Annotated in this window: 47 protein-coding genes, 2 tRNA genes, 1 pseudogene and 1 riboswitch (1 of these 51 running past the window's edge); of the genes and pseudogenes, 21 read left to right on the top strand and 29 right to left on the bottom strand. The window is 70.5% G+C overall.

Going from position 1 to position 56,573, the window contains the following annotated elements:
• Window positions 1–61 precede the first annotated feature (61 nt).
• Entirely contained in the window at window positions 62–289 is a 228-nt protein-coding gene (locus ACZ5SK_RS12740) for a DUF4287 domain-containing protein (protein ID WP_069768564.1), read from the top strand.
• 98 nt (window positions 290–387) lie between these two features.
• Here ACZ5SK_RS12740 and ACZ5SK_RS12735 read toward each other — a convergent pair whose 3' ends face one another.
• The 3 genes from ACZ5SK_RS12735 to ACZ5SK_RS12725 all read right to left on the bottom strand — a co-directional run bounded on the left by ACZ5SK_RS12735 (window position 388) and on the right by ACZ5SK_RS12725 (window position 2,991).
• A complete protein-coding gene (locus ACZ5SK_RS12735; RefSeq protein ID WP_334579386.1) occupies window positions 388–1,290 on the bottom strand; it encodes a Bax inhibitor-1/YccA family protein in 903 nt (300 codons plus the stop codon).
• Between the two features lie 211 nt (window positions 1,291–1,501).
• On the bottom strand, window positions 1,502–2,695 hold the full coding sequence (locus ACZ5SK_RS12730) for a 4-hydroxybenzoate 3-monooxygenase (RefSeq protein WP_334579385.1): 1,194 nt from the start codon (window positions 2,693–2,695) through the stop codon (window positions 1,502–1,504).
• Between the two features lie 212 nt (window positions 2,696–2,907).
• Window positions 2,908–2,991, bottom strand: a tRNA-Leu gene (locus tag ACZ5SK_RS12725).
• 429 nt (window positions 2,992–3,420) lie between these two features.
• On the opposite strand from ACZ5SK_RS12725, the gene ACZ5SK_RS12720 reads away from it, so the two are divergent.
• Window positions 3,421–4,245 (top strand): ABC transporter ATP-binding protein, encoded by an 825-nt coding sequence (locus ACZ5SK_RS12720; protein ID WP_334579384.1) that lies wholly within the window; start codon window positions 3,421–3,423, stop codon window positions 4,243–4,245.
• Window positions 4,246–4,299: 54 nt separating this feature from the next.
• Window positions 4,300–6,828: an ABC transporter permease gene (locus ACZ5SK_RS12715; RefSeq protein WP_468156420.1), complete on the top strand. Its 2,529-nt coding sequence runs from the start codon at window positions 4,300–4,302 to the stop codon at window positions 6,826–6,828.
• A gap of 72 nt (window positions 6,829–6,900) precedes the next feature.
• Here the strand turns inward: ACZ5SK_RS12715 and ACZ5SK_RS12710 are convergent, their stop codons facing one another.
• The 15 genes from ACZ5SK_RS12710 to ACZ5SK_RS12640 all read right to left on the bottom strand — a co-directional run bounded on the left by ACZ5SK_RS12710 (window position 6,901) and on the right by ACZ5SK_RS12640 (window position 25,680).
• The gene (locus ACZ5SK_RS12710) at window positions 6,901–8,202 is read right to left on the bottom strand and encodes a cyclopropane-fatty-acyl-phospholipid synthase family protein (RefSeq protein WP_334579382.1); all 1,302 of its coding nucleotides are present in this window, start codon (window positions 8,200–8,202) and stop codon (window positions 6,901–6,903) included.
• 229 nt (window positions 8,203–8,431) lie between these two features.
• Window positions 8,432–9,835: an NAD(P)/FAD-dependent oxidoreductase gene (locus ACZ5SK_RS12705; RefSeq protein ID WP_334579381.1), complete on the bottom strand. Its 1,404-nt coding sequence runs from the start codon at window positions 9,833–9,835 to the stop codon at window positions 8,432–8,434.
• Window positions 9,836–10,314: 479 nt separating this feature from the next.
• On the bottom strand, window positions 10,315–11,274 hold the full coding sequence (locus tag ACZ5SK_RS12700) for a Ppx/GppA phosphatase family protein (RefSeq protein WP_334579380.1): 960 nt from the start codon (window positions 11,272–11,274) through the stop codon (window positions 10,315–10,317).
• Window positions 11,271–11,897 carry a DUF501 domain-containing protein gene (locus tag ACZ5SK_RS12695; RefSeq protein ID WP_361705821.1) on the bottom strand — a complete coding sequence of 209 codons (627 nt, stop codon included), beginning with the start codon at window positions 11,895–11,897 and terminating at the stop codon, window positions 11,271–11,273. Before ACZ5SK_RS12695 ends, ACZ5SK_RS12700 begins: the two co-directional genes overlap by 4 nt.
• A gap of 26 nt (window positions 11,898–11,923) precedes the next feature.
• Complete coding sequence (locus tag ACZ5SK_RS12690) at window positions 11,924–12,400, bottom strand: FtsB family cell division protein (RefSeq protein ID WP_334579378.1); 477 nt, start codon at window positions 12,398–12,400, stop codon at window positions 11,924–11,926.
• Between the two features lie 121 nt (window positions 12,401–12,521).
• Window positions 12,522–13,814 (bottom strand): phosphopyruvate hydratase, encoded by a 1,293-nt coding sequence (gene eno, locus ACZ5SK_RS12685; protein ID WP_334579377.1) that lies wholly within the window; start codon window positions 13,812–13,814, stop codon window positions 12,522–12,524.
• A 414-nt stretch (window positions 13,815–14,228) separates the two neighbouring features.
• Window positions 14,229–14,936, bottom strand: coding sequence for a transglycosylase family protein (locus ACZ5SK_RS12680; RefSeq protein WP_334579376.1), 708 nt, complete (start codon window positions 14,934–14,936; stop codon window positions 14,229–14,231).
• A 3-nt stretch (window positions 14,937–14,939) separates the two neighbouring features.
• Window positions 14,940–15,110: riboswitch (cyclic di-AMP (ydaO/yuaA leader) on the bottom strand.
• Window positions 15,111–15,314: 204 nt separating this feature from the next.
• Window positions 15,315–16,418 (bottom strand): LysM peptidoglycan-binding domain-containing protein, encoded by a 1,104-nt coding sequence (locus tag ACZ5SK_RS12675; protein WP_361705828.1) that lies wholly within the window; start codon window positions 16,416–16,418, stop codon window positions 15,315–15,317.
• Window positions 16,419–16,619: 201 nt separating this feature from the next.
• The gene (locus ACZ5SK_RS12670) at window positions 16,620–17,960 is read right to left on the bottom strand and encodes a cytochrome P450 family protein (protein WP_468575951.1); all 1,341 of its coding nucleotides are present in this window, start codon (window positions 17,958–17,960) and stop codon (window positions 16,620–16,622) included.
• On the bottom strand, window positions 17,957–20,344 hold the full coding sequence (locus ACZ5SK_RS12665) for a hypothetical protein (protein WP_468575949.1): 2,388 nt from the start codon (window positions 20,342–20,344) through the stop codon (window positions 17,957–17,959). Before ACZ5SK_RS12665 ends, ACZ5SK_RS12670 begins: the two co-directional genes overlap by 4 nt.
• Window positions 20,345–20,404: 60 nt before the next feature.
• Entirely contained in the window at window positions 20,405–22,042 is a 1,638-nt protein-coding gene (locus ACZ5SK_RS12660) for a transposase (RefSeq protein ID WP_334579373.1), read from the bottom strand.
• A complete protein-coding gene (locus tag ACZ5SK_RS12655) occupies window positions 22,035–22,610 on the bottom strand; it encodes an IS607 family transposase (RefSeq protein ID WP_334579372.1) in 576 nt (191 codons plus the stop codon). The genes ACZ5SK_RS12660 and ACZ5SK_RS12655 overlap by 8 nt, the downstream gene beginning before the upstream one ends.
• A gap of 50 nt (window positions 22,611–22,660) precedes the next feature.
• The gene (locus ACZ5SK_RS12650) at window positions 22,661–23,821 is read right to left on the bottom strand and encodes a nucleoside triphosphate pyrophosphohydrolase (protein WP_334579371.1); all 1,161 of its coding nucleotides are present in this window, start codon (window positions 23,819–23,821) and stop codon (window positions 22,661–22,663) included.
• Between the two features lie 199 nt (window positions 23,822–24,020).
• Window positions 24,021–24,665, bottom strand: coding sequence for a SurA N-terminal domain-containing protein (locus tag ACZ5SK_RS12645; RefSeq protein ID WP_334579370.1), 645 nt, complete (start codon window positions 24,663–24,665; stop codon window positions 24,021–24,023).
• A 184-nt stretch (window positions 24,666–24,849) separates the two neighbouring features.
• Entirely contained in the window at window positions 24,850–25,680 is an 831-nt protein-coding gene (locus ACZ5SK_RS12640; protein WP_468575948.1) for a glycoside hydrolase domain-containing protein, read from the bottom strand.
• Window positions 25,681–25,947: 267 nt separating this feature from the next.
• Between ACZ5SK_RS12640 and ACZ5SK_RS12635 the strand changes: the two genes are divergently transcribed.
• A complete protein-coding gene (locus tag ACZ5SK_RS12635) occupies window positions 25,948–26,376 on the top strand; it encodes a hypothetical protein (RefSeq protein WP_334579368.1) in 429 nt (142 codons plus the stop codon).
• 16 nt (window positions 26,377–26,392) lie between these two features.
• Here the strand turns inward: ACZ5SK_RS12635 and ACZ5SK_RS12630 are convergent, their stop codons facing one another.
• Window positions 26,393–27,136: a GNAT family N-acetyltransferase gene (locus tag ACZ5SK_RS12630; protein WP_334579367.1), complete on the bottom strand. Its 744-nt coding sequence runs from the start codon at window positions 27,134–27,136 to the stop codon at window positions 26,393–26,395.
• Window positions 27,137–27,237: 101 nt separating this feature from the next.
• Window positions 27,238–27,984: an HNH endonuclease family protein gene (locus tag ACZ5SK_RS12625; RefSeq protein WP_334579366.1), complete on the bottom strand. Its 747-nt coding sequence runs from the start codon at window positions 27,982–27,984 to the stop codon at window positions 27,238–27,240.
• A gap of 186 nt (window positions 27,985–28,170) precedes the next feature.
• Between ACZ5SK_RS12625 and ACZ5SK_RS12620 the strand changes: the two genes are divergently transcribed.
• Window positions 28,171–28,356 (top strand): Rv0909 family putative TA system antitoxin, encoded by a 186-nt coding sequence (locus ACZ5SK_RS12620; protein WP_334579365.1) that lies wholly within the window; start codon window positions 28,171–28,173, stop codon window positions 28,354–28,356.
• Between the two features lie 322 nt (window positions 28,357–28,678).
• Here the strand turns inward: ACZ5SK_RS12620 and mfd are convergent, their stop codons facing one another.
• The 3 genes from mfd to ACZ5SK_RS12605 all read right to left on the bottom strand — a co-directional run bounded on the left by mfd (window position 28,679) and on the right by ACZ5SK_RS12605 (window position 36,011).
• Complete coding sequence (gene mfd, locus ACZ5SK_RS12615; protein ID WP_334579364.1) at window positions 28,679–32,212, bottom strand: transcription-repair coupling factor; 3,534 nt, start codon at window positions 32,210–32,212, stop codon at window positions 28,679–28,681.
• 434 nt (window positions 32,213–32,646) lie between these two features.
• Window positions 32,647–35,226: an ABC transporter permease gene (locus ACZ5SK_RS12610; protein WP_334579363.1), complete on the bottom strand. Its 2,580-nt coding sequence runs from the start codon at window positions 35,224–35,226 to the stop codon at window positions 32,647–32,649.
• Entirely contained in the window at window positions 35,223–36,011 is a 789-nt protein-coding gene (locus tag ACZ5SK_RS12605; protein WP_079661784.1) for an ABC transporter ATP-binding protein, read from the bottom strand. The genes ACZ5SK_RS12610 and ACZ5SK_RS12605 overlap by 4 nt, the downstream gene beginning before the upstream one ends.
• 508 nt (window positions 36,012–36,519) lie before the next feature.
• On the opposite strand from ACZ5SK_RS12605, the gene ACZ5SK_RS12600 reads away from it, so the two are divergent.
• From ACZ5SK_RS12600 to ACZ5SK_RS12590, 3 genes are all read left to right on the top strand, one after another.
• Window positions 36,520–38,037, top strand: coding sequence for an MFS transporter (locus ACZ5SK_RS12600; RefSeq protein ID WP_334579362.1), 1,518 nt, complete (start codon window positions 36,520–36,522; stop codon window positions 38,035–38,037).
• 229 nt (window positions 38,038–38,266) lie between these two features.
• Window positions 38,267–38,515, top strand: a complete 249-nt coding sequence (locus ACZ5SK_RS12595) for a hypothetical protein (protein ID WP_468575945.1) — start codon at window positions 38,267–38,269, stop codon at window positions 38,513–38,515.
• Window positions 38,516–38,595: 80 nt separating this feature from the next.
• On the top strand, window positions 38,596–39,141 hold the full coding sequence (locus ACZ5SK_RS12590) for a recombinase family protein (RefSeq protein WP_468575944.1): 546 nt from the start codon (window positions 38,596–38,598) through the stop codon (window positions 39,139–39,141).
• Here ACZ5SK_RS12590 and ACZ5SK_RS12585 read toward each other — a convergent pair.
• Complete coding sequence (locus ACZ5SK_RS12585; RefSeq protein WP_468575942.1) at window positions 39,098–39,589, bottom strand: DUF5994 family protein; 492 nt, start codon at window positions 39,587–39,589, stop codon at window positions 39,098–39,100. The genes ACZ5SK_RS12590 and ACZ5SK_RS12585 overlap by 44 nt on opposite strands.
• A gap of 291 nt (window positions 39,590–39,880) precedes the next feature.
• On the opposite strand from ACZ5SK_RS12585, the gene ACZ5SK_RS12580 reads away from it, so the two are divergent.
• The 4 genes and pseudogenes from ACZ5SK_RS12580 to ACZ5SK_RS12565 form a co-directional block, all read left to right on the top strand.
• The gene (locus ACZ5SK_RS12580; RefSeq protein ID WP_468575940.1) at window positions 39,881–40,456 is read left to right on the top strand and encodes a DUF5994 family protein; all 576 of its coding nucleotides are present in this window, start codon (window positions 39,881–39,883) and stop codon (window positions 40,454–40,456) included.
• Window positions 40,457–40,461: 5 nt separating this feature from the next.
• Window positions 40,462–40,650, top strand: a complete 189-nt coding sequence (locus ACZ5SK_RS12575) for a hypothetical protein (protein WP_468575939.1) — start codon at window positions 40,462–40,464, stop codon at window positions 40,648–40,650.
• 94 nt (window positions 40,651–40,744) lie between these two features.
• The gene (locus tag ACZ5SK_RS12570) at window positions 40,745–41,011 is read left to right on the top strand and encodes a hypothetical protein (RefSeq protein WP_468575937.1); all 267 of its coding nucleotides are present in this window, start codon (window positions 40,745–40,747) and stop codon (window positions 41,009–41,011) included.
• 325 nt (window positions 41,012–41,336) lie between these two features.
• Window positions 41,337–42,066, top strand: a pseudogene (locus ACZ5SK_RS12565) (sodium:solute symporter family transporter); the annotation flags it as partial.
• A gap of 166 nt (window positions 42,067–42,232) precedes the next feature.
• Here ACZ5SK_RS12565 and ACZ5SK_RS12560 read toward each other — a convergent pair.
• The 4 genes from ACZ5SK_RS12560 to ACZ5SK_RS12545 form a co-directional block, all read right to left on the bottom strand.
• Window positions 42,233–43,117: a coiled-coil domain-containing protein gene (locus tag ACZ5SK_RS12560; RefSeq protein ID WP_334579361.1), complete on the bottom strand. Its 885-nt coding sequence runs from the start codon at window positions 43,115–43,117 to the stop codon at window positions 42,233–42,235.
• 195 nt (window positions 43,118–43,312) lie between these two features.
• Complete coding sequence (locus ACZ5SK_RS12555; protein WP_334579360.1) at window positions 43,313–43,927, bottom strand: dihydrofolate reductase family protein; 615 nt, start codon at window positions 43,925–43,927, stop codon at window positions 43,313–43,315.
• A 135-nt stretch (window positions 43,928–44,062) separates the two neighbouring features.
• Window positions 44,063–46,864 carry an SUKH-4 family immunity protein gene (locus tag ACZ5SK_RS12550; RefSeq protein ID WP_468575932.1) on the bottom strand — a complete coding sequence of 934 codons (2,802 nt, stop codon included), beginning with the start codon at window positions 46,862–46,864 and terminating at the stop codon, window positions 44,063–44,065.
• 8 nt (window positions 46,865–46,872) lie between these two features.
• Window positions 46,873–47,889, bottom strand: a complete 1,017-nt coding sequence (locus tag ACZ5SK_RS12545; protein WP_334579358.1) for an SMI1/KNR4 family protein — start codon at window positions 47,887–47,889, stop codon at window positions 46,873–46,875.
• A gap of 309 nt (window positions 47,890–48,198) precedes the next feature.
• On the opposite strand from ACZ5SK_RS12545, the gene ACZ5SK_RS12540 reads away from it, so the two are divergent.
• Both ACZ5SK_RS12540 and ACZ5SK_RS12535 read left to right on the top strand, forming a co-directional pair.
• Window positions 48,199–48,816 (top strand): YwqJ-related putative deaminase, encoded by a 618-nt coding sequence (locus tag ACZ5SK_RS12540; protein ID WP_334579357.1) that lies wholly within the window; start codon window positions 48,199–48,201, stop codon window positions 48,814–48,816.
• 131 nt (window positions 48,817–48,947) lie between these two features.
• Complete coding sequence (locus ACZ5SK_RS12535) at window positions 48,948–49,442, top strand: SUKH-3 domain-containing protein (protein ID WP_334579356.1); 495 nt, start codon at window positions 48,948–48,950, stop codon at window positions 49,440–49,442.
• 63 nt (window positions 49,443–49,505) lie between these two features.
• Here ACZ5SK_RS12535 and ACZ5SK_RS12530 read toward each other — a convergent pair whose 3' ends face one another.
• A complete protein-coding gene (locus ACZ5SK_RS12530) occupies window positions 49,506–50,792 on the bottom strand; it encodes a sensor histidine kinase (RefSeq protein WP_334579355.1) in 1,287 nt (428 codons plus the stop codon).
• Window positions 50,793–50,958: 166 nt separating this feature from the next.
• Here ACZ5SK_RS12530 and ACZ5SK_RS12525 point away from each other — a divergent pair, with 166 nt between their 5' ends.
• From ACZ5SK_RS12525 to ACZ5SK_RS12495, 7 genes are all read left to right on the top strand, one after another.
• Window positions 50,959–51,831, top strand: a complete 873-nt coding sequence (locus ACZ5SK_RS12525; protein ID WP_468156409.1) for a hypothetical protein — start codon at window positions 50,959–50,961, stop codon at window positions 51,829–51,831.
• A gap of 11 nt (window positions 51,832–51,842) precedes the next feature.
• Window positions 51,843–51,913, top strand: a tRNA-Gln gene (locus tag ACZ5SK_RS12520).
• 129 nt (window positions 51,914–52,042) lie between these two features.
• Window positions 52,043–53,491, top strand: a complete 1,449-nt coding sequence (glmU, locus tag ACZ5SK_RS12515; RefSeq protein WP_334579353.1) for a bifunctional UDP-N-acetylglucosamine diphosphorylase/glucosamine-1-phosphate N-acetyltransferase GlmU — start codon at window positions 52,043–52,045, stop codon at window positions 53,489–53,491.
• 134 nt (window positions 53,492–53,625) lie between these two features.
• Entirely contained in the window at window positions 53,626–54,600 is a 975-nt protein-coding gene (locus tag ACZ5SK_RS12510; protein WP_334579352.1) for a ribose-phosphate diphosphokinase, read from the top strand.
• Window positions 54,601–54,826: 226 nt separating this feature from the next.
• Window positions 54,827–55,423: a 50S ribosomal protein L25/general stress protein Ctc gene (locus tag ACZ5SK_RS12505; RefSeq protein WP_334579351.1), complete on the top strand. Its 597-nt coding sequence runs from the start codon at window positions 54,827–54,829 to the stop codon at window positions 55,421–55,423.
• Window positions 55,424–55,498: 75 nt separating this feature from the next.
• A complete protein-coding gene (pth, locus tag ACZ5SK_RS12500; protein ID WP_079661773.1) occupies window positions 55,499–56,101 on the top strand; it encodes an aminoacyl-tRNA hydrolase in 603 nt (200 codons plus the stop codon).
• Window positions 56,102–56,143: 42 nt separating this feature from the next.
• Window positions 56,144–56,573 carry the 5' portion of a hypothetical protein gene (locus ACZ5SK_RS12495; RefSeq protein ID WP_468575929.1) on the top strand. Its footprint extends 143 nt past the window's final position, so the window shows 430 of its 573 coding nt (coding positions 1–430); it begins with the start codon at window positions 56,144–56,146; its stop codon lies beyond the right edge, outside the window.

Genomic DNA, 56,573 nt, shown 5'->3' with positions numbered 1-56,573 from the left:
AACACTCAGGCACCGTGACCTGAAGGACCGGCTTACATCCCCTTTGCTACCGGAGGCGCCGATGTCCCATGTCCTCTCCGAGGAGACCCACCGCAACATACTGGCCCGTATCCCCCACTGCACCGGTCGTGAAGTCTCCGACTGGCTGCGCACCGTCGACGAAGGCCCCGCTCTCCGCTTCGAGGAGAAGGTCAGCTGGCTGCGCGCCGAGCACAACCTCGCGTACGGCCACGCCAAGGCGATCATCCACGAGTACGACCTGAGGAGGGCCGCGCGCAAACTGCTCTAGCGCGCCGACACACACCGCCGGACACGACGAAGGGCCCCGGGATCGAAATCCCGGGGCCCTTCGCGCTGTCACGCGCTGTTGTCGCTCAGCGGCAGCGGTCAGTCGCTGTTCAGGATCGACAGGAGCCGCAGGAACTCCATGTAGATCCACACCAGCGTCATGGTGAGGCCGAAGGCGGCGAGCCAGGCCTCCTCGCGCGGGGCGCCGTACGCGATGCCGTCCTCGACCTGCTTGAAGTCCAGGGCGAGGAAGCAGGCGCCGAGGATGATGCCGATGACGCCGAACACGACGCCCAGGGCGCCGCTGCGGAAGCCGAGGCCGTCACCGCCGCCGAACACCGAGAACAGCAGGTTCACGACCATCAGCAGGACGAAGCCGAGCGCGGCGGCCATCACGAAGCCGTAGAAGCGGCGGTTGACGCGGATCCAGCCCGCCTTGTACGCCACGAGCACGGCGGCGAAGACCGCCATCGTGCCCAGCACCGCCTGGGCGACCACGCCGTCCGCGATGTACGTGGACACCGCGCTGGAGATCACGCCGAGGAAGACGCCCTCGAAGGCGGCGTACGACAGGATCAGCGCGGGGGCCGGGCGGCGCTTGAACGACTGGACGAAGGCCAGCACCATCGCGACCAGGGCGGCGGCGATGCCGATGCCGTACGACTTGCCGAGGTTCGCCTCGTCGACGGGCAGCAGCAGCCAGGCCAGCACCGCGGTGACGACCACGGTGCCGAGCGTGGACGCGGTGCGCGCGACGACGTCGTCCATGGTCATCCGGCCGGTGGCGGCCGGGGCCTGCGGCGGTGCGCCCTGCTGCAGGCCCTGCTGGGCGTAGGGGTTCTGCGCGTAGGGGTTGCCCGCCTGCTGGGCGTACGGATCGCCCTGCGCGTACGGGTTGGCCTGCGTGCCGCCAGCGGGTCCCCCGGCCTGTGCGTTGAAGCCCGCGTAGCCGTTGTCGCGGCTGAACCCCCGTCGCGAGAAGACCGGGTTTCTGCTCTGCATTTCACTCCTCCATGGCCACAGTGCGTCGCCTTGGGCTCAAGGGTAATAGGTAGGCAAAGGATTGACCCTAGTGCTTGAGGAGGATCTTTCCCTCTTGTGCTGCGCAACACGCTACGCGGCAGCGTGATTCCCGGCACCGGCGACCCTCATTCATGACCAACCTGCTACCTGTCCGGAACCGGTCGGAGACCGGCCGACCCGTCACGTCCGGTCACCCGAACGGGAACCCGGTGTACCCCTCGGCCAGGTCGGTCTCGGCGGCGCGGGAGGAGGCGATCCGCTCCAGCCGGGCGAGCTGGAGGCGCGCCTCGAAGGGGGTGGCGTCGGGGACGGGGTGCAGCAGGGTCGTCATGTCGTAGGAGAACCGCTCGGCCTGCCAGACGCGGCGCAGACAGGTCTCGGAGTAACCGTCGAGGAGGTCGAAGGAGCCCGTCTGCCTCTGGTGCGTCAGCGCCCGCGCGAAGGTGACGACGTCCCCGACGGCGAGGTTCAGCCCCTTCGCGCCGGTCGGCGGCACGATGTGGGCCGCGTCCCCGGCGAGGAAGAGCCGGCCGTGCCGCATGGGCTCGTGGACGTAGGAGCGCATCGGGGTGACCGACTTCTGGGTGATCGGGCCGCGCTCCAGCTTCCAGTCGTCGTCCGTCTCGAAGCGGCGCTCCAGCTCGTCCCAGATCTCGTCGTCGCCCCAGGTCTCGGCGTCGGTGCCCTCGGGCACCTGGAGGTAGAGGCGGGAGACGGACGGCGAGCGCATGGACAGGAGCGCGAAGCCGCGGTCGTGGCGGGCGTAGACCAGCTCGTCGTGGGAGGGCGGCACGTCGGCGAGGATGCCGAGCCAGCCGAAGGGGTACGTCCGTTCGAAGACGCGGGTCAGCTCGGCCGGGATCGCCTTCCGCGAGACGCCCCAGAAGCCGTCGCAGCCGACGACGTACTCACACTCCAGGACCTCCTCGACGCCTTCGGAGCCCTCGGCGCCGCCGCGGCGGAAGCGGATGCGCGGATGGTCGGTGTCGGCGTCCTCGACGGCCAGGGCCTCCGTCTCGAACAGCAGCGGGCCGCCCTCGGCCAGCTGGAGGGCGATGAGGTCCTTGCAGACCTCGGTCTGGGCGTAGACCATCACCGAGCGGCCCCCGGTGAGGGCGGGGAAGTCGACGCGATGGCGCTGCCGTGCGAACCGCAGCTCTATGCCGTCGTGGCGCAGCCCCACCCGGTCCATGCGCTCCCCGGCGCCGGCCGCGCGCAGCACGTCCACCGTGCCCTGCTCCAGGATCCCGGCGCGCTGCCGGTGCTCGACGTAGGCCCGGTCGCGGCTCTCCAGTACGACGGAGTCGATGCCGGCGTTGTGGAGCAGACGGGCGAGGAGGAGGCCGGCGGGGCCGGCGCCGACGATGCCGACGGTCGTGCGCATCGGGCGTTCCCTTCGGAGTTCTGTTCGCTGGTCGTGTTCGTTGATCGTGTTCGCTGATCGTGTTCGCTGCGCTGGTTCGCCACACTTGTTCGCGTAGTGAAATTTTCTTCACTGTATTCGGACGTGAGTCTGCGCCTCCACGGAACGGGTGTCAACGGTCGAGGCGGTCGATACCTCACGGAAGGACGCGGCGATCGACAAGGCGTCGGAAGTGCCCAGAGCCGGACTTGAACCGGCACGCCCGCGAAGGGGCAGCGAGGTTTAAGCTCGCCGTGTCTGCATTCCACCATCTGGGCAGGCCGAGGGCTCCGCTTGAGCTTCCGACCCTATCGGGATCCGTCCCCCCGTCAGCGGACGGGCAGACCCGATGTTGTCTTATTTTATTGATGTCTGAGGGTGCATCAGCACCTGGAACTGGCCATCCGCACTTGCCAGTAGCCACGTGCGAGGCAACCGCTTGCGTATGCGGAATGACGGAATTTCACCGCCAGAACAAGGGTGCTCCACCGGTTCTTGACACTTGCTCAACGACTGAGCGGCCCCAAGGACGCGTAGGGGGCGCGAGTCATCCCCAGGTATGACACGACGGCCGCTGGTCCGACTCGGGTCTGCCTTCGGAACCGGAACAGCGGCTGACTACACGACGGCCGACGGCCGGGACGATGGTTCACGTCCCCTGGACACACCGTCCCGCCATGCCGTCGTCCCGACAGGAGCTCACGCCCGTGACCACCAGCCCCCTCGCCGAGCGCACCACCGCAGTGGCCGCGCGCGCCACGGACCTGTCGAAGATCTACGGACAGGGCGAGACCCAGGTCGTCGCTCTGGACCGGGTCTCGGTCGACTTCCGGCAGGCCGAGTTCACCGCGATCATGGGGCCCTCCGGCTCCGGCAAGTCCACGCTGATGCACTGCGTGGCGGGCCTCGACACCTTCTCCTCCGGCTCCGTGCGCATCGGCGACACCGAGCTCGGCTCGCTGAAGGACAAGCAGCTCACGAAACTGCGCCGGGACAAGATCGGGTTCATCTTCCAGGCGTTCAACCTGCTGCCGACGCTGACGGCGATCGAGAACATCACTCTCCCGATGGACATCGCGGGCCGTAAGCCGGACAAGGAGTGGCTGGAAACGGTCATCCGGATGGTGGGTCTCGCCGACCGACTCGGCCACCGTCCCTCGCAGCTCTCCGGCGGTCAGCAGCAGCGGGTCGCCGTCGCCCGCGCCCTGGCGTCCCGGCCCGACATCGTCTTCGGCGACGAGCCGACCGGCAACCTCGACTCCCGCTCGGGCGCCGAGGTGCTGGGCTTCCTGCGCAACTCCGTGCGGGATCTGGGGCAGACGGTGGTGATGGTCACCCACGACCCGGTGGCCGCGGCGTACGCGGACCGGGTGGTCTTCCTCGCGGACGGGCGCATCGTCGACGAGGTGTACGGCCCGACGGCCGAGTCGGTGCTGGACCGAATGCGGCGCCTTCCTGGGGGCGGCAACGCCAGCGGCTCCGCCGCGCGGCCCCAGACCCCCGAGTTCGACGCCAAGGGCCGCACCAGCTGATCCCCGTCCGGGACCGACCGCTCGGCGACGAGCAGGACTGAGAAGACAACACCCATGTTCCGTACCGCCTTGCGCAATGTGCTCGCGCACAAGGCCCGGCTCCTGATGACCGTGCTCGCCGTGATGCTCGGCGTGGCCTTCGTGTCGGGGACCCTGGTCTTCACCAACACCCTCTCCAACGCCCTGCAGAACAGCTCCGCCAAGGGCTTCGACCAGGTCGACGTCGCCGTCACCGCGCTGGCCCAGCCGGACGTGGACGACCGCATCGGCAAGACGCCCGAGCTGACCCAGGCCCTGCTGGAGCGCAGCGCGAAGGTTCCGGGTGCCGCGTCCGCCGTCGGGGTCGTCAACGGCTTCACCGCCATCGCCGACAAGGACGGCAAGCTCATCGGCGGCGGCTTCCAGTCGCAGGGCGCCAACTACTGGGGGGACAAGGACGCCCGGTACCCGCTCGCCGAGGGGCGCACGCCGAGCGGCAGGGGCGAGGTCCTCATCGACGCCAAGACCGCAGAGCGGGCCGGATACAAGGTCGGCGACACCGTCCGGATCTCCGTCGACGGCCCCGTCCTCACCCCGAAGATCACCGGGATCTTCACCACCGACGACGGCAACGTCACCGCCGGCGGCAGCCTCGCCCTCTTCGACACGGCCACCGCCCAGCAGCTGTTCGGCAAGACCGGCGCCTACGACGAGATCGACGTGAAGGCCGTCGCCGGGACCTCGCAGGGCGCGCTGAAGGCGGCCCTGGACACGGCCCTGCCGAAGGGCAAGGTGGAGACCACCACCGCCAAGCAGCTCGCCGACGACCAGGCCGAAATGATCTCCGCGTCGATGAGCGGGCTGAAGCAGGGCCTGCTGGTCTTCGCCGGTATCGCGCTCTTCGTCGGCACCTTCATCATCGCCAACACCTTCACCATGCTGGTCGCCCAGCGCACCAAGGAGCTCGCGCTGCTGCGGGCCGTCGGGGCCTCGCGCCGCCAGGTGACGCGGTCGGTGCTGATCGAGGCGTTCGTGGTCGGCACGGTCGCCGGGGTGACCGGTCTGGTCGCCGGCATCGGCATCGGGGCCGGGCTGCGCTCGCTGCTGGGGACGCTGGGGGCGACCGTCCCCGACGGGCCGCTCGTCGTCTCGCCCGGCACGATCGCCGCCGCCCTCCTCGTGGGCGTCGTCATCACCATGCTGGCCGCGTGGCTGCCCGGCCGCCGGGCCGCGAAGATCCCGCCGGTGGCGGCCATGAGCAGCGTGCACGCCACCGCCACCACCAAGTCGCTCGTCCTGCGCAACACCCTCGGCGCCCTGTTCTCGGCGGCGGGCGTCGCCGTGATCCTGGCCGCGACGACCATGGACGGCAGCGACGGCCAGGCCCCCATGGGGCTGGGCGCGGGCCTGCTCATCATCGGCGTGTTCATCCTGACCCCGCTGCTGTCGCGTCCGCTGATCGCGGCCGCCGCCCCCGTCCTGCGGATCTTCGGGGTGTCCGGCAAGCTGGCCCGGCAGAACTCGGTGCGCAACCCGCGCCGGACCGCGGCCACGGCCTCCGCGCTGATGATCGGCCTGACCCTGATCACCGGCATGACGGTGATGGCGGGCAGCCTGCAGCAGGCCATCGACAAGATGGCGTCCTCCGCGATCCGGGCCGACTACGTCGTGTCGATGGCCAACGGCAACGAGCTCTCCGCCGGCATCGACCAGAAGCTGAACGCCACCGACGGGGTGACCGCCACCAGCCCGATGCGGGCCGGGTACGGGCGGGTCGACGGCACGACCGAGGACCTCACCGGCGTCACCGGCTCCACCATCGGCAAGCTGACCGACCTCAAGGTCGACGACGGCGCGTTCAAGGTGGGCGGCGCACAGGTCGCCGTCGACGAGGACGTCGCCAAGTCCCACGGCTGGAAGGCCGGTTCGTCGTTCACGATGAACTACGAGGACGGCAGGAAGCAGCAGCTGACGGTCGCCGCGGTCTACGAGGGCAACGAGCTCATCGACGGCATCCTCCTGGACACCTCGGTCCTCACCCCGCACCTGGAGTCCCCGGCCGACCGGCGGGTCCTGGTCAAGACCTCCGCCGGCGCCTCGGACGGCACGAAGGACAAGCTGGAGACGGCCCTCGGCGCCAACCCCGCCATCAAGGTCCAGAGCAAGAAGGACCTGTCCAACGAGATCGCGAAGATGTTCACGCTGATGCTGAACATGCTCTACGGGCTGCTCGCGATGGCCGTGATCGTCGCCGTCCTCGGCGTCATCAACACCCTCGCGATGTCGGTCTTCGAGCGCTCCCAGGAGATCGGCATGCTGCGCGCCATCGGCCTGGACCGGCGCTCGGTCAAGCGGATGGTCCGCCTGGAGTCCCTCGTCATCTCGCTCTTCGGCGGGGTGCTCGGCCTCGGCCTCGGCGTGTTCTTCGGCTGGGCGGCCGGTGAGCTGATCGGCACGAAGATGGCGACGTACGAGCTTGTCCTGCCGTGGGGCCGGATGGCTCTCTTCCTGGTGCTGGCGGCCGGGGTGGGCATCCTGGCGTCGCTGTGGCCGGCCCGGCGGGCGTCCCGGCTGAACATGCTGTCCGCGATCAAGTCGGAGTAGCAGCGGCGAGGGCGGACAACAGGGGCCCCCGGCGCCGTACGCACGGCGCCGGGGGCCCCTGTTGTCCTGCCGTCAGTTCCAGGTGCGGGCGCGCAGGGGCATCCCGGAGGCGCCCGACTCGGGGGCGCGGACGGCCAGGACCTGGTTGACGCCGATGCGGTTGCGTTCGAAGGCGACGGCGGAGGCGGCCATGTAGAGCCGCCAGACGCGGGCCCGGCCGGGACCGGTGAGGTGGACGGCCCGCTCCCAGTCGGCCTCCAGACGGGCCACCCAGCGGCGCAGGGTGAGGGCGTAGTGCTCACGGATCGACTCGACGTCGCGGACCTCGAAGCCGGCGCGTTCGAGCTGGGTGACCGTGGTGCCGAGGGGGGCGAGTTCGCCGTCGGGGAAGACGTAGGCGTCGATGAACGCGTCCACGTCGTACGTCGACTCGTCGCGTTGCGGGCGGCGGGCGATCTGGTGGTTGAGCAGCCGGCCGCCCGGTCCGGTCAGCGCGAACAGGACCTGGGCGTACTCCAGGTACTTCGCGGAGCCGACGTGTTCCGCCATGCCGATGGAGGAGATCGCGTCGAACGGGCCGTCGGTGACGTCCCGGTAGTCCTGGACGCGGATGTCGACCTTGTCGGTGAGCCCGGCGTCGGCGACGCGTTTACGGGCGTACGTCGCCTGCTCCTGGGACAGGGTGATCCCGACGACGTTCGCGCCGTGCTCGCGGGCCGCGTGGACGGCGAGGGAACCCCAGCCGCAGCCGACGTCCAGCAGCCGCTTCCCTGGCCCCAGGCCGAGCTTGCGGCAGACGAGTTCGAGCTTGTCGCGCTGCGCGGTCTCCAGGGTGCTCTCGGGGCCCCCGTCGCCGGACTCCCAGTAGGCGCAGGAGTACACCATGGACGGGCCGAGGACGAGTTCGTAGAAGTCGTTGCCGACGTCGTAGTGGTGGCTGATGGCGCGTCTGTCGGTGCGGCGGGTGTGGAGATGACGGGCTCTGCGGACCTCCTCGCGGGGCGGGGCGGGCGGCAACGGGGGCCCGGCGAGTCGCAGCAGCCCCCGCACGGCCGCGCGGAACTCGGGGTCGCGCAGGGCCTGGGCGAGGGTACGGGCGTCCTCGCCGCGTTCCCAGACGAGGCCGGAGAGCAGGTCGAGAGCGACGTACAGGTCCCCTTCGATCTCCACGTCGCCGGCCACCCAGGCGCGGGCGAGGCCCAGTTCGCCGGGTTTGAACAGCAGACGACGCAGGGCCCTGCGGTTGCGTACGACCAGAACGGGCGCGTCGGGCGGGCCCGCCTGCGAACCGTCCCAGGCGCGGACGCGTACCGGGAGCGGGGCCCCCAGCAACTGTTCGACGAGCGCATGGAGCCGCGGCGCGGCGTCAGCCATGATGCACACCTCCGTGACGGTGATCCCGGAATGTCCTGACACCACGTAAACACCAGCGAAGCCGCAGCGCAGTCCCCCATGCGCGTTACAGCTGGGCAAACTCCACGCCCGCCCGCCGGCACGGCGGCGGACACGCCGAAGGGGCCGCCCGCACCACGGATGGCGGACGGCCCCTTCGGGGGTGTTTCGGTGACCGGCGGTCAGCGGACCGCGGGTCGGGTGACCGAGGTCAGGAGGCCTTGGCCTTCTCGCTCTCGGCCTTCTCGCTCTTCTCGGCGGCCGGCTTGGCGGCGACCGGGGCCGGCTTCGCGGCCTCGTAGAACTCCTCGCGCGGGGACTCCAGGGCGCCGAGGGCGACGACCTCGCGCTTGAGGAACATGCCGAGGGTCCAGTCGGCGAAGACGCGGATCTTGCGGTTCCACGTCGGCATCGCCATGCCGTGGTAGCCACGGTGCATGTACCAGGCGAGACGGCCCTTGACCTTGATCTTCATCTTGCCCATGACGATCATCGCGACGCCCTTGTGGAGGCCGAGGCCCGCCACCGCACCCTTGTTGGAGTGCTCGTAGTCCTTCTGCGGGAAGCCCCGCATACCGGAGATCACGTTGTCGCCGAGGACCTTCGCCTGACGCAGCGCGTGCTGCGCGTTCGGCGGGCACCAGGCGTTCTCGACGCCGGCCTTGCGGGCGGCGACGTCCGGGACCTGGGCGTTGTCGCCGGCGGCCCAGATGTAGTCGGTGCCCTGGACCTGGAGGCTGGGGGCGGTGTCGACGTGGCCGCGGGGGCCCAGCGGGAGGCCGTAGCGGGCCAGGACCGGGTTGGGCTTGACGCCGGCGGTCCACACGATCGTGTTGGAGTCGACCTCGAGGCCGTTCTTCAGGACGACGTGGCCGTCGACGCAGGAGTCCATCGAGGTGGAGAGGTAGATCTCCACGCCCCGGCTCTCCAGGTGCTCCTTGCCGTACTGGCCGAGCTTCGGGCCGACCTCGGGCAGGATCTTGTCCGCGGCGTCGACGAGGATGAAGCGCATGTCCTCGCGGGACACCGTCTTGTAGTACTTGGCCGCGTCGCGGGCCAGGTCCTCGACCTCACCGATGGTCTCCGCGCCGGCGAACCCGCCGCCGACGAAGACGAAGGTGAGCGCCTTGCGGCGGATCTCCTCGTCGGTGGTGGAGTCGGCCTTGTCCAGCTGCTCAAGGACGTGGTTGCGCAGGCCGATGGCCTCCTCGACGCCCTTCATGCCGATGCCCTGCTCGGCGAGGCCGGGGATCGGGAAGGTGCGGGAGACCGCGCCGAGCGCGATCACCAGGTAGTCGAAGGGCAGCTCGTACGCCTCGCCGACCAGCGGGGCGATCGTGGCGACCTTGCGGTCCTGGTCGATGGTGGTGACCCGGCCGGTGAGAACCTCCGCCTTGGGCAGCACGCGTCGCAGCGGGACGACGACGTGACGCGGGGAGATGTTGCCGGCGGCGGTTTCGGGGAGGAAGGGCTGGTAGGTCATGTACGACCGGGGGTCGACGACCGTGACGGTCGCCTCGCCGTAGCGCATCTTCTTGAGAATGCGCCGAGCTGCGTACAGGCCTACGTACCCACCGCCTACTACGAGGATCCTGGGACGCTCCGTGGTGCTCATGCCATCGAGTATCCACCCGCTCCAGGGGGGTCGCTCGTGCGCCCCTTCACAAGCTTGTGGAGGGTGTGTGCTATCCTCCCGCGGCTCCGTGATCCACGTCATGGCGCGGAACGGGAACCTGTGCACCCGGGGTGCCGTTGTCAATGCCGCGTGAGCTGCCTCTCCGGGCCTGGAGGGCCTCCGTGAGGCGGTCGTGGAAGCCTCGTCGGACCCGGCCGCGAAACGTCCGCGCCTGCCTCTTTTGAACACGTTCACACAAGGGTTGGGCCCTCGGAAGGGTCAACCGGACTCACTTCATCCTCCGACGGGGCCGAATTCCTTGTGAAGAACTTCACGAAGTTTTCCGGCGGCCTGTCGAGGAGAACCGTTTCGGGGCCTCGCGAAGGCCGCCGGGCCCGCTCATGCGTCATTCGCGCTGCTCAGCAGAGTGCCCCCGAGGGCCCGCTTCTCCAGCGTTTCGCCCCGCGCCCCTGCCGCTCTCACGCCTGCTCGGCGTCCTCCGCCACCTTGAACGCGATGCCGTCGAGGATGTCGTGCTCGCTCACCACGACCTCCTCCGCACCGATCCGCTCCATGATCGACAGGAGGACGAGGGCGCCCGCCGCGATCACGTCGACCCGGCCCGGGTGCATCGCGCCCACCGCCGCGCGCTCCGCGTGCGTGGAGCGCAGCAGCCACTCGGCGATCTCGCGGACCTTGTCGCGCGAGACACGGGAGTGGTGGATGGCCGCCGAGTCGTACTCGGGGAGGTTCTGGGCGATCGCCGAGACCGTCGTCACCGAGCCGGCCAGGCCGACCAGGGTGTGCGCCGCGCGCAGCGGGACCGTCTCCTCGGCGAGGTCGAGGGCCGCCTCGATGTCGGCGCGCATCGCCGCGACCTGCTCGGACGTCGGCGGGTCGGCGACCTCGCCGTCCACGACCAGGTGCCGCTCCGTCATCCGCACACAGCCGACGTCGACCGAGCGGGCGGCCTGTACGTGCTCCTCGCCCACGACGAACTCGGTCGAGCCGCCGCCGATGTCCACCACCAGGTAGGGCTTGGTGAGGTCGTCGCGGCCCGCCAGTTCCTTCGTCGCGCCGGTGAAGGAGAACTCGGCCTCCTGGTCGCCGGTGACGACCTCGGGCTCGACGCCCAGGATGTCCAGCACGCCGCGCACGAACTCGTCGCGGTTCTCGGCGTCCCGGGAGGCGGAGGTGGCGACGAAGCGCACCCGCTGCGCGCCCAGTTCCTTGATGACGGCCGCGTACTCGCGGCAGGCGGCGAAGGTCCGCTCCAGCGCCTCGGGCGCGAGCCGGCCGGTGCGGTCGACGCCCTGGCCGAGGCGGACGATCGTCATCCGGCGGTCCAGCTCGACCAGTTCACCCGTGACCGGGTCGGCGTCGGCGACGAGGAGGCGGATGGAGTTCGTGCCGCAGTCGACGGCGGCGACACGGCTCATCGGGCGTCTCCCTCGCCCGGCTTCGCGTCCTGGTCGACGGGCCTGAAGGCGAAGTGGCCCGCACCGTCCTCGGAGACGTGCACCTGCCATCCCTCGCCGGTCGGCGGCCCGGAGAGCGTCACACAGGCCCCCTTGCGCCACCACTGCGGAAGCATCGCCAAAGCCTCGTCGCCGAGCGGGTTCACGCCCGGGCCGGCCGCCAGGGAGTGCGCCACGAGGACGTGCAGGCACTTCACCCGGTCCGGCATGCCGCCCGCGCTGGGGAAGTTCTTCAGCTCCTCGATCTCGTCCCGGCGCCGGATGTAGTCCTCGTGCGCGGCACGGTAGGCGGCGGCCAGCTCCGGGTCGGCCTGCAGCCGCTCCGTCATCTCCTTCATCACGCCGTTCGCCTCGAGCGTGCCGATCGCCGAGTTGGCCTTCGGGCACGTCAGGTAGTACAGCGTCGGGAAGGGGGTGCCGTCGGGCAGGCGGGGGGCCGTCTCGACGACGTCCGGCTGACCGCACGGGCAGCGGTGCGCGATCGCGCGCAGGCCGCGCGGCGGGCGTCCGAGCTGCTGCTTGAAGGCCTCGACGTCCGCGTCGGTGGGCTCGGTGCGCGGGGTGGTCGGCGGGGGAGTTTCCATACTTCCGGGATTGTCTCTCTGTCGGTTCAGTGGTCGGAGGCGTCCGACTTGTCGACGCCGTCCCAGACGTTCGTGTACCAGGGGCGGTCGGCCGCCCCGAGATCGGCGCGGGACTGCCTGGCCGCGTCCGGGTCGATCACGACGTAGCCGGTCTCCCCCGGCAACACATAGTGCAGGCGCTGCCGGATCTGCTGCTCGGCGTACGCGTCGTCCTGCCAGCGCGCCTTGAGGTCGCGCAGTTGCTCGACGCGTTCGCCGGCCTGCTGCTTCTCGCGCTCCAGGTCGGCGATCTCGGCGCGCTGGGAGACGTACTGGCGCATGGGGTAGGCCAGGGCGACGATCAGCGTGCACAGGACGAGGGCGAGCAGCGCGGCGCGGCCGGTGAGGCGGGAGCGGCGGGCCTGGCGTTTGGTCTGGGAGCGGTAGACCCGGGCCGCGGTCTGCTCCCCGAGCAGCTTGATCCTCGTCGCGGTGGAGAACCGGTCCCGGTCCTTCACGGCCATGTCCCCCGCCTCCCGTCTCCCATGTGCGTACGTCCCCGCACACGGTACGGGACCGAGTACGGGGACGTACGTACGACTGGCTAAGGCTTGACCCCGTAAGGGTCAGCTCTTGCGGTGCTTGTCAGTGCGCGGAGCGAAACCGGGGGAAGGCCGAGCGGCCCGCGTACACCGCGGCGTCGTCGAGGATCTCCTCGATGCGCAGCAGCTGGTTGTACTTGGCGACGCGCTCGGAGCGGGCCGGGGCGCCGGTCTTGATCTGGCCGCAGTTGGTGGCGACGGCGAGGTCGGCGATGGTGACGTCCTCGGTCTCACCGGAGCGGTGCGACATCATGCACTTGAAGCCGCTGCGCTGGGCCAGCTCGACGGCGTCCAGCGTCTCGGTGAGCGAGCCGATCTGGTTCACCTTGACGAGCAGGGCGTTCGCGGCGCCCTCCTCGATGCCGCGGGCGAGACGCTCGGGGTTGGTGACGAACAGGTCGTCGCCGACGATCTGGACCTTGTCGCCGAGCTTGTCGGTGAGGACCTTCCAGCCGGCCCAGTCGTCCTCGAACAGCGGGTCCTCGATGGAGACGAGCGGGTAGGCCGCCACAAGCTCCTCGTAGTACTCCGTCATCTCGGCGGCGGAGCGGTCCTTGCCCTCGAACTGGTACTTGCCGTCCTTGTAGAACTCGGACGCGGCGACGTCGAGCGCGAGCGCGATCTGCTCGCCCGGCGCGTAACCGGCTTCCTTGACGGCCTCGAGGATGAGGTCGAGGGCCTCGCGGTTGGAGCCGAGGTTCGGGGCGAAGCCGCCCTCGTCGCCGAGGCCGGTGGACAGACCCTTGGCCTTCAGCACCTTCTTGAGGGTGTGGTAGACCTCGGTGCCCCAGCGCAGGGCCTCGGAGAAGGACTCCGCGCCGATCGGGGCGATCATGAACTCCTGGATGTCCACGTTGGAGTCGGCGTGCGAGCCGCCGTTCAGGATGTTCATCATCGGCACCGGCAGCAGGTGCGCGTTGGGGCCGCCCAGGTAGCGGAAGAGCGGAAGGTCGCTGGCCTCGGAGGCGGCGTGGGCGACGGCGAGGGAGACGCCGAGGATGGCGTTGGCGCCGAGCGAGCCCTTGTTGTCGGTGGCGTCCAGGTCGAACATGGCCTGGTCGATCAGACGCTGCTCGGTGGCGTCGTAGCCGACGAGCTCCGGGCCGATCTGCTCGATGACGGCGAGGACGGCCTTCTCGACACCCTTGCCCTGGTAGCGGTTCGGGTCACCGTCGCGCAGCTCGATGGCCTCGAAGGCGCCGGTGGAGGCGCCGGACGGGACGGCGGCACGACCGGTGCTGCCGTCGTCGAGGCCGACCTCGACCTCGACGGTGGGGTTCCCTCGCGAGTCGAGGATTTCCCGGGCTACGACGACGTCGATGGACGGCACGAGCATCTCCTTCTTGGGATGTGACGCTGAGAGTGCGGGGCCCGTGGGCCTTGCGACTAGAGCCTAACCGCCCGACGGGCGTCGGCAGCCGACCGACCGCCCTGTGGACGAACTGACCGTACACATTGTTCCCGCTCGGAACAAAGAGGGGATGACAAACAGGCGAAGAAAGCGCGCGGGGAGAGGGGGACGGCGAAGAGAGCGGGCGGCAAGAGAGGGGGCGGCGGGGCGAGCGGGCGGCAAGAGAGGGGGCGGCGGGGCGAGCGGGCAAAGAGAAACCCCGCTCCGGTGCGTACGGGGGAACACGCACCGGAGCGGGGAGCCCGTGGGGACGGGGGTGACCCTCACGAGGTCTTCAGTGTGCCGACCTCGGATGTGAGGGCGCTGTGGCTTCTCTGGGTCCGCTCTGGGAGCCGGGGATCACTTCAGGTGCAGCTGCTGACCCGGGTAGATGAGGTCGGCGTCCGCGACGATGTCCTTGTTCAGCTGGAACAGCTTCTGCCAGCCGCCCTTGACCTTGTGCTTCTCGGCTATGAAGCTGAGGGTGTCGCCCTTGACGACCTTGTACTCGCCGTCGCCCTTCTTGACCTTCTTGCCGGTCGGCGTGGTGACCGTCTTGGAGGCGGCCGGGCGGTCGGTGGAGCGGGAGGCGCTCTGGTTCTCGGTCGAGCGGGTGCCGGCGCTGCTGTCCGAGCCGCTGGAGCTGGAGCCGCCGGTGCTGCTCGACGAGCCGGAGGAGCTGCTGCCGTTGTAGGCGGCGCCGGACAGGCCCGTGCCGCAGACCGGCCAGGCGCCCTTGCCCTGGGAGGCGAGGACCTTCTCGGCGACGGCGATCTGCTGCGACTTGGAGGCCTGGTTGGCCTGCGCGGCGTACTGCGTACCGCCGTAGGCGGCCCAGGTGGAGGCGGAGAACTGCAGGCCGCCGTAGTAGCCGTTGCCGGTGTTGATGGACCAGTTGCCGCCGGACTCGCACTGGGCGACCGCGTCCCACTCGGAGGCGGTGGCGGCGGAGGCGCTGCCGGCCGCCATCAGCGGGGCGGCGATGGCGACGCCGGTGACGCCGGCCAGCGCGGCGACACGGGTGGCCTTGGACGGACGGCGGTGCTTGCCCTTGCCGGAAAACAGCATGGTGGATCCCCTCACCGACGCCTGCGAGGTGAGCTGTCGGGTTCGGGCCGGTTGAGTTGCCCGGCCACGCTCTCGCTTTCACGAGGCGCGGCTTCACCCCAAGCCGCTCCGGTCAACTGCCCGGTGCGGCGCTTACCTTGGGTCCCCCGCTCCTGCCTACGGCGCTTGACGCGACGACTGTTCCCGGGCTGCCACTGGCAGGATTCGGCGTTGCGACGGCCGGGGCTCGGGTTGCCGAGCGGGACGACCGTAGACACGCGATCCGCGGAATTTCAAAGACGATCAGGGCTTCTGAGACTCATCCCACACTTTCACCAAACCGGACATTCGGCGCGAAGCGTGACGTGAACTCCCGCTGTTTTTCTTGGGTTTTGCGCCCTATTCAACCCCTGTGTCGAGGGTCTGACCGGGGACGATGTCGCTCGGGTCGGCACCGATGAGGCCCTTGTTCTCGGCATAGAGGGCGCGCCATCCGCCGTCGAGGCCAAGGGAGTCGGCGATGGAGGCGAGCGAGTCGCCCTCCTGGACGACGTAGGTGGCCGCGGCGTGCCGGCCGGCGGAGGCGGTCTTGGTGCCGTCGACGGCGGCGGCGTCGGCATCGTCGACGGCCGCGCCCTTGGTCGCGTTCTCGTCGGCGGTGGCGCCGCGATGCCGGCCCGAGCCGAGGGAGCCGGTGTCGACGAGGCTCCAAGAGCCCGCATCCTGGACCGACTTGTCCGGGTCGTCCGCTTTCGGGACCCCGGTGGGCGAGCCGCCGGTCGCCTGCGCGTCACCCTGACCGCCGGAGCCGCCGGACGTGCCGGCGCCGATGGAGCCGCCCGCACCCGGGGAGGAAGAGGACGAGGAGGACGAAGGGGACGAAGGCGACGCCGAGGGTGAACTCGATGAATTGCCGGACGAGTCGGATGACCCGGACGAGCCGGATGACCCGGAGGAACCAGTCGAACCGGTCGAACCGTCACCGCTGCCCGAAGAGTTCGAGGAACCCGTGGAGCCGGACGATCCCGACGAGCCCGACAACCCCCTGGACAGGTCGGACAATCCGGAGGAGGCAGACGAGTCGGACGAGTCGTCCGCCACGCCGGTGTCCACGTTCAGCGCGCCGTTCGACTGGGTGAGCCCGGAGGTCAGCCCACAGGTGCCCCAGGCGCCGATGTTCTCGGCCGCGAGCAGTTTCTGCGCCACCGCGATCTGCTGGTTGCGGCTGGCCAGGTCGGGGCGCGTCGCAAAGTCGAGCCCCCCGTACGTCTCCCACTGCTTCTGGGTCAGACTCAGGCCGCCGTACTCGCCGTCACCCTTGTCGGCGCTCCACGAGCCGCCGGTCTCGCACTGCGCCACCTTGTCCCACACCGTGCCGTCGGCCGCACTCGCGCCCGAGGCGGCGAGCAGCGGGATGGCGATGGCGGAGCCCGTCACTCCGGCCGCGACGAGCAGCGCCGGGGCTTGGCGGGGGCGACGGTGTCGACCGTTCCCGGAGAGCATGCGAGGGGCCTTTCTCTGGACAGCAGTACCGGCGCGGCGGGTGAGACTGACGCGTCGCGCTGACGAGTGAACGTATCGGCAGACGATCACTTGTCACAAGTTAATGCCGCGCAGATCACGTGAAGATCACAAAGTTGAGGATCGGTCACCTTCGCTTCCCCGAATGGTCACAGTCCGGCTGGCGTGCGGTCAGAAATGCACTCAGAGTGCCCTCGGACTGGGCTCGCACTGCACAGGAGTGAACTCCACGGGCAAGGTCCGCAGCCCCCGCATGATGAGCCCGCCACGCCACCTCAAGTCGGCCGGATCCACGGCCAGTCGAAGGTCGGGCAGCCGGGTCAGCAGCGTGGCCAGCGCCGTCTGGCCCTCCAGCCGGGCCAGCGGGGCGCCCAGGCAGTAGTGGATGCCGTGGCCGTAACCGAGATGCTGGTTGTCGCGACGGGAGAGATCGAGCGTGTCGGGGGCGTTGAAGCGGGCCGGGTCGCGGTCGGCGGCCGCCAGGACGACGAGCACGGGGTCGCCGGGCGCGATGTCCTGCCCGCCGATGCTGAGCGGCTCGGTCGCGAACCGCCAGGTGGCGAGCTCCACGGGACCGTCGTAGCGCAGGAGTTCCTCCACGCCCGTCGCCAGCAGGTCCCGCTGCCCGGCCGCGAGGGATGTCTGCAACCGCGCCCGCTGCTCCGGGTGGGAAAGCAGGGCGTGGAGGCCGTTGCCGATCAGGTTGACGGTGGTCTCGAAGCCGGCGAAGAGAAGGATGAAGGCCATGGCCGCGGCCTCGTTCTCGGTGAGGTGCTCGCCGTGGTCGGAGGCGCGGATCAGGCCCGAGATGAGGTCCTCGCCGGGGACCGGGTCGGCGGGGAGCTCGGCGCGCTTGCGGTGGATCAGCTCCAGCAGGTAGCCGCGCATCTTCTTCACCGACCGCGCGACCCCGCCGCGGGGCCCGCCGCCGTGCCGGATCATCATCCCCGCCCAGTCACGGAAGTCGTCCTGGTCCTCGCGGGGAACGCCCAGAAGGTCGCAGATGGCGTAGATGGGGAGGGGGAAGGCGAAGTCGTGGATCAGGTCGGCCTCTCCCCGGGCGGCGAACCCGTCGATCAGACGATCCGTCAGCTCCTGGACGCGGGGCGCGAACTCGGCGACCCGGCGCGGCGTGAACGCCTTGCTGACGAGCCGTCGCAGCCGGGTGTGGTCCGGCGGATCGATGTTGAGCAGATGCGTCATCAGCTCGGCCTTGCGCTCACCGGGGATGCCGGTCTTGCCCTTGGCGTGGGCGGGCTCGTCGTGATGCGCGGGGTTCTTGGACAGCCGCTGGTCGGCGAGGGCCTGTTTGGCGTCGGCGTAACGGGTGACCAGCCATGCCTCGACCCCGCTGGGCAGCCGGGTGCGGTGCACGGGCGCATGCTCGCGCAGCCAGGCGTAGGCGGGGTAGGGGTCGGTGGCGAACTCCCAGGTGAAGAGGGTGGGAGCCGACGGAGTGTCGGTCGGGGTGCCGGTCGGGGTGTCCGTCGGGATGTCCGTCGGAGGGCGGGGCTGGTTGGTCACTCCTCGACGGTAGCGGGGTCCTCGACGCGCTCTGCGAGCGCCTTCCTCGCGCCCGGGTGACCCATGTCGGCGGCTTTGCCGTACCAGAGGACGGCTTCGGCGGGATCGCCCTGCTTGTCGAGGAGGGACGCCAGGCGGTAGGCGGCGTAGGGATCACCGTTCGCACACCCCTGCTCGTAGTGACCGCGGGCCTGCTCCGGCAATCCCGCCTTCTCCGTCACGGCCCCGAGGTGGGCGGCGTCCAGCGGGTGGCCGGACGCGAAGTACTCCGCGGCGTCCGTCAGGCTCCCGCTCGGCTCCTGCGCGTCGTTCAGCAGACGAGCGGCCTCCTTGTCGCCCTCCGCGGCGGCACGGGTGAGCAGCACCTCGGCGATCTCGCTCTCGTGGCGCAACAGGAAGTAGACGGCCGCGCTACGGGCGACCGGGGCGTACCCCTGCCCTTCGGCCTCCATGTAGTAGTACGACGCCTGGCTCAGTTTGCCCCGCCCCAGCAGCAGGTCACCCAGCCGGTGTGCCGCCGCCATGTCACCCCCGCTCACGGCCTCGCGCAGCGCCTGCTCGGCCAGGGCCAGGTGGGCCTCGCCGACCAGCCTCATCTCCTGGCCGCCCGGCTTCCCCTCCGCCGCCGCCCGCAGATACGGCAGCGCCTGCTCCGCCTCTCCCCTCGCCAGCAGCAGCTCGCCGAGCCGCCCGGACAGCTCCTTCTTGCCCGCGTCCACGGCCTTGCGGAACCACTCCAGCGCCGTGGCCTCGTCCTCGTCGTCCTCGGCGAGCAGGCCGAGCATGTGCATGGCCTCGGCGTCGCCGTCCTCCGCACGGACCGCGAAGACGGCGTGCGCGGTCGTCCGCACATTGCGGTGCACCTCGGCGTCGTACGCCGTGCCCGCCAGCGCGCAGCGCCAGACGGCGGTCGGGATGCCCGTCCCCGACGAGGCCCGCTCGGCGTCGACGACGAGTGAGCCGTACGGCCGCCAGGTCTCGTCGCTGTCCCCCACCCGACGCGACGCTCCGGGCACCAGCAACCCGGTGACGTCGTGGCGCAGCTCCCGGGCCCAGTCCAGCGCCTCCTGGAACGACTGCCGCTCCAGCCGCCCGGCCGGCTGCCGCGCCGTATAGCACTGGCAGGCCTCGTGCAGCAGCCGCCGGGGGATGTCCCCGGTGACCCCGCAGCGGGCCAGGTCCGTCGCGGCCCGGATCAGCAGATTCCCGTACGGGTGACGGCTGTTGGAGAGGCCGGAGCGGTGCCACAGTTCCCTGAGTTCCGCGCCGATGGCCAGGTACTGGGTGACTCCGGTCGCGCCGCGCCACCGCTCGGCCTCATCGAGCCGGGCGTCGAACGCGGCGCGGAGCCGGCTCAGCTCCTGGGGAGTCCACGTGGAGCTCACCCGCTCCGACCGGGCCAGACTGAGCACCTGGGACGCCGGTCCGGGCGCGAAGCGGCGCGTTTCGTACGCGTCGTCGCTCATCGTGCCCACCACCGGGACGCCCAGCGCCTTCAACTCGGCCAGCAGGCCCAGGGTCAGCCCGTGTTCGCCGAGGTGGTGCTCCAACTCGTCCAGCCACAGCACGTACGTGCCCTGCCGACCGCGCAGCAGGGCAGGCAGTCCGCGCAGGTCGGTGCCGTGGGCGGGCGCATACACCCGGGCGCGGGGGTCCAGGTCGCCGACCACGGCGGCCCAGGCCGTCCTCGACTTGCCCGTGAGCGGTCCGCCCGTGATCACCAGCAGCCGGTACTGCGCGCTCCAGCCGCGCAGCCGCTCGTCGAGATCACGGGGAACATACGGCGGCAGGCCGGGTTCCCCGTAGTACCGCTCGGTGGGCCGGACGCCGAGCGTCACCGGGTCGGCGTCCTGAACCGCGGGCCAGTTGCCGGGGTCCGGCACGATGAAGACGCCGGGCGGCGAGGCGTAGGTCGTCTGGTTCAGGACGCCCACGACGGGGCCGCGGTAGTCCCCGCCGTAGAAGCCGACGATGTCGCCCGGAGGGATCCCGGGGACGGTGTCGCCCGGAGGGAATCCGGGGACGGTGCCGCCCGGAAAGAATCCGTGGGCGGTCTCGGCCGCGGACTCGGACTCGGTCGGCTGCTGGAGCTCCGGCAGGTCGGCCATCAGCGCCCTCAGGTCTGCCGCCGCTTCCTGGCCTCCCGTGCCGGAGAGGGCCTCACGGAAGTAGCCGCGGAAGTAACCGACCTTGAAGTGCCGGGACTTGTCGGGCGGGAGAGGGGCGAGGATCCGGTCCAGCGAGGTGGGCGTGTGGTCCGCGAGCCACTTCCGGAACGCCCAGCGCACCGTCTCCCGCTGCTCAGACCGCAGCCCCGCCTCCAGCACCTCCGCACCCTTGGAGGCCAGCTCGTCCAGCTCGTCCAACTCGTCTTCCCTGCCCATACAAGCCCCCCGCGCCCCGCAGCCCGCTCAGGAGACCACCGTACTAACCCACCACCGTTTCTAGAGACTGAGCGGAAGTGAGTCCTGTTGCCAGAACTCATGCTCGGCCGAACGCCCCGAACGGTGTTGGGCGTTCTGGTCCATCGCGTTCTCGCCGCGTCCGGGCGGCACGCATCGTGTGCGTGGTCCGGGGATGCGGGGGCGGTTTCCCTCACGCTCAGGAGCTCGCCCGTTGGCCTGGACGCTCCGATGCCCCGCACGATCGCTCTGGTCGTGTGGGGGCGGTGCCGTCCGTCGCCGGATCGGGTGTCCCTGGGCGCGCCGTCCGATCGCCACGGCGGCCGCGTCGTGGCGAGTGGTCTTGCGTTTGTTGCTGGTGAGGGGCTTTTGCCAGTGCTGGGCGCCCCACCGGGAGGTGTAGGCCGGGTCGACGGCGATGATTGCGACACCTGTGTGGTCGGCCATCGAGATGAGCCGGGCGCGCAGCTTGGCGGTGGGCATGCCGCTGATCAGCTGGCGGAAGTGCTTCTTGCGGCCGTGTTTCTCGCGAGTCTTGTCTGCCGCGAAGTCGAGGTTCTCGACGGCGATGGCCTTCACACCGCACGTCTTGGCCCAATTCAGCAGGCGGGTGAGAGCGTGGCGGATCTGGGCGTCGCGGTGGGCGGCGGTGCCGGAGCGGTCGAAGGAGAAGCGGCGTGGGTTGCCGATGGGATTACCGTCGGTGTCCAGGCGCCAGGCGGCGAGGTGTTCGTCGTTGGTGTCGACGCCGATGACGCCGTCGGCGAGCGCGGTGGCCATGGGGATGGTCTGCGTGGGCGGGATCTGCCAGGACGCGGTCAGGTACCAGCGGCCACGGGCGACGTCCAGGTGGATGCGGTAGGCCACGGCCCGGTTGGCCGCGACGCGGTCGGCCCACTCCGTGCCGCGGTGCCGGAAGGCGACGCGGCCGGCCAGGACGTAGCGGCCGTGCGGGGAGTTCGCCAGCCCGGCGAGCGGGGCGGGCAGCTTGATGGAGACTTCGCCGTCGAGGGTGACGCGGATGGTCTCGTTGCCGAATTTCTTGCCGGACTCGCCGTCCGCGGCAAGGAACCAGCGCGCCGCCTCCCACCGCTCCCGCCAGGCAGCCTCGGCCGGCCCGGCGGCGTCCAGGTTGTGCCGGGCGCGGGCGAGTTTCCTGCTGCCGCGCACTACGTGCACGACTCCGCCCGCCCAGTCGGTCCGCTCCCGCTGCAGCCGGTCTTCCAGTACGTGCAGGCGGCGGCTCTTGGCGTGCCACTCCTGCCGGGTGCGGTAGCCGCCCGGCGCCCGCTTGGAGCCCTTCTCCCCCAGTGGGAGCGACAGCCGGTGCCGGATCGCGCGGACACCCGCCTCCAGGGACTGGATGTGCGCGAGCTGCCCCCGGCGGGACAGTGCCCACTGGTCGTGCGTCGCCTTGGTGATCGATCCCGCCCAGCGGGAGGAGGACTCGGCGGTCAGGGCCTGCTTGCGCACAGCCCACGTCCGGCTGGAGTGCTCCAGCCCGTCCCGGCAGCGCCCAGCCAGGTCACGGGAGGCCAGCGAGCCGAGATGCGCGCCGACCAGCTTGAGCACCTTCTCGTCCCGCGCGGCAAGCTCCTTCAGCCGGGTGCGGATCGCGACGCCGGTGGGGCCGAGCGCGACGAACGGCGCCGCGGTCGGACGCAGTTGGACGTCAGCCATGCCCGGCAGCCTCCAGCGCCTTGCGGGCCCGGTTCCTCGCCGACCGCCGGTCGTACAGGCGGGCGCAGAACGAGGTCAGCACCTCCACCATGTCCCGCACCAAGTCATCCTCAACCTCGCCGTCGTCAAGCACGACGAGGCGACGGCCCGCGGCGGACAACGCGGCTTCGACGAGTTCGACGTTCATCCGCCCTAGCCTGTCCTTGTGCTCGACCACCACGACCGTCACCTTCGGGTCGGCCAGCAGACGACACGCCTTCGAGCGGGCCCCGTCCATACCGGACCCGATCTCGGTCTCGACCCGGACGACCTGGCCGCCGACCTTGGCCGCCCATACGGACAACCGGGCCAACTGCCGCTCCAGATCGCCTTTCTGATCGGGCGAGGAAACCCGGGCATACAGACCCAGGCCACCCACCGCTTCCAAAGCGGTATTGGTCTCGATGTTCACCAAGATCGTGCGCGGCCCGACCCGCTGAGCCGGCACCGGCAACGTTCCCTCACGGAACCAGCGATACGCGGTCTGCGGATGCACGCCCTGCGTCTTCGCCCATTCCGTCAGATTCACACTCTGACAACGACACTCACTCCTGCACGGTTACGCTCACCTACTCGATCTCAAAGGCCAGCAGGTGAGACCCCTTCGGTCGCCCGGATCGCGTCCCGATAGGCCCGCGCCGCCGCGCGCAGAGCCGCCTCCGGGTCCACGCCCTCCGCTTCCGCCCGCGCGGCGAGGGCCAGCAACTCGTAGCCGATGCCTTCCGCGCCTATGCGCTCCGCGGCTTTGCCCCCGGCGTCTGTGCCTTCGAACCCTCTGCCCTTGGTGCCCATGTCCTCGGTCGCCACGCTCGTGGCGTCCGCGCCCGAGCCCTCGGCCGTCGGCAGTGGCACGTCCAGGCCGGCTGTCCGGGCCCGGGAGGCCAGCTTCGCGGCGAGGGCCAGGCCCGGCTGGTGGAGAGGGACGCCGTCCGTCACCGACTCCCGCCGCTTCTCGGCCGCCTTCGTGCGCAGCCAGTGCTCCTTCACCTCTTCCGGGGTCGTGGCGGTGGCGTCGCCGAAGACATGGGGGTGGCGGTGGATGAGCTTGGCGACGATCGTGCCCGCGACGTCGTCGATGGAGAACGGGGACTCCTCGTCCTCCTCGGCGATACGGGCGTGGAAGACGACCTGGAGCAGGACGTCGCCCAGTTCCTCGCGGAGTTCGTCGTAGTCGCCGTCCTCGATCGCCTCGACCAGTTCGTAGGACTCCTCCACCGCGTACTTCGCCAGGCCCTTGTGGGTCTGCTGGGAGGACCACGGGCACTCGGCGCGGATGCGGTCCATGACCTGGACGAGGTCGAGGAGCCGGGCGCCGGGAAGGTCGTAGGAGGCGGGGAGGAGTTCCAGCTCGGGCATCGACACCCGGCCGGAGCCCGCCAGGCGGGCCAGTCCGTCGGTGAGGGCCGGTTCGCCCTCGCCGGTGGCCACGACCACGACCGCGCGGCCGCCGGCGCAGGCGGCGACGATGTCCTCGGCGGTCGGGGAGGCCTCCTCGACCGTTATGCCCGCGTCCCGCAGATAGGGCAGCTGCGGATGCGCGCCGTCCGCGCACAGCACCCGGTCCGCCGCGCGCAGGGTCTGCCAGGCGGGCCAGGACAGCAGACCGGGGGCGACGCGGTGGCTGGTGGTGAGCAGGACGATGCGGCCGGGACCGGGGCCGGGGCCGGGGGCAACGGCGGCGGGACCGCCGACGGGATCGCTGGACGGGCTGGATGGGCTCGACGGGCTGGATGCGTTCACACCTCGAACGTAACCCACACCCGCCGACGGCCTCACGAGTTGTCCACAGGCCCGGTGGATAAGTCATACCGGCCCTGAGCGGGCTCCGCGCCGACGACCGTCGGCGTCGGTCAGCGCCTGTCCTGTCGGCGTCGGTCAGCGCCTGTCCTGTCGGCGTCGGTCAGCGCCTGTCCTGTCGGCGTCCGTCAGGGCTGTGCCGTCACGTTGTCTGCTGCGTGCCGGCCGTGGTGATCTCCCGCACCCAGGGCGTCTTCGCGTCGACGCGGGCCACCTTCTGCGCGTCCCAGCTGCCGTAGCGCGGGTTGAGGTCGACGCCGAGGGCCTTTGACGCCTTGGACAGGGCGTTCCAGAACGGGGCCTGGTTGGTGTTCGTGCCGAGCTCGGCGGCGAGTTTCTGGGCCTCCAGCTGGAGGCGGAGGTTCTCGTCGAGGCGCTGCGGCGGGATGCCGTACTGCTGGAGCCACGCCGTTTCCAGGCCCTGCGCGCCGCCGGCCTGCTGTTCCAGGCCGGCCCGCATCTGCTGGACCTCGCGGCGGCTGACGGTGACGCCCGCGTCCTCGGCGGCGCGGTGCAGCACCTGGTCGAGGACCATGCCGTGCAGGGTGTCGCGGGTGAGGGTGCCGGTCTGGGCGATTGCCTGCGCGTACTGCGCGTCGTCCTTGACCGCGGCGCGCTGGGCCGTGCGCACCTCGTTCACCCGGCTCTCCAGTTGCGCGACGGAGATCCGCTGGCCGCCGACGACGGCCGCCGCGCCGGGATGCGTGTCGTTCCCGCAGGCGGTGAGGAGGGGGGCCGCCACGATCGCGGCGGACAGCAGGAGCGCGGTGCGACGGCGGCGGTGCAAGGGAACCTCCCGGTCGGAGATTGTGCGACGGTGCACAAAGTCTTGCGGTGATCGATGGTAGGCAGTGGGACGGCTGGGGCCAACCCATTCGACCAACGATTCACCAGGACTTCGGGCACCGCCGCGCCCGGACGTCGCGCGGGCCCCTCCCCCGCACCGGCTCGGCCGGTGATCCCGCTCGGCTTCAGCCGACGATGGCGACCGGGGCGTCCCAGGTGTCGCGGTCCACGGTGATCGTGTAGCCGCCGCGGGTCTCCTTGCTGTTGACCATGAACTGGTGGCCGCGGCTGTGGTTCGTGTACTGGGTGGCGCCCCACGGCCAGTCGGTGGTCGTGGTCTCCTTCTTGTCCCACAGGGCGTACCAGAGGTTGCCCGGCAGGTCCGTCTTGTTCGTCGCGGTGGCGATGGCCTTGGCGCTGGAGCTGCTGAAGCCGTAGTAGCCGCCCCGGTAGATCTTGGCGCGCAGCGTCTTGGTGAAGGAGCGCACATACGCCAGCACGGCGTCGTTGCACGCCTTGTTGGTGATGTCGTACGGCTCCATGTCGAGGTAGATCGGGCTGCCGGCCTTCATGCCGAGCGCCGAGGCCTTGGCGACCGCGTCCGCGCCGTCGGTCGCGCCGAGGGAGGTGGCCGTGGCGGCGGTGATCTTCTCGGGGCTGGAGCCGGTCTGGCAGGGCGGCTGGGCGCCGACGTAGAGCGGGATGAGCTTCCAGCCGACCGCGTTGACCGACTTCACCCAGGACGCGGTGAGGTTGGGCTGCGCGCAGCCGCGGTTCTTGCCACCGACGTAGACGGCGGCGCCACCGTAGTAGCCGTCGGTCTTCCAGGCCTTCATCGCGGCCAGCGAGGGGGCGGTGCAGGCGTCGAAGGCGCGGCCGGTGTACGTCTTCTGGGCGGGCCAGGTGGTGGCCGCCATCGAGGTCTGCGCCGCTATCCCGGCCCCCGCGAGGACGGCCGCGCCGGCCACGCCCCACGTGATGTATCTGCGCTTCCTGGACTGCCGGTGCTCGGCCATCCCCACCCCATCGTTCGTCTGTGCGTACGGCGCTGTCGTCGCGTACGGCTGTGTCTCGCTCAAGTCGCCCGAGCCCGTGCGACGATACGGTGTCGACTCGACGTCCGGCACCCGGAAACGGATCGCACCGTAACCTGCGGCGTCCCTGGTGTCGGAAAACACAGGTCCCCCATAGCCACAAGTTTCGCTCATGTCACAGTAAAGAAGGGGCGGCCTGGCCCGGTCCGCCTGTGTCCTACCCTTGCCCCCTGGTGACTTGGGGGCGACATGACGATACCGACGACGGCGCCGACGACGGCCGGCGCGGAGAGGCGGCTGGAGGGCGGCTGGTTCCAGCGGCTCGCCTGGACGGCCCTGGTGTGGGGCTCACTCGGCTTTCTGGCCTGGGTGCCCTTCCTGTACGTGGCCGTCCGCCGCGGACTCGCCTCCGACTGGACGGCCTTCGGCGCGTTCTCCCTGTACGAGTGCGTGATCGTGACCTGGGCGGTGGTCTCGGACAACGACGACGGGGACGCCCTCCTGGGCGTCGCCATCATGGTGGCCCTGGTGACGGCGTCGGTGCTGCTGCTGTTCGCGGTGTTCGACACGAAGACCCCCGCTGCGGCGTCGGCGTCGGGCCCTGCGTACGGGGCGGGTCAGCCGTATGGCGCGGGTCAGGCGAATCCGTATCAGCAGGGGTATCCCTACGGGCAGTAGTCGCAGGCGCCCGGTCTCACAGGCTGTGCCGCATCCACACGTTGGGCTCGACGTACACGGCGTAGTCCCGTTCCGGCTCGCAGCGCACCGGTACCAGGGCGCCGGGGACCTCGATGTCGCCCTGGGAGTCGAAGGGCAGGCCGGTCCAGCGGCGCCACTCCGGCAGCGAGGCCGACACCGTCATCGACGCCGGGGCGATCCGCTCGATGGTCGCGCCGGCCCGGGCGTGCACCCGCAGCCACGGGTCGTACGGCAGCCCGTCCTCCCGGACCCGGTGCGCGTACTCTTCGATCGGGGTGTGCGGTTCGAGGTGCTTGGCGTTCGGCCGGACCGGGGCGACGACCTCGGTGAAGCCTGCCGACCGAGCGTTGTCCCGCATTGCGGCGAGCATCCGCCCGGACAGGCCGTGGCCCTGGGCGTGCGGGGCGATCACGATCGAGATCGCGCTCACCGTGTCCGGCCGCACTCCGCGCCGCTGGTCGGCGAAGGCCCAGACGAGCACCTGGTCCCAGCCTCGGGCGGGCAGCTCGCCGCGGCCGTCGGCGTGCAGGGCGAACGGCACGCTGTAGGCGTGGGCGACGACCTCGCCCCGCTCGTCCTGCGCGAACAGCACGTACTCGGGGAACTCCACGGGGATCCGGCCGTAGTGCGCGTTGCCCACCGGGTCCTGCGTGGTGAACTCCGGCCAGGTGTCGGGCATGTCCTGGACCGGGCCGAGCATGTCGGGGCGTTCGGCGAGACGGGATACCTTCAGGTCCATGCGGTCACGGTAGGCGAGGGAACGCGCATGCGGGAACGGGTTTTCGGGCATGGGCGGGACCGCCCGGGTGGCAGGGCCGCAGGGTCGCCGGGGGGGGTCGGTCACCCCGCGTGGAAACGCTCCGGCGCCTTCGTCGGGTTGCCGCCGGTGGGGAGTTTCTGGTCGGGGCAGGTCTTGAGGACCTCCTCCATCGCGGACTTCTCCGCCGCGGAGACCCACAGTGCGTACTTCTTCTTCACGGCGACCTGCGCCGCGACATACGTGCACCGGTAGGCCTTGTTGGGCGGCAGCCAGGTCGCGGTGTCGCCGTCCCCCTTGGAACGGTTCGTGCTCGCGTCGACGGCCAGGAGGTTCAGCGGGTCGTTGGCGAGCGCTATCCGCTTGCTCGCGTCCCAGTACTTGGCGCCCTTCTGCCAGGCGTCGGACAGGGCGACGACGTGATCTATGTCGACCTTGCTGCTGCCCCGCCGGTAGGTCACGTTCTTCCCGGAGTACGGGTCCGACTCCAGCACGCCGTAGGACACCTTGCAGGTGCCGCCGGTGAACTTCACCTCCTTGAGATCGCGCTTGAGTACGTCGTCACGGGTGTCGCAGGAGTTGGAGTCCGTGTCCGCCCAGGCGGCGCCGAACCTGTCCCGCTCGTAGCCGGTCTTGGGGGCTCGCCCCTTGACGGTCAGCGACTCGGCCACCGCGAGAGCCGCGCCGCCGTTCGCCGCCCCGCCGCCTGCCGTCGGCCCCGCGCCGGCGGAACCGGCGCCGGATCCGGTGGTCTGCTCGGTGCACCCGGCCGCCGTCGCCGCGCATATCAGTACGACGGCAGCCGCCGCCCCGCCCCTCAGACGCCTCACGCGCCCCTCCCTCTGCCTGCCCGCTGTCACCCCGCACAGGGCGGATTCCCCTGACGGGGACTCGCACACCGTAGCGAGGGGGTGCGTGGGGGCAGTCGGAAGGTCCAGACCACAACCCACTCAAGTGGGCACACCTCGCATCTCAGGAATATCGTCGGTGTGAGTCACCTCGGGAAGGAGCTCTGGATGGGCATCTTCGACAGGTTCAAGAGCAACAAGGCGGCACAGGGCAAGGCCAGGGACATGTCCGACGGCGCGGAACAGAAGATCAACGAGAAGACGGGCGACAAGTACGAGTCGCAGGTCGACGCCGCGCAGCAGAAACTGCAGGAGCGGCTCGGCATGGACGAGGACCGGCCCGACAAGCCGTAGATCCGCCGGCAATGCGTCGGACAGGCCGGCCGGGCGAATCCGCCGGCCGGGGCCCTGGGCTGTGTCTGCCGGACTCGGCGGCAGCCCGTCCGGAGACTTGACCCATCGCCATCTCCAAGGCTGAGCCGCCGACTTCACCCACCTGGCACATGAGGCCGCCCGCGGGAACCCCCTCCCCGCGGGCGGTTTCGACTTCCGGGACGTGCTCCGGGACGTGCTCCGGGACGTGCTCCGGGAAGGGCGCCGAGGACGACGCTCCCGCCCGGCACTTGATGACACCACCGGGCAGCGCCGGCAGCCGCGAACGGCGGGTTACGGCGAGTTACGACCCCAGCACCGTCGCCAGGAACTCCCCCACCCAGCCCAGCAGGTCCCGCCCGACCAGCGGCTTGCCGCCGACCTTCGCGGTCTTCGGGCGAGGGACGAGGACCTGGTGCGCGGCCGGCTTGATGACGGACCCGGGGTACAGCCGCTTGAGGCGCAGCTCCTGCGACTCGCGCAACTCCACCGGCGCGAAGCGGATATTGGCACCCTGGAGGACGATCTCGCCGACGTCGCACGCGCGTGCCAGCATGCGCAGCCCGGCCACCAGCAGCAGGTTCTCCACCGGCTCGGGCAACTTGCCGTACCGGTCGACGAGTTCCTCGCGGACGGCCTTGACGTCGTCCTCCGAGTTGGCGGAGGCGATGGCCCGGTAGGCCTGCAGGCGCAGCCGCTCTCCGGGGGCGTAGTCGTGCGGGACGTGCGCGTCGACGGGCAGCTCGATCTTCACCTCGAGCGGCGGCTCCTCCTCGATCGCGCCGGTCTCCAGCTGACGCCGGTAGTCCGCGACGGCCTCGCCGACCATCCGGACGTACAGGTCGAAGCCGACGCCCGCGATATGGCCCGACTGTTCGCCGCCGAGGAGGTTTCCGGCGCCCCGGATCTCCAGGTCCTTCATCGCCACGTACATGCCCGCGCCCATCTCCGTGTGCTGGGCGATCGTCGCGAGGCGCTCGTGGGCCGTTTCCGTCAGCGGCTTCTCCGGCGGGTACAGGAAGTAGGCGTAACCGCGTTCGCGGCCACGGCCGACGCGGCCGCGCAGCTGGTGCAGCTGGGACAGGCCGAAGGTGTCGCCGCGCTCCACGATCAGGGTGTTGGCGTTGGAGATGTCGATGCCGGACTCGACGATCGTCGTCGAGACGAGCACGTCGAACTTCTTCTCCCAGAAGTCGACGACGACCTGCTCCAGCGCCGTCTCCGACATCTGGCCGTGGGCGATGGCGATGCGCGCCTCGGGGACGATCTCGCGCAGTCGCGCCGCCGCGCGGTCGATGGACTCGACCCGGTTGTGGATGTAGAAGACCTGGCCCTCGCGCAGCAGTTCGCGGCGGATCGCGGCGCCGATCTGCTTCTGCTCGTAGGGGCCGACGAAGGTGAGCACCGGGTGGCGCTCCTCCGGGGGGGTGGTGATCGTCGACATCTCGCGGATGCCGGTGACGGCCATCTCCAGGGTGCGCGGGATGGGCGTCGCGGACATCGTCAGCACGTCGACGTTCGCGCGGAGCTTCTTCAGCTGCTCCTTGTGCTCGACGCCGAAGCGCTGCTCCTCGTCGACGATGACCAGGCCGAGGTCCTTGAACTTCGTCTCCGAGGAGAACAGGCGGTGGGTGCCGATGACGACGTCCACGCCGCCCTCGCGCAGGCCCTCCAGGGTGGCCTTCGCCTCCGTGTCCGTCTGGAAGCGGGACAGGGCGCGCACCTTCACCGGGAACTGCGCGTACCGCTCGCTGAACGTGCCGAAGTGCTGCTGCACGAGGAGCGTCGTCGGCACGAGGACGGCGACCTGCTTGCCGTCCTGGACGGCCTTGAAGGCCGCGCGCACGGCGATCTCCGTCTTGCCGTAGCCGACGTCGCCGCAGATCAGGCGGTCCATCGGGACCGTCTTCTCCATGTCGTCCTTGACCTCGGCGATCGTGGTCAGCTGGTCGGGCGTCTCCGCGTAGGGGAAGGCGTCCTCCAGTTCGCGCTGCCAGGGGGTGTCCGTGCCGAAGGCGTGGCCGGGAGCCGCCATCCGCGCGCTGTACAGCTTGATCAGGTCGGCGGCGATCTCCTTGACGGCCTTCTTGGCGCGCGCCTTGGTCTTCGTCCAGTCCGCGCCGCCCAGGCGGTGCAGGGTGGGGGCCTCGCCGCCGACGTACTTGGTGATCTGCTCCAGCTGGTCGGTGGGGATGTACAGGCGGTCGCCGGGCTGGCCGCGTTTGGCGGGCGCGTACTCGACGACCAGGTACTCGCGGGTGGCGCCCTGGACGGTGCGCTGCACCATCTCGATGTAGCGGCCCACGCCGTGCTGCTCGTGGACGATGTAGTCGCCCGCCTCCAGGGTGAGCGGGTCGATGGTCTTCCTGCGGCGCGCGGGCATGCGCGCGCCGTCCTTGCCGGCCGCTTTCTGGCCGGACAGGTCCGTCTCGGTGAGGACGGCGAGGCGCAGCCCCGGGTCGACGAAGCCGTAGTCGATCGAGCCGCAGGAGACGTGTACGAGGGAGGGGCCGAGGTCGGTCAGGTCGGCGTCCAGGCGGGCCGCGACGCCTTCGCCGCCGAGCACCTCCACGGTGCGGGCGGCGGGGCCGTGCGCCTCGGTGACGAAGACGACGCGCCAGCCGTCGGCGAGCCAGCCCTTGGTGTCCGCGAGGGCCTTCGCGGTGTCGCCGCGGTAGGTCTCGGGGGCGTGCATGCCGAGCTGGAGGGTGTCCGCCTCCAGTTCGAGGTCGGCGGCGAACGGCGACACCGACCACCACATCATGTCCAGCTCGCGCGCGTGGTCGCGGACGTCGGCGAGGGACCACAGGGAGGCCGCGTCGACGTCGATGGGCGCCTCGCCGCCGCCGGCGGTGGCCGCCCAGGACGCCTGCAGGAACTCCTGGGACGTCGCCACGAGGTCGGCGGCACGGGTGCGTACCCGCTCCGGGTCGCAGACGACGGCCATCGCGCCCTTGGGGAGGACGTCGAGCAGCAGTTCCATGTCGTCGACCAGGACCGGCGCGAGGGACTCCATGCCCTCGACCGCGATGCCTTCGGCGATCTTGTTCAGCAGTTCGCCGAGTTCCGGGTGCTGTTCGGCGAGGGCACGCGCGCGCGTGCGCACGTCTTCCGTCAACAGCAGTTCACGGCAGGGCGGGGCCCACAGGCCGTGCTCGGCGACCTCCAGGGAGCGCTGGTCGGCGACCTTGAAGTAGCGGATCTCCTCGACGTCGTCGCCCCAGAACTCCACGCGCAGGGGGTGTTCCTCGGTGGGCGGGAACACGTCCAGGATGCCGCCTCGTACGGCGAACTCGCCGCGCTTCTCGACGAGCTCCACGCGCGCGTAGGCGGCCGCGGCGAGGGCTTCGACGATCTCGTTCAGGTCGGCGCTGTGGCCGGTGCGCAGGGCCACCGGCTCCAGGTCGCCGAGGCCCTTGACCTGCGGCTGGAGCACGGAGCGGACCGGCGCGACGACCACCGAGACGGGGCCGGTCTCCGGGTCGTCGGGGCGCGGGTGGGCCAGGCGGCGCAGAACGGCGAGGCGGCGGCCCACGGTGTCGCTGCGGGGGCTGAGCCGCTCGTGCGGGAGCGTCTCCCAGGAGGGGTACTCCACGACGCCGTCGGGCGGGAGCAGCGAGCGCAGGGCGGCGGCCAGGTCCTCGGCCTCGCGGCCGGTGGCCGTCACCGCGAGGACGGTGCGGGCGCTCTCGCGGGCGAGGGCGGCGATGGCGAAGGGCCGGGCCGCCGGGGGGCCGACCAGGTCGACGTGCATGCGGTTGCCGTCTGCGGCCGCGGGAATGGCTTCCGCGAGGGCGGTGTCCTTGACGACGGCGTCGAGCAGACCGTGCAGGCTCATGGAGGGCTTTCCGTCCGAGGGGCCGGGGTGCGTCCGGGGAAGCGGGCGTACCTGGGTCCGGGGTGGGCAACGCGAAGGGCCCGACGCGTGTCACGGGCCGGGGGTGTCCAGAGTACGACGGGGTGGGATTGTTCGCCGGGGGCTGTGGACAACCGGGGGGCGGTGGTGCTTCGGCCCGCGGTTGTCCGCCCCCGCCGCCCCTTCCCTTCCCGTTCCCTTCCCGTCCCTGGGGGCTGCCGCCCCCGGACCCCCGCTTTCGGCCCCTGAGGGCCTCGTCCTCGGGCTCCCCCGCTCCCCCAGAGGGGGCACCTCCGACGGGCTGAAAGACGAACACCCGGCCGGAGAAGAGGAGAACAAAACACACGAGCCCGGCGCTGAGAGGACCCCCGTCCGTCTCAGTGCCGGGCCGTGTCTGTGCCCCGTCGGCTGTCGCGTCAGTCCGTCGCGATGGCGTTCAGGACGTTCATGCGGCCCGCGCGGAAGGCCGGGATCAGGGCCGCGAACAGGCCCACGAACGCCGAGCCGATGAACACGCCGATGATCGTCGGCCACGGGATGTCGAGGACGTCCAGGCCCTGCAGGGCGAGGAGTTGCTGGGCGGTGGCGCCCCAGCCCATGCCCAGGCCGAGGCCGAGCAGCGCACCGAAGAGGGCGATCACGACCGACTCCATGCGGATCATGCGGCGCAGCTGGCGGCGGGAGAGGCCGATCGCCCGCATCAGGCCGATCTCCCTGGTGCGCTCCACCACCGACAGGGCCAGGGTGTTCACCACACCGAGGACCGCGACGATGATCGCGAGGGCGAGCAGGCCGTAGATCAGGTTCAGCAGCTGGCCGATCTGGTCCTTGAGCTCCTGCTTGTAGTCGGTCTGGTCGCGGACGGTGTACTGCGGGTAGTCGTGCAGCGCCGTCTTCAGGGCCTTGTAGGCGGCGTCCTGCTGCCCGTCCTTGGCGGTGGCGAAGACCAGCTGGTCGAGTGGCAGCTTGTCGGCCGGCACGTACTTGGCGAGCGTGGCGATGGAGGTGTACTTGGCGCCCTGGTCGACCACGTCGTCGCTGCTGGTGATCGCGCGCACCGTCAGGTGGGCGGTGGCGCCGTCCTTGAACGCGACGTCGATCTTCGAGCCGATGTGGATGCCGTGAGCCTCGGCGAACTTCTCGTGCACGGACATCGAGTCCGGCAGGTAGGCGTCCTTGAGGTTCCCCGCGACGGTCGTCTTGCGCAGGTCGGACACATACGTCGGGTCGGCCGCCGTGATGTCCGTGTTCTTGAGCGTCTTGCCGTCGGGGGTGGTGTAGTCCGCCTCGGTGGTCTTGTACTCGGTGACCCGCGTCAGGCCCGGCGTCGACTTCACGGCCTGCACCGCCTGCGAGGTCATCCGCTGGCCGCTGTCGCTCTGGATGATGAAGTCCGTGCCGACGCTCCGGTCGAGCTCCTGGGTGGCCGAGGCGACCATGGAGGAGCCGACCACCGACAGACAGGCGACCAGTGCGAGGCCGATCATCAGGGCCGCGCCCGTGGCGCCCGTGCGGCGCGGGTTGCGCAGCGCGTTGCGTTCGGCCATCCGTCCCACGGGGCCGAAGGCCCGCAGCAGGACCGCGCCGAGGATCCGGACCACACCGCCGGCCAGCAGCGGGCCGATCACCACGAAGCCGAGCAGGCTCAGCACCACGCCCAGGCCCAGCCAGAGCGAGCCCTCGGCGGCCTTGTCGGCGGCGGAGGCGAGGTAGAGGCCGAAGCCGCCGCCACCGGTCAGCAGCAGGCCGACGACGGCCCGTACGACACCGGCCTTGGCGTCGGCCGGAGCGCCGGCGTCGCGCAGCGCGGCCATCGGGGAGACCTTGCCGGCCCGGCGGGCCGGCAGGTAGGCCGCCAGCACCGTGACGACCACGCCCAGGACCATGCCGATCACCGGGGTCGTCCAGGCGACCGTCAGATCGTCCGTGGACAGGTTCATGCCGGTCATGCCCATGAGCTTCATCAGGCCGACCGCGATGCCGACGCCCGCGCCGACGCCGAGGATCGAGCCGACCACGCCAAGGAGCAGGGCCTCGGCGAGCACGGACCGGTTGACCTGCTTGCGGCTGGAGCCGATGGCGCGCATCAGGCCGATCTCCCGGGTGCGCTGCGCGACCAGCATCGAGAAGGTGTTGATGATCAGGAAGATGCCGACGAGGAAGGCGATCCCGGCGAAGCCGAGCATCGCGTACTTCATCACGTTCAGGAAGTCGCCCACGTCCGCGCGGTTGGCGTCCGCGGTCTCCTTGGCCGTCTGCACCTTGTAGTCGGCGCCGATCTCGGCCGCGACGTTCTTCTTCAGCTGCGCGTCGCTCACGCCGGCCGCCGCCGTCACATTGACGTTCGTATAGACGTTCGACTCGCCGACCAGTGCCTGCTGGGCGGTCCTGGTGTCCAGGTAGAAGATCGCCGCGCCGGGGTTGGTGACCTGGAAGGCGGCGATGCCGGAGATCTTCGCAGTGTGCGTGCCGACCGCGCTGATCACGCCGATCTCGTCGCCGAGCTTCAGATGGTGCTTGTCGGCGGTGTCCTCGTCGACCATGACCTGGCCGGAGTTCTTCGGCGCCGCACCGTCGGTGATCTTCATGGTGCGGGCGTCGTTGCCGTTCCAGCTGCCCACGATCGTCGGGGCGCCGCTGGAGGGCGACAGACTGTCCTTGTCGGCGTCGACGACGGTCACGGAGGTCGAGAAGACGGTCCCCTCGGCCGACTTCACCCCCTGCGCCTTGCGGACCTCTCCGAGCACCGAGGCCGGCATGACCGGCGGCCTGCCGTTGTCGGAGGTCGTCTCACCGGTGTCCGAGGCGCCCTTCGCGCTCACCGTCACATCGGAGGAGGTGGCGGCGAACAGCTTGTCGAACGTCGTGTTCATCGTGTCGGTGAACACCAGCGTCCCGCACACGAACGCCACCGACAGCAGGACCGCCACGGCCGACAGGGCCATGCGCCCCTTGTGCGCGAAGAAGTTGCGCATCGAGGTCTTCAGGACGGTCATGACGTACGCCCCCGCGCGTCGAAGTCCTTCATGCGGTCCAGGACGGTCTCCGCGGTCGGCTTGAACATCTCGTCGACGATCCGTCCGTCTGCGAGGTACAGCACCCGGTCCGCGTACGAGGCAGCCACCGGGTCGTGCGTGACCATGACGATCGTCTGGCCCAGCTCGTCCACCGAGCGGCGCAGGAAGCCGAGGACCTCGGCGCCCGCGCGCGAGTCGAGGTTTCCGGTCGGCTCGTCGCCGAAGATGATCTCCGGGCGGGCCGCCAGGGCACGCGCCACGGCGACGCGCTGCTGCTGGCCGCCGGAGAGCTGTGTGGGACGGTGCCTGAGGCGGTCGGCGAGCCCGACGGTCTCCACGACCTGGCTGAGCCACGCCTTGTCCGGCTTACGGCCGGCTATGTCCATGGGCAGCGTGATGTTCTCGAGCGCGTTCAGCGTGGGCAGCAGGTTGAACGCCTGGAAGATGAACCCGATCCGGTCCCGGCGCAGCTTCGTGAGCTTCTTGTCCTTCAGCCCGGTGATCTCGGTCTCGTCCAGGTAGATCTGGCCGGACGACACCGTGTCGAGACCGGCGAGGCAGTGCATCAGCGTGGACTTGCCGGACCCCGAGGGGCCCATGATCGCGGTGAACTGACCGCGGGCGATGTCCACGTCGACGTGGTCGAGGGCGACGACCCGGGTCTCACCGGACCCGTACGCCTTGACGACCTGCCGCGCCCGCGCGGCAACGGCCGTACGCCCTCCAGTGCCCCCGTGCCTGGGAATGGTCACAGCCGAAGTCACGGTATGTCTCCTAAGTCGGATGTCGGTGGGCAGTGCTCCACCGCGGTGGTCGAGTGGCGAGCAGCGCGAGGAGCGCTACGCCGAAGAGTCTGTCGGCGGGGAAGGGTCCGGCGCGCTGGTGCTCGGGCCCCTCTTCCAGGGGGGTTAACCCCACCTCCCGCCGGTGCGGTAGCCGCCCCCCAGCGGCATAAAGCCAGGTTAAGGACGGGACAGGGCCCATCTCCTCCTCCGACGGTACGAACCCTCCCCCAGCCGTAGTACGGAGGAACCCCTAGGGGCCGTCCACCGCCGGATGGAGTGCCCCTCGGGGTCCCGTCCACCCTCCGGCCCAGTCAGGCTCCACCCTCACGTGACGTGAAGGTCAAGACGACGGTCGGGCCTCCCGCTGGCAGAGGCCAAGTGGGAAGCTGGCTTCCGGCAGTTGGATGCAAGGGGCACGGAACGCGGCGGAGCAGGGCCGCGGACACGCGGGGACGCGGGGACGCGGACGACAAGGGGAGGGCATCCGGTGGGGGACACACGACCCGCGCTGCGCGAGGCCGCGCAGCGGACCGCACCACACCGGCGGGGAGCGGTCGTCGCCGCGCTCATGCTCTCCATGGCGCTGGCCGCCCTGGACTCCACCGTCGTCTCCACGGCCGTCCCGCAGATCGTCGGCGATCTCGGCGGGTTCTCCGTCTTCTCCTGGCTGTTCTCCGGCTATCTGCTCGCCGTGACGGTCACCCTGCCGGTCTACGGCAAGCTCTCCGACACCTTCGGCCGCAAGCCGGTCCTGGTCGTCGGGGCGGCGCTGTTCCTGCTCGGCTCGCTGCTGTGCGCGCTCGCCTGGAACATGGGGGCGCTGATCGCGTTCCGCATCGTGCAGGGCCTGGGCGGCGGGGCGTTGCAGGGCACGGTGCAGACGCTCGCGGCCGACCTGTACCCCTTGGCGGAGCGGCCGAAGATCCAGTCGAAGCTGTCCACGGTGTGGGCGGTCTCGGCGGTCGCCGGCCCCGGCATCGGCGGGGTCCTCGCGGCCTACGCGGACTGGCGCTGGATCTTCCTGGTCAACCTGCCCATCGGGGCGGTTGCGTTGTGGCTGATCGTCCGTCATCTGCACGAGCCGCAACGCACGTCGGCCACGCGTGACGCACGCGCGCGTGTCGACTGGGCGGGCGCACTCGCGGTGTTCGCGTGCGGCGGCGTGCTGCTGACCGCGCTGGTGCAGGGCGGGGTGGCCTGGCCGTGGCTGTCGGGGCCCTCGCTCGCCCTGTTCGCCGTCGGACTCGCGCTCGCCGGCCTCGTCGTCGTCATCGAACGGCGGGCCGCGGAGCCGATCATCCCCGGCTGGGTATGGCGCCGCAGGACGATCGCGGCGGTCAACCTGGCGCTCGGCGCGCTGGGCCTGCTGATGGTGGCCCCGACGGTGTTCCTGCCGACGTACGCCCAGTCGGTCCTGGGCCTGGGACCGGCGGCGGCCGGGTTCGTCCTGTCCGTCTGGACGCTGAGCTGGCCGTTGTCGGCCGCGCTCAGCCAGCACGTCTACCGGCGCATCGGCTTCCGCGACACCGCGCTGCTCGGCATCGGCGCGGCGACGCTGATCCTGCTCGCGTTCCCGTTCCTGCCCTACCCCGGCGCGGCCTGGCAGCCGACCCTGCTGATGCTGCTGCTCGGCGCGGCGCTCGGTCTCTTCCAACTGCCGCTCATCGTCGGCGTGCAGTCGACGGTGGGGTGGTCGCAGCGCGGGACGACGACCGCGTCCGTGCTGTTCTGCCGGCAGACCGGCCAGACGATCGGCGCGTCGGTGTTCGGCGCGGTCGCCAACGGGGTACTGGCCGCGCGGCTGGGCGGCGCCGGCGATCTGGACTCCGTCACCCGCGCGCTGGACGCCGCCGGTTCGGCGCCCGAGACCGTCCGGCACGCCGTCGCGAGCGCCGTGCACGCCGTCTATCTCGGCGCGTCGTGCGCCGCCGCACTGGCCTTCCTGGTCCTGCTGTGCGTGGCACCGCGCCGCTTCCCGGTACTGGAGGAGCAGGACGTCCGGTGAGACCACAAGGGGCCGCAAGGGGCCACAAGGGGCCGCAAGGGCAGGGTCAACGCGGGTAACACGGCCTTGGGCGCAGTTCGCAGCGAGGCGGCCAGCGGGCGCGCGTCGGCGGCGACCCCCACTGACTTCGAAGACCCGGAATGAGCCGATACCGCCCGACTGGTGGTGCGGCCGTTGGCGGTGACTCTGGCATGTCACGCGAGAAAACCGCGAGGTCTATTGTCAAGGTATGAGCGTGTTCATCAAGCTGGTGGAGAACCGGCCCCCCAAGGAATACGCGGAGCTGGCGGCTGCAGATATCTCCTACGACGACATCACCGAAGGTGAGTCGACCACCACGTACGAGTACGACCTGCTTCCGAGCGGCGCATTGCGGATCCTCAGGGTGACCAAAGGCGAAGCCGCTGTCGTCGAATCGATCTACGCTCCCGGACTCTGGTTCCGTGTCCAGGGGCAGTGGCGCGGTAATACGGAATAGCAAGCACTTTGCCGGCGGCCGGGCGTGTGCCGGCTGCTGGGCCCGGTCGTCGGTGCTTGAGGTCCGAGCAGAATGTGCTCATGCTTTCCGTCAGCCTACGGAATCACGTCGGAAACTACCTGCAGGTGTACCGTGGATTGTGGGTTGCGCACTCTCACGTGTTGCGCCTGAAAGGACGGCCCCGGCGGTTTCACCGGGGCCGTTTGGGTACGCTGAGCGTGCTGGCGCGATCACACCGGCGCCATGGCTCCCCTTCGGAATCCCAGACCGCTTCTCGGGTCTGGTCGGCTTCTCTCACGATCCGTTGGAATTCGGCCCTCCCCAGCAGATCACTCGCTGAGTGGGCGCAGCGGCGCGCGCGCAACGCGGCCGAGCTGATGACGCTGTCCGCCGAGCTCCAGGCGGGCGGCATCCAGCTCGAACTCCTCACCGGCCCGCTCACCGGCATCTACGACCCCAACGGCATGGGCGCCATGTTCTTCGCCGTCCTCGCCGTCGCCGGGCAGATCGAGCGCAACCACATCCGGGAGAAGACCCTCGAAAGCCCGGTCACCGCAGCGGCCCCTCTAGTGAACTCCCCGGTCAACGACCTGGTCCCCCTTCAGGTTTGGGTGCGGTGGCGATGAGGATCTGAGCGGCCTCGGTGATGTTGTCGGCGCGGACGGCGCGGGCCATCGCTTCGCGGGCGGCGTCGGCGGTGGTGTCCGGGGGAACCACCAACAGGGCGAAGTGGTCGTGGTGGCCGCGGGTGATGAGGACGGTGTTGTCGCCGACCGGGTGGGAGTCGAGGTGCACGATCCGGTCGTCGATGACCAGGCGGGTCGGGAGGCCGTTCCAGGAGGCCGCGTCCACGCCCACGCGGGTGATCGGCCCAAGATGCCCGGTCAACACGCTGATCAGCGCGGGCAGCTCGGTCTCGATGTCGCGGGTGCGGGGCCACCACGCGCCGTCCAGGAGCCCCTCCCGGGAGCGCGTGGTCTCCAGCCGCAGCAGGGCCGTGCCGGGTTTGACCGCCTGGTGGATCGCATCCGGCAGGAGCAGTGGTGGCTTGTGGGGAATATCGGAGTCAGCCATGTGGATCCGCCCGTCAACGGGGTGCGGCTGCGCCTCGTCGCAGGTCAGCACCGAAGCCCACCTGCTACGTACGCACCCGCCGTCGTTTCACGGTACTCCCGCCGCCCGCACCGCCGCTCTGCACAGCGCCTCCGCCGGAAAATACCTGGTCACACCGAACATCGCCCATCGAGCAGGCGTACAGTGAAAGCACCGGAAGTACTTCGCACACCCGCTTCCACGCGGATGTCATTTCTGGCGATCGCCTAAAAACCGGACTGCCGACGGGCAGTCCGGGGGCAGGTCCGCATCATGACCACCACCCTCGACCGGATCGCGCCCCGCGACCTCGCCGCAGAGCTCCCGGCACGCTTGTCCCTCACCCCGAAGACCACCCTCGCCGGCCAGTTGGACGGTGCCTGGTGGCCCTACTCCCGCGACCTTGCAGCCGAGATTCCGCCGCTCGTCGCCGCCCTGGAAGGGCCCTGGGGGCGCGTTACCCGCGTCACCGTGAACCCCACCCGCTGGCCCGTCATCCCGCACACGGTTCCCGTGGCCGGGAACACCGTGCACGTGGGCTGGTTCACCGAACAGGACCCCGACAAGCTCATCCTGCTCTCCTACACCGTCGGCCGCTGGGACCTGCTGGTGGTTCCGCCCGAGACCGAGCCCGCAGCCGCGGTCCGGCTGATGGCCGCCGCCGCGATCCCGGGCAGCGTCCTGACGGCAGGCGTCCTCATGGCCAACGAGACCGCCGTCGGGCGCGGCATCCGCGACGCCCGCCGCCGGGAAGCCACCTGGGAGGGCGAAGGCGGGGCCTGTATGTCCCCCTTCGGGAACCCGCTTGACCGAAGCACCCTGCCGCTGCCCGGAAACGGCTGGAGGTGAGCTCCATGGAGACCATCGTCGTCATCGCGGTGATCATCCTCGCGATCGCCATCGGAATGCGCTGGATCCACCTGCTGAACGCCCAGCACGACGCGCGGATCGCGGCCTACCACTTCAGCGACCCCCTGCCGAGACCTCCCGGTCTGCCGGACGACACCGGTCGTCGAGCCCACCGCACGGATGCCGGCCGGTGAGGAACAGACCTTCCTCCGACCGGGGGCAGCGGTCGGGGCGCCACGGCGCCCCGACCTGCCGGCTTCTCGCCCACCTTGAAGGGAACACGCCCACGTGAAGTACATCGAGACCCAGATACTGCCGTCGCTCGGGCACGCCGAGGTACGGATCATCGCGCGCACGCCCGAAGCCGCCCGAGCAGTCGCGGAGGCTCTCCGCGGCTGCTTCGCCGGAACGGAACAGCGCAGCTATCCCGGCCTCAACGGTGACACTCGCCTCCACCTCACCGTGGACACGGCGGCATCCGCCGGCCCTGCCCGCTCCTGGCTGGCCGCCAGCCGGACCCCCGCCGGCGCGGGCGCCCACTCCGACGAGATCTGAGAGCCCCGGGCCCGGAGCCCACCCCCACACGACAGGACGCGGTCACGGCCACACGGCGCGAACGCAAGACCTACCGCGATCAGGTGCTCCGGGTCCTGTACGAGGCCGTCGAAGGAAACCGCCTCCTCGGCATCACCGGAGCGCAGCTGCGGCGCGACCTCCACGTTCCCCAAGATCAAGATCAGATGCTTACAACTTGGTGCGCGATTGCCTGGGGCAACCCGTGCGGGCGGAGTGGCACTACCGGGCGTGCTGGGTAAGGCCGAACAGAGCACCGGTGGGATCGCGCAAGACCACGTCTGCGTTGGAGTCCTGGCGAACTTCGGTGTTCGTCCTCGTCATGACCGTCGTCGGGTTCGGCGCGACGGCACTCGTCGGCCGCGCGGTGATCGCCCAGGCCGACCCGCGCGGCAACACCGCGTACCTGCTGGGCTCCCGGGCCGCCTTCGGCCCCGACGTGTCCACCGTCGAGACCCTGCTCTTCACGACGGTCACGACGGCGATCTTCCTCACGGTGCTCGCCTCGGTCGCCGGCATGATCCTCGCCTACGCCAACTCCCTCGCCCACGACGTCTTCGCCGCCCGCGACCCGCAGATGTCACCGCGCCGCGAGATGCTCCTCGCCCGGCAGCCCGCGCTGGCCGTCGGCGTCCCGACGATCCTGCTCGCCGTCCAGGTCCAGCATCGCAGCCTCCAGCCCCTGGTCACCCTCTCCTTCTGCCTCGGCGCCTCGGCCCTGGCCCCCGCCCTTGTCCACAGCCTCTTCTGGCGCCGCTACAGGAGTCCGGCCCGGGTGCATCGGCGGCACCCTCTCCGTCCTGCTGCTGATGCCGGGCACCAACCTGGTCTCCGGCTCCCCCGTCTCCGCCTTCCCCGAGGCCGACTTCAACTGGTTCCCCTTCACCACCACGGGCATCGTCACCATCCCCCTCGGCTTCGCCCTCGGCTGGCTGGGAACCATCGTCTCGGGCCGTAGCAGGGCGGAGGAACAGCGCCGCCAGTACGAGGCGGTGGAGGGCTGGATCCTGGCGAGGGCGGTGCGCGGAGAGAACTGAACACCACCGCACGACCCGGCCGAGCCGCCTTGACCTGCCGGGCGGGGAGTCGACGAGCAGGGGGTCGGGCGGCGGGCAGGGCAGCGGGGCAGGGGCAGCGGGGCGGGGCAGCGGGCCGGGGCAGCGGGGCGGGGCAGGGGGCCGGGGCAGGGGCAGGGGCGGCAGGCTAGTCCACCGCGCGGCCGGTGAGGGCGGTCAGGCTGTTGCGGACGTGGTCCATGTGGGCCTGGACGTCGTCCCAGCGCTCACCGTGCTCGCGCAGCACCCGCTCGGTCTCCCCCGCGGTGCGCTCCTCCCGGGCACGCGCCTCGGCGAGGATCTCGGCGGCACGCGCGTGTGCCTCCTCCTGAAGCCGCCGGGCCGACTCCTCGGCCTCGGCGAACGCCTGCTTCGCCTCGGACAGCGCCGCCTCGGCACCGGTCACCGCCCGGGCGTGCAGCGCGTCGAGGGCCGCGGCCCGCTCGGCCGCCTCGCGCTCCGCCGCCGTCCACTTCTCCGCGTGCTCCTTGTCCTGCTCGGCGAGCATCCCGGCGGTGCGCTGCCGCGCCTCGCGCAGCGCGCCCAGCGCCTCACCCCGGTACTCCTTCACCTCGCGCCGGGCGCCGATCCGGACCTCGTCGGCCTCGGCGCGCGCCGCGAGCAGCCGCTGACGGGCGCGTTCCTCGGCCTGCGCGCGCAGCGCGTCCGCCTCCTCCTGCGCCGCCCGGCGCACATCGAGGGCGCGCGCCTCGGCGTCCGCGACCTCCTCGCACGCTTCACGCCGCGCGTTGTCGCGAACGTCCGCGGCCTCCTCCAGCGCGAGCTGGAGAATGCGCTGCGCGCGCTCCCCGAGGGAGTCGTACGTCTGCGGCGCGAGCCGGGTCACGACCTCGCGCAACCACTCGGCCTCCTCCTCCATCTGCCGGGCGAGCACCGTGAGCCGGGCCGCCCGCTCCCACGCGGCGTCCCGGTCGGCGCAGAGCGCGACGGTGAACGCCTCGACCTGTTCGGGCCGGTAACCGCGCCCGCGAACGGTCACGAACCCCGGCGCCGACCCCGATGCGCTGCTCATCCTGGAACCCCTCGCCACCCGACGGACACGACATGATGAAGATGATGATGTCGCGCATATCTTGATGGATCGGACGTAAGTGTTCATAACGCGACACTCCGCGCACACATCACGGTCAGCCATGAACACAAAGGGGTTGAGAACACAGCAAGAACCGTGCGCACAGCAAGAACTGTGCGCACGGTGACCGAGCCGTCAGAGGACGTCGTACGTCAGATGCGTCACGGTCGAGGTCGAGGTCACGCTCCGCTGCACCAGCGTGCGCGGCGCTCCGCCGGTGAACAGTGGCGTCCCGGAGCCCAGCACGACGGGCGCGAGGTGCACCGTCAGCACGTCGACCAACCCGGCGTCGAACGCCGAGCGGATCGTGGCACCGCCGCCCATCAGGACGACGTCGAGATCCTTGCCGCCGGCCGACGACGCCGCCTCGGCACGCTCACGCGCGGCGGCGACGGCATCGGCCAGACCGGTCGTGACGAACGTCCAGTCGAGGCCGGTGAGCCGCACCGCCTTGGGCGGCGAGCTCGTCACGACGACGAACGCGGGCCTGCCGACCTCACCGGCGCCGTAGCCGGTCGTGTCGTCCCAGCCCTGCGGCCCGTCGACCACGTCGAAGAGCCGACGGCCCAGGACGACGGCGCCCGAGCGGGCGGTCCCCTCACGCAGATACCGGCGGTCGTCGGGATCGTCGGAGAACGCCCAGGTGTGCAGGGCCTCGCCACCGGCCCCCAGACCGTTGTCCGGGCCGGGGTCGGGCCCGGTGACGAAGCCGTCGAGGGAAACCGAGATGTCAGCGATGATGCGAGTCATGCCAGGGCAGACCCGATCCACCGCCCGAACTCATCGCTGACGTTCTCGTCGCTGACGTTCTCGTCGCTGACGTTCTCATCGTTCACGCGCGGCCGGGCCCGGCCCTTCCGCACGTCTGTCAGCGCAACGTACGCCTCACAGCAGGCCGTCCCACATCTGCTCCAGCAGCACCGACCACCAGCTCTCCGGCGAACCGAGCGCCGCCGGGTCCAGCGAGGCCAGCTGGGCCTGGAAGTCGACGGTCCAGCGGCCCGCCTGCTCCTGGTTCAGACCGAAGCGCAGCCGCCACATCCGCCCCAGCAGCGCCAGGCAGCGCGCGAACTCCGGCAGCCCGGTGTTCACGAACTGCGGCGGCACGGGCACACCGCCCGGCCCCGCCTCCACCGGCACCGCGACGATGTTCGCCGTCCCGTACTGCACACAGATCGCCTTGCCGAAGTCACTGCCCATGACGAGGTACGAGCCCGCGTCCGACGCCGGCTGCACACCCCGCTCCGCCGCCAGCTCCGCCAGCGTCGGCACCGGCCGGCCCGGCTGGGCCTGCGCCCAGAAGAACGGCCCCATGTCCCCCGGCAGACCCGCCACCACCAGCGTGTGCGCCACGACCGGCGGCACACCCTGCCGGGACACCGCGGCCTGCTCGAACCGGAACACCGACGGCCCGAACACCGCCGCCAGTTCCTGCCCGATCGCCTCCGGCGGAACCGGCGGCGCCGGCGCGACCGCGGGCAACGGCGCACGAACGGGCGCCGGGCGGGCAGGCCCGTCCGCCACCTGATGCAACTCGCCCTGATGCGCCAGCAGTTGCTGCATCCCCTGCTGCCGGCTCGCGTGATCCGTGCCGTACGGCGCGATACTCGTGATCCGCGCCTGCGGCCACTGCTCCCGGATCATCCGCGCACAGTACGCACCCGGCAGCTCGCACGACTCCAACTCCGTGTGCAGCTCCAGCACCTGGTCCGGCGGCACGTTCATCGCCCGCAGCTCGTGGAAGATCTGCCACTCCGGGTGCGGCGTCCCCGGCGCCGAACGCCGGATCAGCTGCTGCTCTGACCCGTCGTGCGCGCGATAACGCAGCACGGCCTGATAGCCGGGGCCGACCGTGGGCAACCCCTGCTGCTGCGGATACCCGTAGCCGGGCGCCTGCCCCGGCAGCGGCCCACCACCTGGCACGGGCCCACCCGGCGGGGGCATCGCGCCGGGCGGCACGTGGCCGCCGGGAGCCATGCCGGGGGCACCCGGGAATCCGGGTGCGCCGGGGGACCCCGGTGCGCCCGGTGCCCCTGGTGCGCCAGGGCCGCCCTGCGGGGGGCCGGCCAGCATGGTCTGCGCATGATGAACGGCACCCTGCGCGCCCCCCACGAAGCCATGAGCGCCGGGAGCCATACCCGGGGCACCGGGAGCACCCGGGGCCTGCGGCGCACCGTGGGCGCCCGCAGCGGCCGGCGCGCCCGGCATACCCGGGGCACCCGGAACACCAGGAGCGCCGGGGGTGCCAGGAGCACCCGGCGCACCCGGAGGGCCGGGCGGCTGAGGCGCGCCCTGCGCCCCGGGCGGCCCCATCCGACCGGGGTCGGCGAGCATCGTCGCGGCGTGGTGAACGCCACCGGGGGGCGTACCGCCGGGCGGATTCGGCCCCGCAGCGGGCGCGTTCGGCGCACCGGGAGGCTGCGGTGCGTTGCCCGCGCCCCCTGCACCAGGCCCTGCCTGTCCCGCCTGTCCTGCTTGTCCCGCCGGTCCGTCGGGACCCAGGGCCGACACCAGCTGCGTGGGCACGTACCCGCCCGCCGGGGTGCCGGGCGCACCCGGCCCGGACGGGGGAGCCGGAGGCGTGTTGCCCGGCCGCGCACCCGGTGTTCCCGGCGCACCCGGAGGAGGCGGCGGCGCCGCTCCTGTCCCACGGTTACGACGCGGAGGCGGCGCCGCCTTGCTGGTCGCGGCGTCGGCGATGTCACCGGCGTTCGGCGCGAGCGGCCGCGCGGGCGCAGCCGGACCGCCCTGAGCCGACGGAGCACCGGCGCCCTGCGGATAGCCGTACGACGACGCACCCGGCGACGCACCCGGCGACGGAGGCTGCAACTGCGGCGCCCCCTGTGACCCCTGTGACCCCTGCGTCCCCTGCGTCCCCTGCGAGGCAGGCGCGCCCCGGTCGTCGAGCGCCGGTGCGACCGCAGTGGGCGGCAGTTGGCTGCCGCCCGACATCAGGGCCGTCTTGGCGTCCGGCGCGGCCGTCGGCGGCGTCGGCTCCTCGTCGGAACCGCTCAGCGGCGGCGCGAACACGGTCGCGGGCAGCGGTACGGAACGGTCGTCACCGGCGTCGGCGTTGGTGTCCGTCCCCGCCCACGGCGTCGCCCCGGCGGGAGCGACGGGAGCGGCCGGCGCCGCCGGAGCAGGAGCCGGGGCACCGGCCTGCGTCTGCGGAAGCGAGGGATCGCCGCCCGCGGGCGCACCACCAGGCACACCACCGGGCGCCCCCGCAGGCACACCACTGGAACCGGCCCCCGAACCGGTCCCCGAACCAGCCCTCGAACCGGCCGCGGAACCGGCCTCCCGCTGGTCCGCGATCCCCAGCTTGTCCGCCGCCTCCTGCAACCACTCCGGGGGCGACAACAAGAACGACGTCTGATTCAGGTCCACCCGCGCCGCAGGCGCCGGCACCGCGTCGGCGGGCTCCGGCGGACGGCCGTACTCCTCCTCGTACCGGCGGATCACCTCGCCCACCGCGATCGCGGGCCACAACGTGGCCTCCCCGCTGTCCCGGGCGATCACCAGCCGCTGCGCACCCCCGTCCGAACGCGGGCCCTCCGCACGGTCCTCGGCCCACACCACGAACCCGAGTTCGAACTCCCGCACCCGCACCTCACGATGCTGGTACGCCGGCACATCCCCGTTGATCCACTCTTCGGCGCGCTCCTGCGCCTGCGCGAACGTCACCATCGCTCAGCTCACTCCCCCACCGAAGACACAGAAGACGCGGGAGCCGCAGAAGCCGCCGGCACCGCCCGCGCGAAACCGCCGTCCACCATCAGGTTCGCCACCGTCTCCAACTCCGGCGGATTACCGGCCAAACGCGACAGGAAGACGTCGAAGTCCTCACCGCACGGCAGCAACAACCGCTCCATCCGCTCCGCCGGCGACCACCCCGGATCCACGTCCCGCACATCGTCGTACGCGCAGAACCACACCGAACCCGACCGCTCGCCCCGCACCTTCACGGCCAGCAGCCCGCCCTGCACGAAACCGACGCCCAGATAGTCCTTCGTCAGATGATCACGCAAACACTTGTTCACATACACCAGATCATTGACCGCCGCCTCGTCCCGCACCGTGAAAAACGGCTGGTCCACCAGCAAGCCCAGCTCCGCGTCCAACGCAGCACCCACCGGCGCACAACCACCCGCCGCCTTCACGAACGAGCGGTACGCCCCCGGCAACCGATACCCCAGGTCCTCCTCGACCCCCTGCACCTGCTGCTCCGTCACCGCCACACCCGACTTCGGCAGCCCGAAATGCGCCGGACGCGTCTCCTGCAACGGCCGCGTCCCCCGCTTCGACTGATCCACCGCAGCCGTCGACACACCACCGTGATGCCGCAGCAAGGCCTTCACCTCGACCGGAACCAACTCCAGCCGCCGCGATCCCACCACGTGATGCCACGTCCAGCCATGCGGCGTCGCCACCGCCGACACCGTGTCCCACAGCTCGTGCCCCGACGCCGCCAACGCCGCGTTCGCCGACACATAGTCCGTCAACCGCAGCTCGTCCACGCCGAAACCCTCCGGCGGATCCGCGATCTCCGCGACCGCCCGCGCATACGGCGAGAAATCCGGGTAGCCCCGCTCGTCCACCCGCACGCCCCTCGGGTGCCGTGCCGCCCGGACCGGATCCGGGAAATGCACGACCTGCCCGGCATAGGCCGCGTTCGGCGGCGCGGCTTGCTGCCCGAGCCGACCTGTCGTCATGGCGGTTGCCCCCTGCGGCACTCTGTACGGACCGCAGCGGCCGGTTCCGCTTCCGGTCCCGAACCACCACACCCCGTATCGACTGTCTCCAACAATCTCCAACGCGCGTCAACCGCGCGCATCGCGGTGCCGACAGCCTATGCCGTACGACGACACCGGTCACCGGGCCTCCGCTTCCGTGACCAGCCGTCACCCCGCCGTGACAGCCAGCCCAAACCCGGGCGTGTCGCACCGCCCCAGCTTCCGCACCCGCCACGCCATTTGGCACCCTGTGACGTCCGGGGGGATGCACGGGAGGGGATAACGATCATGAACACGACACAGACGGGGCCATACACCGGCAGGACCGACAACCTGCACCACGGCAACACGGCCGACCAGAACACCGGCCGAACCGGCGACCCGCACACAGGCCCCACAGGCCACACCGGCCCGCACACCGGCCCCGGCGGCGACCCCCGCATCGGCTGGTCCGCCACCGAAACCCCCCACGCCCCCACCCTCCGCCACCGCCGCGACGGCATACTCCCCACCATCGCCGCCGCCCTCTCCGTCCGCGGCACCGCCACCCTCACCGGCACCGCCGCCCGCGGCGACCAACCCCCACCCCTGCACCCCCTCGTCCAGGACTTCCTCGACACCCTCACCAGCGCCCAACGCGACCGCTTCACCGGCCGCTGCGCCGAAGCACTCCTCATCTCCCGGCACATCGCCGCCGCCGACGCCGCCCGCAGCAAACGCGCCGCCCGCAGACCCATGACCAACGGCGAAGCCCGCAAAACACTCAAACAAGCCAAACTCACCACCCGCCGCATCCGCGAGGACGGCGACCCCCTCCACGGCAGCTTCGCCACCCCCTGCCGCGCCTGCACCGCCCTCAGCGCCCACTTCGGCGTCCGCATCGTCGACCCCGCCACCGACGGCTAGACCGACCGAACGAGGCAGCCCAACACCCCAGCACCCCTAGCCCTCAGACCCCAAGCACCCAGCGCCCCCCACGCTCCGCTCCACGGCCTCACCCCGGGCCGCGCACCACCAGCACGACGAACGAAGGGCAGATGCACCCCGACCGCACCTCCACCACCCGCTTCCCCGTCCCCGTCGACGCCGCCCTGCGCGCCGCCGGCTGGCAACCCGGACGCTGGGACATCAAACAAGCCGAGATCTGGGCCGACGCCCTCCGCGACCACACCTCACCCGCCGGCCACCGCCACGCCGTCTTCCCCGCCGCCGTAGAAGCCTGGGCCGAATTCGGCGGGCTCACCATCGCCCCCACCGGACCCGGCCGCCAGGTCGCCCCCACCACCATCCACCTCGACCCCCTCCACGGCCTCCACCTCGCCCGCACCCTCGCCGACCTCGGCCGCGCCCTCGACACCGACGTCGCCCCCCTCGGCACCGAAACCGACACCCACTCCCTCCTCGCCATCGACGCCGCAGGCCGCGTCTACGCCCTCGACCACACCGGCGACTGGTACCTCGGCCCCGACATCGACCAGGCCCTCGGAGCCCTCACCGCCGGCATCGAACCCGTACGCCTCACCGCCGGCTGACCCCCACAACCACCCCACCGGCCCCCCGGCCGGCCACCACGGCCGGCACCACCCCGACCCGGGCTACCCGGCCGGAATCACCGCCGACACCCGAAAACCCCCCGCCTCCGTCGGCCCCGACACAAACACCCCGCCCAACGCCACCACCCGCTCCTTCATCCCCACCAACCCATTACCCCCCGACGGCAACCGCGCCGACGACGCCGCCTCCGCCGGCGGACCGTTCTCCACCTGCATCGCGATCTCCGCCACCCGATGCGCCAACCGCACATGCGCCTTCGCACCCGCCGCATGCTTGTGAACGTTCGTCAGCGCCTCCTGCACCACCCGATACGCCGTCTGCTCCACCTCCGGCGCATACGACCGCACCTCCCCCTCCACCGACAGCTCCACCACCATCCCCGCAGCCGCCGACTGCCCGACCAACTCCTCCAACTCCTCCAGACAAGGCCCCTCCCCCTCCTCCACCACAGCCCCGGCCACCCCCACCGCCACCAACGGCACGGACGCCGACGCCGACCGCTCCCCCGAGCCACCGCTGCGCAACACCCCGAGCATCTCCCGCAACTCCGTCAACGCCTGCCGCCCCATGTCACCCACCAGGGCCGCATTCCGCACCGCCTTCTCAGGATCCTTCCGCGCAACAGCCTGCAACGCCGCGGCATGCACCACCATCAGGCTCACCCGATGCGCGACCACGTCATGCATCTCCCGCGCGATCCGCGTCCGCTCCTCGCCGCGCGCCCACTCCGCCCGCTCCTCCGCCCGCTCCGCGAGCAACTGCAACTCCCGCTCCAGGCTGTCCGCCCGCTCCCGCAAACTCTCCATGAGCCGCCGCCGAGCACCCACGTACAGCCCCAGCAGCAGCGGCGGCGCGGTGAGCCCCAGCGACGTCGTGATCGCAGCGAACGGAACGAACCAGTCCCCCAGCGTCAAAGACCCCCGGTTCATGCTCTGCCGCACCTGCACGAACGTCACGATCAACGTGCCCACCAACTGCATCCCCGCCAACGAGGCGATGATCCGCCGAGGCAATTCCGACGCGGCGAGCGTGTACAACCCCACGATCCCCATCAGGAAGCCCATCTGGGCCGGCGTGATCGCGATCGCCACCAACACCACAGCGATGGGCCACTTCCGCCGCACCACCAACACCGACCCGGCGAGCAACCCGAAAACCACCCCCACCGCCACCGGGATCCCCGCATCCCGCGCGAACGGCACCCCCTCCACCACACACTCCACGGCGGACACGAGCCCCAGGCTCCAGTCGAACGCCGCGCTACGCCATCTGGTCCACCACAACGGCCCTCCCAGGGCCGCCGTGTCCTCATCCCCCGTCGTGGTCATGCCTCCAGCCTACGGGCGCACCCCCCGGCTTTTCCGGCGACTTTCCCCGACTGGCCTACACCACACACCGTGACCGAACATCACCGAAACCCACCGGTATCCCTCGAACTGCTGAACCAGGCCTGTTCGACCCCGGAAGCAGGCATTCCGCCCGGACTGTATGCGTATGGCACATTCCCCTGGCAAGTACGCGGACTTCGAGACACTCCGGGAGCGGGCGGTGACCTTGCGGCGCGAGGGCCTCAGCCTTCGGCAGATCCGCGACGAGCTGAAGATTTTCAACAACGACATCCTCAATCAGCTGGTGAAAGGTGAGCCGCCGCCGGAGTGGACCAAGCGCCCGAACGCCAAGGACGATCTGCGCGAGAAGGCCAGGGAGCTGCGTCTACAGGGGTGGACGTACGACCAGATCGAGGCGGAGCTGGGGTGTTCCCGCAGCTCGGTGTCTCTGTGGGTACGGGATCTGCCCAGGCCGGAGCGCAAGCGCAGTCGCGAGGAAGCAGCGGCCATCGCCAGAAAGGGCTGGCAGGCCAAGAATCGCCTCCGCGACGAGGAACGACAGCGCACGAAAGAGGAAGCCAGACAGGCCGTCGGCCACTTGTCCGACCGCGAGCTGTTCCTGGTGGGCGTGGGCCTGTACTGGGCCGAGGGCGGCAAGGACAAGTCGTACGACCGCCGCGAGACCGTCGCCTTCGTCAACAGCGATCCCGGAATGATCGAGGTCTTCCTCGCCTGGCTGGACCTGCTTGGCATCGAACGCGAACGTCTGAGGTTCGCCGTCATGATCCACGAGACGGCCGACATCGCAGGCGCTGAAGGCTACTGGTGCGACCTCGTCGGCGCCGACCGCTCCAGGTTCAACAAGACGACCATCACGAGGCACAACCCGAAGACGGTCCGGAAGAACATCGGCGAGTCCTACCGCGGCTGCCTGGTCATCAAAGTCCTGAAGGGTGCCGACTTGTACCGTCGCATCGAGGGCTCCTGGTACGGCATAGTGGAGTCCGCGCGTGAAGCCGATCACCAGAATCGGACATAGCACGCAAACCATCCCGGATCGTCTAAGGGTAGGACAAACGGTTTTGGTCCGTTGAATGAGGGTTCGAATCCTTCTCCGGGAGCTCACGGCACACAAGTGCCGAGTTCGGGTCCTGACCTAGCAAGGTCAGGACCCGCTCTCATGTCCCCCAAGAAACGCCCCGGTATCCTTCGGATGTCCCACCTCACTCCACAGCCGAAGGGCAACTTCCGTGAGCGCCAATCGCCCGGCAGCCGTCGTCGTTCTCGCAGCGGGTGAGGGCACCCGTATGAAGTCGGCCATACCGAAGGTTCTCCACGAGATCTGCGGCCGCAGCCTCGTGGGCCATGTGCTGGCCGCCGCCCGCGAACTGAACCCCGAGAACCTGGTCGTCGTCGTGGGGCACGCCCGCGAGAAGGTCACCGCGCACCTCGCCGAGGTCGACACCGCCGTGCGCACCGCCGTGCAGGAGGAGCAGAACGGCACCGGGCACGCCGTCCGGATGGGCCTTGAGCAGCTCGGTGGGAGCGTGGACGGGACGGTCGTGGTCGTCTGCGGTGACACCCCGCTTCTGACCGGTGCGACCCTGGCCCGGCTCGCCGCCACGCATCAGGCGGACGGCAACGCGGTCACCGTGCTGACCGCGGAGGTGCCGGACGCGACCGGGTACGGGCGGATCGTGCGGGACGAGGCGTCCGGTGCGGTCACCGCGATCGTCGAGCACAAGGACGCGTCCGCGGCGGTGCTGGCGATCCGTGAGATCAACTCCGGGGTGTTCGCGTTCGACGGGGCGCTGCTCGCGGACGCGTTGAAGAAGGTGCGGACGGACAACAGTCAGGGTGAGGAGTACCTGACCGACGTCCTGGGGATACTCCGCGAGGCCGGTCACCGGGTCGGTGCGTCCGTCGCCGCTGATCACCGTGAGATCGCCGGTATCAACAACCGGGTGCAGTTGAGCGAGGCCCGTCGGATTCTGAACGACCGGCTGCTGACCGCCGCCATGCTGTCGGGCGTCACCGTCATCGACCCGGCCACGACCTGGGTCGACGTGACCGTGACGTTCGAGCAGGACGCCCTGGTCCACCCGGGTACGCAGCTGCACGGGTCCACGCACATCGGCGAGGGTGCGGAGGTCGGTCCCAACAGCCGGCTGAGGAACACGGTCGTCGGTGCGGGTGCGCGGGTCGACAACACCGTTTCGGACAACGCGCGCGTCGGGCCGAACGCGAGCGTCGGGCCGTTCGCCTATCTGCGTCCCGGTACCCGTCTCGCGGCGAAGGGCAAGATCGGCACGTTCGTGGAGACGAAGAACGCCTCCATCGGCGAGGGGACGAAGATTCCGCATCTGTCCTACGTCGGTGACGCGACGATCGGTGAGTACAGCAACATCGGTGCGGCGAGCGTGTTCGTGAACTACGACGGGGAGAGCAAGCATCACACCACCGTCGGCTCGCACTGCAAGACGGGGTCGGACAACATGTTTGTGGCTCCTGTCACGGTCGGGGATGGCGCGTACACCGCCGCCGGGTCCGTGATCACCAAGGATGTGCCGCCCGGTTCGCTGGCCGTGGCCCGTGGTCAGCAGCGGAATATCGAGGGTTGGGTGGCTCGTAAGCGTCCGGGCAGCGCGGCGGCGAAGGCTGCGGAGGCGGCCTCTCGCCAGGAGGAAAGCGAGAGCTGACCGGAAACAGGTGCGTCGAACACGGCGTACCGTGATAAGTGCACATCCGCACCCCACCAGCTGAGACGGCCTCGTCGCGCCCAGTGGCGTGGTCTCTCGACATCCAGCTGAGACACCTCTGAGGAGACAGTGCTGTGACCGGGATCAAGACGACCGGCGAGAAGAAGATGATGTTCTTCTCCGGCCGCGCCCACCCCGAGCTTGCCGAGGAGGTCGCCCACCAGCTGGGTGTCGGGGTCGTCCCGACGAAGGCCTTCGATTTCGCCAATGGTGAGATCTATGTTCGTTATCAGGAGTCGGCGCGTGGTGCGGACTGTTTCCTGATCCAGAGCCACACGGCTCCGATCAACAAGTGGATCATGGAGCAGTTGATCATGATCGATGCGTTGAAGCGGGCTTCGGCGCGTTCGATCACGGTGATCGTGCCGTTCTACGGCTATGCGCGGCAGGACAAGAAGCACCGTGGTCGTGAGCCGATCTCGGCGCGGCTGATCGCGGACATGATGAAAACGGCGGGTGCGAACCGGATCCTGACGGTGGATCTGCACACGGATCAGATCCAGGGTTTCTTCGACGGCCCGGTGGATCATCTTTTCGCGCTGCCGCTGCTCGCGGACTACGTGGGCAGCAAGGTGGACCGTGCGAAGTTGACCGTGGTGTCGCCGGACGCGGGTCGGGTGCGGGTGGCGGACCGTTGGTGTGACCGGTTGGGTGCGCCGCTGGCGATCGTGCACAAGCGGCGTGACAAGGACGTGGCGAACCAGGTGACCGTCCATGAGGTGGTGGGCGAGGTCGAGGGTCGGGTGTGTGTCCTGGTCGACGACATGATCGACACGGGTGGCACGATCTGTGCGGCGGCCGACGCGTTGTTCGCGCACGGTGCGGAGGACGTCATCGTGACGGCGACGCACGGTGTGCTGTCGGGTCCGGCGGCGGATCGTCTGAAGAACTCGCAGGTGAGCGAGTTCATCTTCACGAACACTCTGCCGACTCCGGGTGAGCTGGAGGTGGACAAGATCACGGTGTTGTCGATCGCGCCGACGATCGCGAACGCGGTGCGTGAGGTGTTCGAGGACGGTTCGGTGACGAGCCTGTTCGACGAGCAGTGAGCCGTCGTCATCGGGTTCCGCTGCTGATCGGTGCTTGATCGATTTTTCTGCGGCCTCCCTCGCCGAGTAGACTGTTGCAGTTGCTCGGCGAGGGAGGCCGTCTCCGTTTCCGTTCCGGATGGTTCGGGGTTCGGGGTGCGGTTGTCCGTTATCGACGCGCTCTTCGTAGCAGGCCGTTCGTGGCCGGGTGACCACGTCCGCCGTTTCAGTTCTACGAGGAGTGTTCATGTCCGAGGTCAAGATCTCCGCCGAGACCCGCAGCGAGTTCGGCAAGGGTGCGGCGCGTCGTATCCGCCGTGACAGCAAGGTTCCCGGTGTTCTCTACGGTCACGGTTCCGACCCGCTGCACCTCACGCTTCCGGGCCACGAGCTGCTGCTCGCGCTGCGTACGCCGAACGTCCTGATCGCGCTGGACATCGACGGCAAGACGAACGAGCTGGCGATCCCGAAGTCCGTGCAGCGTGACCCGATCAAGGGTTTCCTGGAGCACGTCGACCTGCAGCTGGTCAAGCGCGGCGAGACGGTCACGGTCGAGATCCCGGTGCACGCCGAGGGTGAGCTGGCGGCCGGTGGCAACCTGCTGGAGCACGTCCTGAACGCGCTTCCGGTCGAGGCCGAGGCCACGCACATCCCCGAGGCCGTCACGGTGTCGGTGGAGGGTCTGGAGGCCGGCGCGTCGGTTCTCGCGAAGGACATCACCCTGCCGAAGGGCACCAAGCTGGCCGTCGACGGCGAGACGGTCGTCCTGCAGATCCTGGCCGCGCAGGCGGAGGAGGCCCCGGAGGGCGAGTCCGCCGAGGGCGCAGAGTCCGCCGAGGCCTGATCCTCGAGCCTCAGTCGTTTGTCAGCCGTCGTCCCTTCAGCGTGAGGGGCGGCGGCTGGCGCGTATCAAGGAGACATGGACGTGACGACCGACGCCAATGCCCCCTGGTTGATCGTGGGCCTCGGCAATCCTGGTCCGGAGTACGCCATGAACCGGCACAACGTCGGGTTCATGGTGGCCGATCTGCTGGCCGAGCGGATCGGGGGGAGGTTCAAGCGGGCGGGGAAGGCGCAGGCGCAGGTCGTCGAGGGCCGGATCGGTCCGCCGGGGATGGGGAGCCGGCGGGTGGTGCTGGCGAAGCCGATGTCGTTCATGAACCTGTCGGGTGGTCCGGTGAACGCGTTGCGGGACTTCTACAAGGTGCCCGTGGCGAACATCGTGGCGGTGCATGACGAGCTGGACATCGATTACGGGGTGCTGCGGCTGAAGCTGGGCGGTGGGGACAACGGGCACAACGGGCTGAAGTCGATGACGAAGGCGATGGGCGCGGAGTACCACCGGGTGCGGTTCGGGATCGGGCGGCCGCCGGGGCGGATGCAGGTGGCGGACTTCGTGCTGAAGGATTTCTCTTCGGCGGAGCGCAAGGAGTTGGACTACTTCGTGGACCGGGCGGCGGATGCGGTGGAGGCGTTGGTGCTGGAGGGGTTGGAGCGGGCGCAAAGCACGTACAACTCCTGACTTGTCGCCCACCGAGGTTGACGGTTGCTTCGGGCATGGCCAATGATCCCGGCCATGCCTGCCACAGCAGCGTCGTCCCACCGCCGTCGGAGTTCGTCCCATAAGCGCTCGGTCAAGGGGTCCGCCTCGGGTTCGGTGGCCTCGGGTTCGGTGGCCGTGTCGCGGTTGGGGCGGTTCGGGCGGCTTGCGGGGATGGGCGCGGTGGCGGTGCTGATCCTGGTCGCGGGGGTGTGGGGTTCCTGGGGGTCCGCTCAGCACGTGATGCTGACGAAGGGCCGGGAGCAGGGCACGGTCGAGGTGACGCGGTGCGGTGAGGACACGTGTGTGGGGCCGTACACGCCGTTGTCGGCGGGTTCGACGGCACGCGCGCGCGTGGTGCTCGAGAAGTCGGTGGCCGTGCGCAAGGGGCGGACCTACACGGTGGTGCTCAAGCCGGACAGTGATGAGGCGGTGCGTTCGGGTCCTGCGGGGA

It is taken from the genome of Streptomyces sp. NPDC031474, from assembly GCF_055581185.1.
Note: the sequence above shows the minus strand (reverse complement) of the source record. Positions and strands in the feature narration are given on the sequence as shown.

Bases quoted from the DNA above. Each gene is read 5' to 3' on its own strand.
- ACZ5SK_RS12665 (WP_468575949.1), bottom strand. From the start codon at position 20,344: ATGGGCAGGGAAGACGAGTTGGACGAGCTGGACGAGCTGGCCTCCAAG.
- ACZ5SK_RS12580 (WP_468575940.1), top strand. From the start codon at position 39,881: ATGACCACCACCCTCGACCGGATCGCGCCCCGCGACCTCGCCGCAGAG.
- ACZ5SK_RS12505 (WP_334579351.1), top strand. From the start codon at position 54,827: ATGTCCGAGGTCAAGATCTCCGCCGAGACCCGCAGCGAGTTCGGCAAG.
- ACZ5SK_RS12550 (WP_468575932.1), bottom strand. From the start codon at position 46,864: ATGGTGACGTTCGCGCAGGCGCAGGAGCGCGCCGAAGAGTGGATCAAC.
- ACZ5SK_RS12660 (WP_334579373.1), bottom strand. From the start codon at position 22,042: ATGGCTGACGTCCAACTGCGTCCGACCGCGGCGCCGTTCGTCGCGCTC.
- ACZ5SK_RS12630 (WP_334579367.1), bottom strand. From the start codon at position 27,136: ATGGACCTGAAGGTATCCCGTCTCGCCGAACGCCCCGACATGCTCGGC.
- ACZ5SK_RS12595 (WP_468575945.1), top strand. From the start codon at position 38,267: ATGAGCGTGTTCATCAAGCTGGTGGAGAACCGGCCCCCCAAGGAATAC.
- ACZ5SK_RS12555 (WP_334579360.1), bottom strand. From the start codon at position 43,927: ATGACTCGCATCATCGCTGACATCTCGGTTTCCCTCGACGGCTTCGTC.
- ACZ5SK_RS12710 (WP_334579382.1), bottom strand. From the start codon at position 8,202: ATGGCTGACGCCGCGCCGCGGCTCCATGCGCTCGTCGAACAGTTGCTG.
- ACZ5SK_RS12545 (WP_334579358.1), bottom strand. From the start codon at position 47,889: ATGACGACAGGTCGGCTCGGGCAGCAAGCCGCGCCGCCGAACGCGGCC.
- ACZ5SK_RS12675 (WP_361705828.1), bottom strand. From the start codon at position 16,418: ATGCTCTCCGGGAACGGTCGACACCGTCGCCCCCGCCAAGCCCCGGCG.
- ACZ5SK_RS12640 (WP_468575948.1), bottom strand. From the start codon at position 25,680: ATGGCCGAGCACCGGCAGTCCAGGAAGCGCAGATACATCACGTGGGGC.
- mfd (WP_334579364.1), bottom strand. From the start codon at position 32,212: ATGAGCCTGCACGGTCTGCTCGACGCCGTCGTCAAGGACACCGCCCTC.
- ACZ5SK_RS12700 (WP_334579380.1), bottom strand. From the start codon at position 11,274: ATGAGCCGTGTCGCCGCCGTCGACTGCGGCACGAACTCCATCCGCCTC.
- ACZ5SK_RS12585 (WP_468575942.1), bottom strand. From the start codon at position 39,589: ATGGCTGACTCCGATATTCCCCACAAGCCACCACTGCTCCTGCCGGAT.
- ACZ5SK_RS12620 (WP_334579365.1), top strand. From the start codon at position 28,171: ATGGGCATCTTCGACAGGTTCAAGAGCAACAAGGCGGCACAGGGCAAG.
- ACZ5SK_RS12705 (WP_334579381.1), bottom strand. From the start codon at position 9,835: ATGAGCACCACGGAGCGTCCCAGGATCCTCGTAGTAGGCGGTGGGTAC.
- ACZ5SK_RS12690 (WP_334579378.1), bottom strand. From the start codon at position 12,400: ATGGCCGTGAAGGACCGGGACCGGTTCTCCACCGCGACGAGGATCAAG.
- ACZ5SK_RS12740 (WP_069768564.1), top strand. From the start codon at position 62: ATGTCCCATGTCCTCTCCGAGGAGACCCACCGCAACATACTGGCCCGT.
- ACZ5SK_RS12735 (WP_334579386.1), bottom strand. From the start codon at position 1,290: ATGCAGAGCAGAAACCCGGTCTTCTCGCGACGGGGGTTCAGCCGCGAC.
- ACZ5SK_RS12540 (WP_334579357.1), top strand. From the start codon at position 48,199: ATGAACACGACACAGACGGGGCCATACACCGGCAGGACCGACAACCTG.
- ACZ5SK_RS12535 (WP_334579356.1), top strand. From the start codon at position 48,948: ATGCACCCCGACCGCACCTCCACCACCCGCTTCCCCGTCCCCGTCGAC.
- eno (WP_334579377.1), bottom strand. From the start codon at position 13,814: ATGCTCGTGCCGTCCATCGACGTCGTCGTAGCCCGGGAAATCCTCGAC.
- ACZ5SK_RS12730 (WP_334579385.1), bottom strand. From the start codon at position 2,695: ATGCGCACGACCGTCGGCATCGTCGGCGCCGGCCCCGCCGGCCTCCTC.
- ACZ5SK_RS12610 (WP_334579363.1), bottom strand. From the start codon at position 35,226: ATGACCGTCCTGAAGACCTCGATGCGCAACTTCTTCGCGCACAAGGGG.
- ACZ5SK_RS12695 (WP_361705821.1), bottom strand. From the start codon at position 11,897: ATGGAAACTCCCCCGCCGACCACCCCGCGCACCGAGCCCACCGACGCG.
- ACZ5SK_RS12530 (WP_334579355.1), bottom strand. From the start codon at position 50,792: ATGACCACGACGGGGGATGAGGACACGGCGGCCCTGGGAGGGCCGTTG.
- ACZ5SK_RS12575 (WP_468575939.1), top strand. From the start codon at position 40,462: ATGGAGACCATCGTCGTCATCGCGGTGATCATCCTCGCGATCGCCATC.
- pth (WP_079661773.1), top strand. From the start codon at position 55,499: ATGGACGTGACGACCGACGCCAATGCCCCCTGGTTGATCGTGGGCCTC.
- ACZ5SK_RS12680 (WP_334579376.1), bottom strand. From the start codon at position 14,936: ATGCTGTTTTCCGGCAAGGGCAAGCACCGCCGTCCGTCCAAGGCCACC.
- ACZ5SK_RS12560 (WP_334579361.1), bottom strand. From the start codon at position 43,117: ATGAGCAGCGCATCGGGGTCGGCGCCGGGGTTCGTGACCGTTCGCGGG.
- ACZ5SK_RS12590 (WP_468575944.1), top strand. From the start codon at position 38,596: ATGCTTTCCGTCAGCCTACGGAATCACGTCGGAAACTACCTGCAGGTG.
- ACZ5SK_RS12525 (WP_468156409.1), top strand. From the start codon at position 50,959: ATGGCACATTCCCCTGGCAAGTACGCGGACTTCGAGACACTCCGGGAG.
- ACZ5SK_RS12635 (WP_334579368.1), top strand. From the start codon at position 25,948: ATGACGATACCGACGACGGCGCCGACGACGGCCGGCGCGGAGAGGCGG.
- ACZ5SK_RS12715 (WP_468156420.1), top strand. From the start codon at position 4,300: ATGTTCCGTACCGCCTTGCGCAATGTGCTCGCGCACAAGGCCCGGCTC.